The 57,671-nt window shown below is 71.8% G+C and carries 52 protein-coding genes and 1 pseudogene (2 of these 53 running past the window's edge); 15 read left to right on the top strand and 38 right to left on the bottom strand.

Going from position 1 to position 57,671, the window contains the following annotated elements:
- Positions 1–284, bottom strand: the 5' portion of a protein-coding gene (hisI, locus tag AB0E77_RS04420; protein WP_361565341.1) for a phosphoribosyl-AMP cyclohydrolase. Its footprint begins 118 nt before the window's first position; the window shows 284 of its 402 coding nt (coding positions 1–284); it begins with the start codon at positions 282–284; the stop codon falls past the left edge of the window.
- Between the two features lie 83 nt (positions 285–367).
- Here hisI and AB0E77_RS04415 point away from each other — a divergent pair, with 83 nt between their 5' ends.
- Positions 368–1,003: a TIGR03085 family metal-binding protein gene (locus tag AB0E77_RS04415; RefSeq protein ID WP_361565339.1), complete on the top strand. Its 636-nt coding sequence runs from the start codon at positions 368–370 to the stop codon at positions 1,001–1,003.
- Between the two features lie 2 nt (positions 1,004–1,005).
- On the opposite strand, the gene AB0E77_RS04410 is transcribed toward AB0E77_RS04415, so the two are convergent.
- From AB0E77_RS04410 to hisD, 10 genes are all read right to left on the bottom strand, one after another.
- Entirely contained in the window at positions 1,006–2,259 is a 1,254-nt protein-coding gene (locus AB0E77_RS04410; protein WP_361565336.1) for an MFS transporter, read from the bottom strand.
- Between the two features lie 16 nt (positions 2,260–2,275).
- Positions 2,276–2,863 carry a helix-turn-helix domain-containing protein gene (locus AB0E77_RS04405; RefSeq protein ID WP_361565333.1) on the bottom strand — a complete coding sequence of 196 codons (588 nt, stop codon included), beginning with the start codon at positions 2,861–2,863 and terminating at the stop codon, positions 2,276–2,278.
- Positions 2,864–2,949: 86 nt separating this feature from the next.
- Entirely contained in the window at positions 2,950–3,705 is a 756-nt protein-coding gene (hisF, locus tag AB0E77_RS04400) for an imidazole glycerol phosphate synthase subunit HisF (protein WP_361565331.1), read from the bottom strand.
- Entirely contained in the window at positions 3,702–4,106 is a 405-nt protein-coding gene (locus AB0E77_RS04395) for a RidA family protein (protein ID WP_361565328.1), read from the bottom strand. Before AB0E77_RS04395 ends, hisF begins: the two co-directional genes overlap by 4 nt.
- Positions 4,103–4,828 carry a bifunctional 1-(5-phosphoribosyl)-5-((5-phosphoribosylamino)methylideneamino)imidazole-4-carboxamide isomerase/phosphoribosylanthranilate isomerase PriA gene (priA, locus tag AB0E77_RS04390; protein WP_361565325.1) on the bottom strand — a complete coding sequence of 242 codons (726 nt, stop codon included), beginning with the start codon at positions 4,826–4,828 and terminating at the stop codon, positions 4,103–4,105. Before priA ends, AB0E77_RS04395 begins: the two co-directional genes overlap by 4 nt.
- Positions 4,829–4,830: 2 nt before the next feature.
- Positions 4,831–5,475 carry an imidazole glycerol phosphate synthase subunit HisH gene (gene hisH / locus AB0E77_RS04385; protein ID WP_361565322.1) on the bottom strand — a complete coding sequence of 215 codons (645 nt, stop codon included), beginning with the start codon at positions 5,473–5,475 and terminating at the stop codon, positions 4,831–4,833.
- A complete protein-coding gene (locus AB0E77_RS04380) occupies positions 5,472–5,636 on the bottom strand; it encodes a hypothetical protein (RefSeq protein ID WP_361565319.1) in 165 nt (54 codons plus the stop codon). Before AB0E77_RS04380 ends, hisH begins: the two co-directional genes overlap by 4 nt.
- Positions 5,633–6,226, bottom strand: a complete 594-nt coding sequence (gene hisB / locus AB0E77_RS04375) for an imidazoleglycerol-phosphate dehydratase HisB (RefSeq protein ID WP_189228283.1) — start codon at positions 6,224–6,226, stop codon at positions 5,633–5,635. Before hisB ends, AB0E77_RS04380 begins: the two co-directional genes overlap by 4 nt.
- Positions 6,223–7,338: a histidinol-phosphate transaminase gene (locus tag AB0E77_RS04370; protein ID WP_361565317.1), complete on the bottom strand. Its 1,116-nt coding sequence runs from the start codon at positions 7,336–7,338 to the stop codon at positions 6,223–6,225. Before AB0E77_RS04370 ends, hisB begins: the two co-directional genes overlap by 4 nt.
- Complete coding sequence (gene hisD / locus AB0E77_RS04365) at positions 7,335–8,660, bottom strand: histidinol dehydrogenase (RefSeq protein WP_361565314.1); 1,326 nt, start codon at positions 8,658–8,660, stop codon at positions 7,335–7,337. Before hisD ends, AB0E77_RS04370 begins: the two co-directional genes overlap by 4 nt.
- A gap of 200 nt (positions 8,661–8,860) precedes the next feature.
- Between hisD and AB0E77_RS04360 the strand changes: the two genes are divergently transcribed.
- The 4 genes and pseudogenes from AB0E77_RS04360 (at position 8,861) to ybaK (ending at position 13,116) form a co-directional block, all read left to right on the top strand.
- Positions 8,861–10,438: an oxidoreductase gene (locus AB0E77_RS04360; protein ID WP_361565311.1), complete on the top strand. Its 1,578-nt coding sequence runs from the start codon at positions 8,861–8,863 to the stop codon at positions 10,436–10,438.
- Positions 10,439–10,831: 393 nt separating this feature from the next.
- Positions 10,832–11,847 (top strand): annotated as a pseudogene (locus AB0E77_RS04355) (hypothetical protein).
- A gap of 11 nt (positions 11,848–11,858) precedes the next feature.
- On the top strand, positions 11,859–12,599 hold the full coding sequence (locus AB0E77_RS04350) for an LON peptidase substrate-binding domain-containing protein (RefSeq protein ID WP_361565309.1): 741 nt from the start codon (positions 11,859–11,861) through the stop codon (positions 12,597–12,599).
- Between the two features lie 13 nt (positions 12,600–12,612).
- On the top strand, positions 12,613–13,116 hold the full coding sequence (gene ybaK, locus AB0E77_RS04345) for a Cys-tRNA(Pro) deacylase (RefSeq protein WP_361565307.1): 504 nt from the start codon (positions 12,613–12,615) through the stop codon (positions 13,114–13,116).
- Between the two features lie 120 nt (positions 13,117–13,236).
- Here the strand turns inward: ybaK and AB0E77_RS04340 are convergent, their stop codons facing one another.
- The 4 genes from AB0E77_RS04340 to AB0E77_RS04325 form a co-directional block, all read right to left on the bottom strand.
- A complete protein-coding gene (locus AB0E77_RS04340; RefSeq protein WP_361565304.1) occupies positions 13,237–13,941 on the bottom strand; it encodes an AAA family ATPase in 705 nt (234 codons plus the stop codon).
- 34 nt (positions 13,942–13,975) lie between these two features.
- Complete coding sequence (locus tag AB0E77_RS04335) at positions 13,976–14,791, bottom strand: ABC transporter permease (RefSeq protein ID WP_161166509.1); 816 nt, start codon at positions 14,789–14,791, stop codon at positions 13,976–13,978.
- A 117-nt stretch (positions 14,792–14,908) separates the two neighbouring features.
- Positions 14,909–15,883, bottom strand: coding sequence for an ABC transporter ATP-binding protein (locus AB0E77_RS04330; RefSeq protein WP_361565302.1), 975 nt, complete (start codon positions 15,881–15,883; stop codon positions 14,909–14,911).
- A 120-nt stretch (positions 15,884–16,003) separates the two neighbouring features.
- A complete protein-coding gene (locus AB0E77_RS04325) occupies positions 16,004–17,233 on the bottom strand; it encodes an NYN domain-containing protein (RefSeq protein ID WP_361565299.1) in 1,230 nt (409 codons plus the stop codon).
- Between the two features lie 225 nt (positions 17,234–17,458).
- Here AB0E77_RS04325 and AB0E77_RS04320 point away from each other — a divergent pair, with 225 nt between their 5' ends.
- On the top strand, positions 17,459–17,623 hold the full coding sequence (locus AB0E77_RS04320) for a hypothetical protein (RefSeq protein ID WP_361565296.1): 165 nt from the start codon (positions 17,459–17,461) through the stop codon (positions 17,621–17,623).
- Positions 17,624–17,706: 83 nt separating this feature from the next.
- Here AB0E77_RS04320 and dnaE read toward each other — a convergent pair whose 3' ends face one another.
- A complete protein-coding gene (dnaE, locus tag AB0E77_RS04315) occupies positions 17,707–21,246 on the bottom strand; it encodes a DNA polymerase III subunit alpha (RefSeq protein WP_361565294.1) in 3,540 nt (1,179 codons plus the stop codon).
- 234 nt (positions 21,247–21,480) lie between these two features.
- Between dnaE and AB0E77_RS04310 the strand changes: the two genes are divergently transcribed.
- The 5 genes from AB0E77_RS04310 to AB0E77_RS04290 all read left to right on the top strand — a co-directional run bounded on the left by AB0E77_RS04310 (position 21,481) and on the right by AB0E77_RS04290 (position 27,554).
- Complete coding sequence (locus AB0E77_RS04310) at positions 21,481–22,806, top strand: DUF2252 domain-containing protein (protein ID WP_361565291.1); 1,326 nt, start codon at positions 21,481–21,483, stop codon at positions 22,804–22,806.
- Between the two features lie 69 nt (positions 22,807–22,875).
- Entirely contained in the window at positions 22,876–23,583 is a 708-nt protein-coding gene (locus AB0E77_RS04305) for a hypothetical protein (protein WP_361565288.1), read from the top strand.
- An 81-nt stretch (positions 23,584–23,664) separates the two neighbouring features.
- Complete coding sequence (locus AB0E77_RS04300; RefSeq protein WP_361565286.1) at positions 23,665–24,465, top strand: DsbA family protein; 801 nt, start codon at positions 23,665–23,667, stop codon at positions 24,463–24,465.
- 85 nt (positions 24,466–24,550) lie between these two features.
- Complete coding sequence (locus tag AB0E77_RS04295) at positions 24,551–26,236, top strand: alkaline phosphatase D family protein (RefSeq protein ID WP_361565283.1); 1,686 nt, start codon at positions 24,551–24,553, stop codon at positions 26,234–26,236.
- Between the two features lie 334 nt (positions 26,237–26,570).
- Positions 26,571–27,554 carry a zinc metalloprotease gene (locus tag AB0E77_RS04290; RefSeq protein WP_361565280.1) on the top strand — a complete coding sequence of 328 codons (984 nt, stop codon included), beginning with the start codon at positions 26,571–26,573 and terminating at the stop codon, positions 27,552–27,554.
- Here AB0E77_RS04290 and AB0E77_RS04285 read toward each other — a convergent pair.
- On the bottom strand, positions 27,539–28,129 hold the full coding sequence (locus AB0E77_RS04285; protein ID WP_361565278.1) for a dienelactone hydrolase family protein: 591 nt from the start codon (positions 28,127–28,129) through the stop codon (positions 27,539–27,541). The two genes, AB0E77_RS04290 and AB0E77_RS04285, sit on opposite strands and share 16 nt — an antisense overlap.
- A gap of 106 nt (positions 28,130–28,235) precedes the next feature.
- Here AB0E77_RS04285 and AB0E77_RS04280 point away from each other — a divergent pair, with 106 nt between their 5' ends.
- Complete coding sequence (locus AB0E77_RS04280; RefSeq protein WP_361565275.1) at positions 28,236–29,360, top strand: mechanosensitive ion channel domain-containing protein; 1,125 nt, start codon at positions 28,236–28,238, stop codon at positions 29,358–29,360.
- A gap of 28 nt (positions 29,361–29,388) precedes the next feature.
- On the opposite strand, the gene AB0E77_RS04275 is transcribed toward AB0E77_RS04280, so the two are convergent.
- The 5 genes from AB0E77_RS04275 to AB0E77_RS04255 form a co-directional block, all read right to left on the bottom strand.
- Positions 29,389–30,975, bottom strand: a complete 1,587-nt coding sequence (locus AB0E77_RS04275) for a Na+/H+ antiporter (RefSeq protein ID WP_361565272.1) — start codon at positions 30,973–30,975, stop codon at positions 29,389–29,391.
- Between the two features lie 82 nt (positions 30,976–31,057).
- On the bottom strand, positions 31,058–31,552 hold the full coding sequence (locus AB0E77_RS04270; protein WP_361565269.1) for a GNAT family N-acetyltransferase: 495 nt from the start codon (positions 31,550–31,552) through the stop codon (positions 31,058–31,060).
- On the bottom strand, positions 31,549–32,493 hold the full coding sequence (locus AB0E77_RS04265) for an RluA family pseudouridine synthase (RefSeq protein WP_361565266.1): 945 nt from the start codon (positions 32,491–32,493) through the stop codon (positions 31,549–31,551). The genes AB0E77_RS04270 and AB0E77_RS04265 overlap by 4 nt, the downstream gene beginning before the upstream one ends.
- 57 nt (positions 32,494–32,550) lie before the next feature.
- The gene (gene lspA, locus AB0E77_RS04260; protein ID WP_361565263.1) at positions 32,551–33,144 is read right to left on the bottom strand and encodes a signal peptidase II; all 594 of its coding nucleotides are present in this window, start codon (positions 33,142–33,144) and stop codon (positions 32,551–32,553) included.
- 71 nt (positions 33,145–33,215) lie between these two features.
- Positions 33,216–33,947: a TraR/DksA family transcriptional regulator gene (locus AB0E77_RS04255; RefSeq protein WP_361565260.1), complete on the bottom strand. Its 732-nt coding sequence runs from the start codon at positions 33,945–33,947 to the stop codon at positions 33,216–33,218.
- Between the two features lie 563 nt (positions 33,948–34,510).
- Here AB0E77_RS04255 and ileS point away from each other — a divergent pair.
- Positions 34,511–37,654, top strand: coding sequence for an isoleucine--tRNA ligase (gene ileS / locus AB0E77_RS04250; protein ID WP_361565257.1), 3,144 nt, complete (start codon positions 34,511–34,513; stop codon positions 37,652–37,654).
- A gap of 222 nt (positions 37,655–37,876) precedes the next feature.
- Here the strand turns inward: ileS and divIVA are convergent, their stop codons facing one another.
- The 16 genes from divIVA to rsmH form a co-directional block, all read right to left on the bottom strand.
- Positions 37,877–39,049, bottom strand: coding sequence for an apical growth/hyphal branching protein DivIVA (gene divIVA, locus AB0E77_RS04245; RefSeq protein WP_361565254.1), 1,173 nt, complete (start codon positions 39,047–39,049; stop codon positions 37,877–37,879).
- Positions 39,050–39,104: 55 nt separating this feature from the next.
- Positions 39,105–39,389 carry a YggT family protein gene (locus tag AB0E77_RS04240; RefSeq protein ID WP_007448661.1) on the bottom strand — a complete coding sequence of 95 codons (285 nt, stop codon included), beginning with the start codon at positions 39,387–39,389 and terminating at the stop codon, positions 39,105–39,107.
- Positions 39,390–39,469: 80 nt separating this feature from the next.
- Positions 39,470–40,111 carry a cell division protein SepF gene (gene sepF, locus AB0E77_RS04235; RefSeq protein WP_361565251.1) on the bottom strand — a complete coding sequence of 214 codons (642 nt, stop codon included), beginning with the start codon at positions 40,109–40,111 and terminating at the stop codon, positions 39,470–39,472.
- Positions 40,112–40,240: 129 nt separating this feature from the next.
- Entirely contained in the window at positions 40,241–40,960 is a 720-nt protein-coding gene (locus AB0E77_RS04230) for a YggS family pyridoxal phosphate-dependent enzyme (RefSeq protein WP_361565248.1), read from the bottom strand.
- Between the two features lie 6 nt (positions 40,961–40,966).
- Positions 40,967–41,695 (bottom strand): peptidoglycan editing factor PgeF, encoded by a 729-nt coding sequence (gene pgeF / locus AB0E77_RS04225; RefSeq protein WP_361565245.1) that lies wholly within the window; start codon positions 41,693–41,695, stop codon positions 40,967–40,969.
- Positions 41,692–42,894 (bottom strand): cell division protein FtsZ, encoded by a 1,203-nt coding sequence (gene ftsZ / locus AB0E77_RS04220; RefSeq protein ID WP_361565242.1) that lies wholly within the window; start codon positions 42,892–42,894, stop codon positions 41,692–41,694. The genes pgeF and ftsZ overlap by 4 nt, the downstream gene beginning before the upstream one ends.
- A 290-nt stretch (positions 42,895–43,184) precedes the next feature.
- Positions 43,185–43,997: a cell division protein FtsQ gene (gene ftsQ / locus AB0E77_RS04215; protein WP_361565239.1), complete on the bottom strand. Its 813-nt coding sequence runs from the start codon at positions 43,995–43,997 to the stop codon at positions 43,185–43,187.
- A 25-nt stretch (positions 43,998–44,022) separates the two neighbouring features.
- Positions 44,023–45,117, bottom strand: a complete 1,095-nt coding sequence (murG, locus tag AB0E77_RS04210; RefSeq protein WP_361565236.1) for an undecaprenyldiphospho-muramoylpentapeptide beta-N-acetylglucosaminyltransferase — start codon at positions 45,115–45,117, stop codon at positions 44,023–44,025.
- Positions 45,118–45,123: 6 nt separating this feature from the next.
- Positions 45,124–46,494, bottom strand: coding sequence for a putative lipid II flippase FtsW (gene ftsW, locus AB0E77_RS04205; RefSeq protein ID WP_361565234.1), 1,371 nt, complete (start codon positions 46,492–46,494; stop codon positions 45,124–45,126).
- Positions 46,495–46,570: 76 nt separating this feature from the next.
- Complete coding sequence (gene murD / locus AB0E77_RS04200; protein ID WP_361565231.1) at positions 46,571–47,977, bottom strand: UDP-N-acetylmuramoyl-L-alanine--D-glutamate ligase; 1,407 nt, start codon at positions 47,975–47,977, stop codon at positions 46,571–46,573.
- Between the two features lie 8 nt (positions 47,978–47,985).
- Positions 47,986–49,077, bottom strand: a complete 1,092-nt coding sequence (gene mraY / locus AB0E77_RS04195) for a phospho-N-acetylmuramoyl-pentapeptide-transferase (RefSeq protein WP_189228554.1) — start codon at positions 49,075–49,077, stop codon at positions 47,986–47,988.
- Positions 49,077–50,492, bottom strand: a complete 1,416-nt coding sequence (gene murF / locus AB0E77_RS04190; protein WP_361565228.1) for a UDP-N-acetylmuramoyl-tripeptide--D-alanyl-D-alanine ligase — start codon at positions 50,490–50,492, stop codon at positions 49,077–49,079. Before murF ends, mraY begins: the two co-directional genes overlap by 1 nt.
- Positions 50,493–50,520: 28 nt before the next feature.
- Complete coding sequence (locus AB0E77_RS04185) at positions 50,521–52,041, bottom strand: UDP-N-acetylmuramoyl-L-alanyl-D-glutamate--2,6-diaminopimelate ligase (protein WP_361565225.1); 1,521 nt, start codon at positions 52,039–52,041, stop codon at positions 50,521–50,523.
- A gap of 187 nt (positions 52,042–52,228) precedes the next feature.
- The gene (locus AB0E77_RS04180; RefSeq protein WP_361565222.1) at positions 52,229–54,196 is read right to left on the bottom strand and encodes a penicillin-binding protein 2; all 1,968 of its coding nucleotides are present in this window, start codon (positions 54,194–54,196) and stop codon (positions 52,229–52,231) included.
- The gene (locus AB0E77_RS04175; RefSeq protein WP_361565219.1) at positions 54,193–54,654 is read right to left on the bottom strand and encodes a hypothetical protein; all 462 of its coding nucleotides are present in this window, start codon (positions 54,652–54,654) and stop codon (positions 54,193–54,195) included. Before AB0E77_RS04175 ends, AB0E77_RS04180 begins: the two co-directional genes overlap by 4 nt.
- A gap of 58 nt (positions 54,655–54,712) precedes the next feature.
- Positions 54,713–55,669 (bottom strand): 16S rRNA (cytosine(1402)-N(4))-methyltransferase RsmH, encoded by a 957-nt coding sequence (gene rsmH / locus AB0E77_RS04170; RefSeq protein ID WP_361565216.1) that lies wholly within the window; start codon positions 55,667–55,669, stop codon positions 54,713–54,715.
- Positions 55,670–56,095: 426 nt separating this feature from the next.
- Between rsmH and AB0E77_RS04165 the strand changes: the two genes are divergently transcribed.
- Together AB0E77_RS04165 and AB0E77_RS04160 are read left to right on the top strand one after the other, a co-directional pair.
- Positions 56,096–56,644 carry a carbonic anhydrase gene (locus tag AB0E77_RS04165; protein WP_361565213.1) on the top strand — a complete coding sequence of 183 codons (549 nt, stop codon included), beginning with the start codon at positions 56,096–56,098 and terminating at the stop codon, positions 56,642–56,644.
- A 333-nt stretch (positions 56,645–56,977) separates the two neighbouring features.
- On the top strand, positions 56,978–57,671 hold the 5' portion of the coding sequence (locus AB0E77_RS04160; protein ID WP_361565613.1) for a MoxR family ATPase. The gene runs 320 nt beyond the window's last position; only the first 694 of its 1,014 coding nucleotides appear in the window; its start codon is at positions 56,978–56,980; its stop codon lies off the right edge, out of view.

Genomic DNA, 57,671 nt, shown 5'->3' with positions numbered 1-57,671 from the left:
ACGGTGTCGGCGTCGCAGTCCAGGGCGACGGACTTGACCCACTGGAAGTGCCCCGACGTGTCGCCCTTGACCCAGTACTCGCGACGGCTGCGCGACCAGTAGGTGCAGCGGCCCGTGGTCAGCGTGCGGTGCAGCGCCTCGTCGTCCATCCAGCCGAGCATCAGCACCTCCCCGGTGTCGTACTGCTGGGCGATGGCGGGCAGGAGGCCGTCGGCGCTGCGCTTGAGGCGCGCGGCGATCTCCGGGGCGAGGGGGCTGGGGCGCCCGGTGGAGCTGCTGGTCATGACGCCCATTGTGCCGCGCGCCCGGGACACGCCCCGGCGCCGTCCACTGGGCGGACCCGGGGGGCGGCCGTAGGCTGGCGGACATGTCGACATTCGCGAAGCGTGAACGACTTCTGCTGGCCGACCTGTTGGAGACGGCGGGGCCGGACGCCCCCACCCTGTGCGACGACTGGCGGACCCGGGATCTCGCCGCGCACGTGGTGGTCCGCGAGCGCCGGCCGGACGCCGCGGGCGGCACCCTGATCAAGCAGTTGGCGTCCTATCGGGGCCGGGTGCTGGACGAATACGCGGCGAAGCCCTACGAGGAGCTGATCCAGCTGATCCGCACCGGCCCGCCCCGGTTCTCGCCGTTCCAGCTCAAGCAGGTCGACGAGGCGGCGAACACGGTGGAGTTCTACGTCCACGCGGAGGACGTCCGCCGCGCCCAGCCGGACTGGTCGCCGCGCGAGCTGGACACGGTGTTCCAGGACGCCCTGTGGTCCCGGCTGGAGCGCGTCGCCCGGCTGCTGGGGCGGGGCGTCCCGACGGGTCTGGTGCTGCGCCGCCCCGACGGCCGGACGGTGGTCGCCCACCGGGGCACGCCGGTGGTGACGGCGACGGGCGAACCGTCGGAGCTGCTGCTGTTCGCCTTCGGCCGGCAGAGCGCGGCGAAGGTGGAGCTGGAGGGCGAACAGGACGCGATCACCAGGCTGAGCGAGACGAAGCAGCTGGGCATCTGAGGTCAGCGGGGCAGTTCGGCGCGGCGCAGGTCGCGGACGCACAGGGCGACGACGCCGCCGAGGCCGCACACGGCCGCGCTGACCACGAAGACCGGGCCGGTGCCCCAGGCGCCGGCGGCCGCCGCGGACAGCGGCATGCTCAGCGGTGCGATGCCCAGGCTGACCAGGCCGGCGACCGCGGTGACGCGGCCGAGGTAGGCGGGATCGGCCTGGGTCTGGAGCAGGGCGCCGCACAGTGCGCCGCTGAGCCCGGCGAGCAGTCCGACGAGCAGGGCGACCGCGACGGCCGCGACCACGCCGGGTACGAAGGCGAGGGCGCCGATGGCGACACAGCCCGCGAGGATCGCGCAGCCGGCGGTCCGTCCGGCGTGGCCCACGCGTCCCCGTACGGCGAGCAGGAGTGAGGCGGCGCCCGCGCCGGTGCCGAAGCCGGCGAGCACCCAGCCCATTCCCGCCGCCCCCCAGCCGCGTTCGTCGGCCAGCAGGGTGAGGCCGACGTTCAGCGGTCCGACGAAGCCGAGGTCCCCGAGGGCGATGGCCAGCATCAGCGGGGCGAGGACGCGGTGGGAGCGGATGTAGGAGAGTCCGTCACGGAGGTCGCGCCAGGGCGTACCGGCCACCGCCCCGGCCGGGTCGTCCGTCGGCACCGGGCGGACCCGGACCGAGATCAGCAGCGGCACCGAGACGGCGATCAGCGCTCCGGCCAGCGTGAAGGCGGCCGTCGCGCCGCCCGTCGCCACGGCGATACCGCCGAGCGGGGCGCCGACGACGCTCGCGCAGCGGATGGCGAGTCCCCGCATGCCCTGCACCCGGGCGAGCTGGTCCTTGCCGGTGATCCTGGCGGGCAGGGCGCCCACGGCGGGCATGAACACGGCGTCGACGGCGCCGAAGACCAGCGCGAGCAGGGCGAGCAGCCACAGGCTCGGGGAGGTCAGGAACATCACGGCCGCCACCGCGAGCACGGCCGCGCAGCGCACGGCGTCGCTGCCGATGACCACCCGGCGCGGTCCGAGCCGGTCGGCGACCACTCCCCCGCCCAGCATGAGCAGGGCCCGGGGCAGCGCGCTCACCGCCATCACGATGCCCGCCTCGGAGGGTGTGCCGGTGCGGACGGCGGCCCAGGACAGCGCGATGTAGTAGACGCTGTCGCCGATCATCGAGGACGTGTAGGCGCCGAGCCAGCGCAGGACGTTGGGGTCGCGGTGGGCCGGGCGGCCGGCGGCTTCGGCGAGCGGGGGCACGGTGGTGGCGGTCATCGCGGGGCTGGTCCTCTCAGACACGGAACGGGAACCCGTACACGTGGAGCGCGACGTTCTCGCGGCCCTCGGTGTCGCCGGCGGCCTCGGCGGCCCGGCCCTTCTCGTCGTACTTCCTCGCCAGGGCGAGCAGTTCCTCGCGCAGTTCGTCCAGCTCGGCGGGGGTCAGCCGCAGCAGGGCCTCGGTGTCGGGCGCGGCGGAGTTCCACTCGGGGCCCCAGGTGGGGCGTTCGTCCAGGTAGCGGCGGTACATGTCGGCGCGCTGGTCGTGGAAGAGCCGGGTCGCCGCGAGGTGGGCCGCCGCCCGCTCGGGGGCGTCGCGGAAGTTCTCGTCGCGGATGGTCACGCCGTCGGACGCGGGCTGCCACCACCGCTCCCTGCCGTCCGCGCTCTGCGGTTCGGCCTGCTCGACCAGTCCGTGCTCGGCGAGCTTGCGCAGGTGGTAGCTGACCAGGGAGACGGCCTCGTCCGCCTGCTCGGCGAGCTGCGAGGCGGTCGCCGTGCGCGCCACGCACAGTCCTCGGTAGAGCTGCATGCGCAGGGGGTGGGCCAGGGCCTTGAGGGTGCCCAGGTCGGTGATGGGGTGGTTCTCCTGGCTCGGCATGCCGTCAGGCTAAATCGCGAAAGGAAAGTTGCGCAATATTTGTTGCGCAACTTTCCTTTCGCTTTATCCGGGGGTGCCCCGACGCGTTACCGGACGGGGTGGCCCGCCTCGCGCAGGGTGTCCTTCACCTGACCGATGCGCAGGTCGCCGAAGTGGAAGACGGAGGCCGCCAGGACCGCGTCCGCGCCGGCCGCGACGGCCGGAGGGAAGTCGGCGAGGCGGCCGGCGCCGCCGGAGGCGATCACCGGGACCGAGACGTGCTTGCGGACGGCCGCGATCATCTCGAGGTCGTAGCCGTCCTTCGTGCCGTCCGCGTCCATCGAGTTGAGCAGGATCTCGCCCGCGCCCAGCTCGGCCGCCCGGTGCGCCCACTCGACCGCGTCGATGCCGGTGCCGCGCCGGCCGCCGTGGGTGGTCACCTCGAAGGTGCCGGCCTCGCCGCGGCGGGCGTCGACCGACAGCACGAGGACCTGGCGGCCGAAGCGCTCGGCGATCTCGCGGATCAGGTCGGGGCGGGCGATGGCGGCGGTGTTGACGCCCACCTTGTCCGCGCCGGCCCGCAGCAGCTTGTCCACGTCGTCGGCGGTGCGCACGCCGCCGCCGACGGTCAGCGGGATGAACACCTGCTCGGCGGTGCGGCGCACCACGTCGTAGGTCGTCTCGCGGTTGCCCGACGAGGCGGTGATGTCCAGGAACGTCAGCTCGTCGGCGCCCTCGGCGTCGTACACCTTGGCCATCTCGACGGGGTCGCCCGCGTCGCGCAGGTTCTGGAAGTTGACGCCCTTGACGACCCGGCCGTCGTCCACGTCCAGGCAGGGGATGACTCGGACCGCCAGGGTCATGAATCCACGGCTCCTCTATACGCTTCCACTTCGACTGACACCAGGACCCGCGAGTCGATGAAACCCTCCACGACCAGCAGGGTCGTGGCCGGGCGCACGGAGTCGAAGAGCTCCTTGTGGGCCCGGCCCGCCGCGTCCACGTCGCGCGAGTGTGCCAGGTACACACGGGTGCGGATCACGGAATCGACGGCGAGACCGAACTCGCCGATCGCCTCGACCGCGGTGGTGAAAGCCACCTTGGTCTGTTCGTACGGGTCTCCGTCGCCGTACAGCACGTCGCCCCTGAACGCGGTCGTGCCGGCCACGATGACACGGTCGCCCGCCGCGACGGCCCGTGCGAAACCGAAGGACTCTTCCCAGGGACTTCCGCTCTGCACGCGCCGTACGGCTTCGGACGTCATGTCGACACAGCCTCCAGGGCCTCTTCGAGGGTGAACGCCTTCGCGTACAGGGCCTTCCCGACGATGGCGCCCTCGACACCGGCCGGCACGAGACCGGCGATCGCGCGCAGGTCGTCCAGGGAGGACACGCCGCCGGACGCCACGACCGGACGGTCGGTGGCCGCGCACACGTTCTTCAGGAGCTCCAGGTTGGGGCCCTGGAGGGTGCCGTCCTTGGCGATGTCGGTGACGACGTACCGGGCGCAGCCCTCCTTGTTCAGGCGGTCCAGCGTCTCGTAGAGGTCGCCGCCGTCGCGGGTCCAGCCGCGGCCGCGCAGGGTGGTGCCCCGGACGTCCAGTCCGACCGCGATCTTGTCGCCGTGCTCGGCGATGACCTTGGCGACCCACTCGGGGGTCTCCAGGGCGGCCGTGCCCAGGTTGACGCGGGTGCAGCCGGTGGCGAGGGCCGCGGCGAGGGTGTCGTCGTCGCGGATGCCGCCGGACAGCTCGACCTTGATGTCCATGGCCTTCGCGACCTCGGCGATCAGTTCCCGGTTGTCCCCGGTGCCGAACGCGGCGTCCAGGTCGACCAGGTGCAGCCACTCGGCGCCGGAGCGCTGCCAGGCGAGGGCGGCCTCCAGCGGGGAGCCGTAGGACGTCTCGGTGCCGGACTCGCCGTGCACGAGGCGGACGGCCTGGCCGTCGCGGACGTCGACGGCGGGGAGGAGTTCGAGCTTGCTCATCTCTACAGGGTCTCGATCCAGTTGGTGAGGAGCTGGGCGCCGGCGTCGCCGGACTTCTCGGGGTGGAACTGGGTGGCCCACAGGGCACCGTTCTCCACGGCGGCCACGAAGGGCTTGCCGTGCGTGGACCAGGTCACCTTGGGCGCGGCGATCAGCGGGTTGTGCGTCTCCAGCGACCAGTCGTGGACCGCGTAGGAGTGCACGAAGTAGAAGCGGGCGTCCGCGTCCAGGCCCGCGAAGAGCTGGGAGTCGGCCGGGGCCTCGACCGTGTTCCAGCCCATGTGCGGCACGACGTCGGCCTCCAGGGGGCCGACCGTGCCCGGCCACTCGTCCAGGCCCTCTGCCTCGACGCCGTGCTCGATGCCGCGCGAGAAGAGGATCTGCATGCCGACGCAGATGCCCATCACGGGGCGTCCGCCCGCCAGCCGGCGTTCGACGACCCAGTCGCCGCGTGCGGCCTTCAGGCCGTCCATGCAGGCGGCGAAGGCGCCGACGCCGGGGACGAGCAGCCCGTCGGCGTTCATGGCCTTGTCGTAGTCACGGGTGATCTCGACGTCGGCTCCCGTGCGCGCGAGGGCGCGCTCGGCGGAGCGGACGTTGCCGAAGCCGTAGTCGAAGACGACGACCCGCTTGGCGGGAGCGGTCAATTCCACACCTCCAGCCTCATGACGCCCGCGACGAGACACATCGCGGCGCCGATGGACAGCAGGACGATGAGCTGCGTGGGCATCTTCTGCTTGACGAAGGAGATGATGCCGCCGACGAGGAGCAGACCGAGGAAGATCAGCGCGGTCGAGGAGCCGTTCACAGCGCGCCCTTCGTGGAGGGCAGGATGCCGGCCGCGCGCGCGTCCCGCTCGGAGGCGTAACGCAGGGCCCGGGCGAGCGCCTTGAACTGGCACTCCACGATGTGGTGCGCGTTGCGCCCGTACGGCACGTGCACGTGCAGCGCGATCTGTGCCTGGGCCACGAAGGACTCCAGGATGTGCCGGGTCATCGTGGTGTCGTACTCGCCGATCATCGGCGCCATCTTCTCGGGCTCGGTGTGCACGAGGTAGGGGCGGCCGGACAGGTCGACGGTGACCTGGGCGAGGGACTCGTCCAGCGGGACCGTGCAGTTGCCGAAGCGGTAGATGCCCACCTTGTCGCCGAGGGCCTGCTTGAAGGCGGCGCCCAGCGCGAGGGCGGTGTCCTCGATGGTGTGGTGGGAGTCGATGTGCAGGTCGCCGTCGGTCTTCACGGTCAGGTCGAACAGACCGTGCCGGCCGAGCTGGTCGAGCATGTGGTCGTAGAAACCGACGCCGGTGGCGATGTCGGTCTTGCCGGTGCCGTCGAGGTCGATCTCGACGAGGACCGAGGTCTCCTTGGTGGTGCGCTCCACGCGCCCGACGCGGCTCATCCGCTCTGCTCCTGTTCCTTCTTCAGTTCGCGTACCGCATCAAGGAACGCGTCGTTCTCCTGCGGGGTGCCGGCGGTCACCCGCAGCCATCCCGGTACGCCGTTGTCCCGGACCAGGACGCCCCGGTCGAGGATCCGCCGCCAGGTGGCGTGCGCGTCCGCGAACCGGCCGAACTGCACGAAGTTGGCGTCGGACTCGGTCACCTCGTAGCCTGCCGCGCGCAGCTCGGCGACCAGCCGGTCCCGCTCGGTCTTCAGCTGCTCCACGTACCCCAGCAGCGTGTCCGTGTGCTCCAGGGCGGCCAGCGCGGTCGCCTGGGTGACGGCCGACAGGTGGTAGGGCAGCCGTACGAGCTGGACGGCGTCCACGACCGCCGGGTGCGCGGCGAGGTAGCCGAGGCGCAGGCCCGCCGCGCCGAACGCCTTCGACATGGTGCGGGAGATGACGAGATTCGGCCGTCCGTCCAGCAGTGGCAGCAGCGAGGCGCCGTGGCTGAACTCGATGTAGGCCTCGTCCACCACGACCATCGACGGCTTCGCGGCCTGGGCGGCCTCGTACAGGGCGAGGACCGTCTCGGCCGGGACCGCGTTGCCCGTGGGGTTGTTGGGGGTGGTGACGAAGACGACGTCCGGGCGGTGCTCGGCGATCGCCTTCTCGGCGGCGGGCACGTCGACGGTGAAGTCCTCGTGGCGCGGGCCGGAGATCCAGCCCGTGCCGGTGCCGCGCGCGATCAGGGCGTGCATCGAGTACGACGGCTCGAAGCCGATCGCGGTGCGCCCCGGGCCGCCGAAGGTCTGCAGCAGCTGCTGGATGACCTCGTTGGAGCCGTTGGCCGCCCAGACGTTGGTCACGTCGAGGGGGTGGCCGGAGGTCTTCGTGAGGTAGTCGGCGAGCTTCGTGCGCAGCTCGACCGCGTCCCGGTCGGGGTAGCGGTTGAGGTCGCGGGCTGCCTCGCGGACGCGCTCGGTGATCCGCTCGACCAGCGCCTCGGGCAGCGGGTAGGGGTTCTCGTTGGTGTTCAGCCGTACCGGCACGTCCAGCTGGGGCGCGCCGTAGGGGGACTTGCCGCGCAGCTCGTCCCGTACGGGGAGATCGTCGATGCCGAACGTCACTTGCTCTGGGGGACCTTCCACTCGAACCTCGCCTTGATCGCCGCGCCGTGCGCGGGCAGGTCCTCCGCCTCGGCCAGCGTGACCACGTGGTGCGCGACCTCGGCCAGCGCGTCGCGCGTGTAGTCGACGATGTGGATGCCGCGCAGGAAGGACTGGACCGACAGGCCGGAGGAGTGGCAGGCACAGCCGCCGGTGGGCAGGACGTGGTTGGACCCGGCCGCGTAGTCGCCCAGCGAGACGGGCGCCCAGGGGCCGACGAAGACCGCGCCGGCGTTGCGTACGCGCTCGGCGACGGCGACGGCGTCGGCGGTCTGGATCTCCAGGTGCTCGGCGCCGTACGCGTCGACCACGCGCAGGCCCTCGTCGATGCCGTCGACCAGCACGATCGCGGACTGGCGTCCCTTGAGCGCGGGCACGATCCGGTCGTCGACGTGCTTGGTGGCCGCGACCTGCGGCTCCAGTTCCCGCTCGACCGCGTCGGCCAGCTCCGGGGAGTCGGTGACGAGGACGGCGGCGGCCAGCGGGTCGTGCTCGGCCTGGCTGATCAGGTCGGAGGCGACGTGCACCGGGTCGGCGGTGGCGTCGGCGAGGACGGCGATCTCGGTGGGGCCGGCCTCGGCGTCGATGCCGATCTTGCCGGTGAAGTAGCGCTTGGCGGCGGCGACCCAGATGTTGCCGGGGCCGGTGACCATGTCGGCGGGCGGGCAGGACTCGGTGCCGTGCGCGAACATCGCTACGGCGGTGGCGCCGCCCGCCGCGTACACCTCGTCGACGCCGAGCAGGGCGCAGGCGGCGAGGATCGTCGGGTGCGGGAGCCCTCCGAACTCCGCCTGCGCGGGCGAGGCGAGCGCGATCGACTCGACGCCGGCCTCCTGCGCGGGCACCACGTTCATCACCACGGACGACGGGTAGACCGACCGGCCGCCGGGCGCGTAGAGCCCGACCCGGTCGACCGGCACCCACTTCTCGGTGACCGTGCCACCGGGCACGACCTGGGTGGTGTGGGTGGTGCGGCGCTGCTCGCGGTGGACGAGACGGGCGCGGCGGATCGACTCCTCGAGGGCCGCGCGCACGGCCGGGTCGAGCTCCTCCAGCGCGCGTGTGAGCGCGGCGGCCGGAACCCGCACCTGGTCGAGCCTGACCCCGTCGAACTGCTCGGCGAAGTCGATCAGCGCCGCGTCGCCACGATGATGCACGGCCTCGCAGATCGGACGCACCTTCTCCAGGGCGGCCGAGACGTCGAAGTCGGCTCGGGGCAGCAGGTCGCGCAGGGCGGGGCCCTCGGGGAGGGCGTCGCCGCGCAGATCGATTCGGGAGATCACGGAACCAATTCTCTCAGACCCGCGTCGGAGACCGGTCGCGCGTATCAATGGCTGATACAGAACGCGACGGCCCGTCACGGCCCGCCGCGGCACCCGGCGATTCACCCTCACGTTCGGTGTTCAGGGCGTCACCCAGCGGGCATGAACGGTTGTACGAAGCGTGTGTGACTCACGAGTAGCCGGGGAGGGAGTGAAGCGCCGTGACCGAAGGGGACGGCCGCCGTGACGGAGCGCTGCCGGACGACCTGACCGCCGCGGAGGCGGGCATGTGGCAGGCCTTCCGCAACGGCAGCGTGTACGACCTGAGCAGCGGGGACGCTCTCGTCGACGATCCGCACGGAGGGCAGCCGTGGGGACCCGAGCGGACCGTGCGGGCCCGCATCGTGTGCTGGCTGCTGCTCGACGGCCCGCCCGCCCTCGCCGGCCGTGTGTCCTCGCTTCAGCTCGTGGGCGTGCTGATCAGCGGCACGATGGACCTCGCGGGCGGCACGGTGGTGCCGTACGTCGAGCTCAAGGGCTGCCGCTTCGAGCGGGAGGTCCTGCTGCCCGAGACGCGCTTCACGACCCTGCGCCTGGTGGACTGCGCGGTGCCGCGGCTGGAGGCGGCCAGGCTGCACACCGAGGGCGATCTGCATCTGCCGCGCTGCCGGATCCCGGGCGGGATCCGGCTCACCGATGCCCAGATAGGCACCGACCTGCTGCTCAGCCAGGCGGTCGTGCACCGGGACCGCAGCGGACGTTCCATCGCCGCGGACGGCATGACCGTCGGCCAGGACCTCCAGGCCGAGATGCTGGAGTCGTACGGCGAGGTGAGCCTGCGCAGCGCCCAGGTCGGGGTCTCCCTGAGCCTGCGCGGCGCCCGGCTGCTCAACCCGTACACGCGGCACGCGCTGAACGCGCCGCGGCTCGCGGTGGAGCGCACCCTGTACCTGACGCCGGCGGGCCTGGGCAGCCCGATGGTGCCGGGCACCACGCCGGCGCAGGGGACGCGGATCCAGCGGTTCGAGTGCGAGGGCGGGGTGCGGCTGGACGACGGGCGGTTCGGGGACGCCGTCGACTTCGAGCACGCCCGGTTCACCTTCGCGGACGACCAGGAGCTGTCGCTGCGCCGGGTGCAGACGCCCGAGCTGCGGTTCCTGGGCGAGCGGCCGGCGCGGGGGCGGGTGGTGCTGTCGGGGGCGCGGGTGGTCAACCTGATGGACCGGGCGGACAGCTGGCCGGGCCCGGGGCGGCTGCAGATGGGCGGCTTCGCCTACGAGAACCTGGTGCCGCGGGGGCCGTTCCCGCTGGAGAAGCGGCTGCGCTGGGTGGGTGCCGCGACCGCGGAGTACCACCCGGAGCCGTACGAGCGGCTCGCCGCCGTGCTGCGGGCCGGGGGCGAGGACGAGGACGCGCGTGAGGTGCTGCTCGCCAAGCACCGCCGGCGCCGCGAGAGCCTGCCGCTCGCCGCGAAGCTGGTGGGGTACGCGCAGGACTGGACGGTGGCCTACGGCTACCGGCCAGGGCGGGCCGCGGTGTGGATGGCGGTGCTGTGGGCGGCGGGCTCGTTCGCCTTCTCGCGCACCGAGCATCCGCCGCTCAAGAGCGGCGAGCACCCGGACTGGAACCCGGCCCTGTTCGCCCTGGACCTGCTGCTGCCGGTCATCGACCTGGGCCAGGCGGGCTTCTGGCAACTGAGCGGCGGCTGGCAGTGGCTGGCGGCGGCGATGATCCTCCTCGGCTGGATCCTCGCCACGACGGTGGCAGCGGGCGCGACGAGACTGCTGCGCCGCAACTGACCCCTCCGAGGGCCGCCGGGAGGCTCACCGGATCGGGGAACACCGGCGGAGAGCGGACTGTGGGGACGGGGCGATGCGCGGGGGCCGCCGAGATCCAGCGGGCCGGGGGGCGGGGCGGCGCGGCGAAGGGGGCGCGGAGCGCGGGGGTACGCGCGCGGGGGTACGCGCGCCGGCGCACGAGGTGCGTGCCGGAACCCACCCGCCCCGCCCCGACGCCCCGACCCGCAGCCCGCAGCCGCCGAAGGCGAAGGCGAAGGCGCCCCACGGGGCCCACCCGCACTCGGCGACGAAGGTCGCACGGGTGGTGCGGGTGTGCGGGTCCGGAACCGCAGGGGCCGCAGGCCACCCCTGCGCCCGCACAACCATCCCGCACCGTCGACCGTCGTACTGGCCATGCTGCGCGCGTTCCTCCGTATGTCGCGGCGGGCCGCCGCACCGACCGCCGACGACGAGGCCGACATGCTCCTCGACGCCCCCGACGAGCGCCTCGCCCCCACCCTGGTCGCCGCGGCCCGCGGTGACCACGGCCCGGCGGCGGCCCTGCTCGCCGGCACCCGGGAGAACGCCGAGTGGGAGCACCGCGACCGCTACGCGACCCGCCTGGCCGCCTTCGCCCGCTCCCGCTCCGAATGGCTCCAGCACTGGCACGCCACCGCCCCGGACGACCCCGACGCCCTGCTGGTGCGGGCCCGGCTGGCGGTGGACCGCTGCTGGGACTCGCCGGCCCGCGCCGAACTCCTGCGCCAGGTGGGCCCGGCGGTCACGGCCGCCACCGAGTCCGGCGGGCCGGACCCCGTCCCGTGGCGCATCGCGCTGGACACCGCGCGGGGCGCCCACGCGGGACACGCCGAGTTCGAGCGGCTGTGGGAGCAGGCGGTCCGCCGTTCCCCGCACCACTACGGCTGCCACGTCGCCGCCCTCGAGTACCTCTCGGCCGCCTCCCCCCGCGCCCACCGCGAGTGCCTGGACTTCGCCGAGACGGCCGCGCAGGACGCCCCCGAGGACGCGCTCGTGCGCGCACTGCCGGTACGGGCGGTCTTCGCCTGTCTCCCCCGCGACGGCGGCGCGGTGCCCGGCGTGGACCGGGCCCGGCTGGACACCGCGGCCGACCACGCGATCGCCCTGTCGGCCGCGTACCCGGCGGCGGACCCCTGGCCGGCGGAGCTGCGCAACCTGCTGACGTACGTCCTGGTCCGCCTGGAGCGCCTGCGGGACGCGGCGGAACAGCTCCGGCTGACCGGCCCCTACGTCACGTCCTTCCCGTGGGACCGGGACACGGACGACCCGCTCGGCCGGTTCCTCCAGGTGCGCGGGCACGTCCGTGCGGCCGTGCGGCCAGGGGGGTGACGGCGGACCCGCGCCATCCACCAGGTGGGCACGGCGGTCGCGCCCGCCCCGGCGACCATTAGGCTTCTGCGTCGTGACGACCGTCCGGCTCCCCCTCTTCCCCCTGAACTCGGTCCTGTTCCCGGGGCTGGTGCTCCCGCTCAACATCTTCGAGGAGCGCTACCGCGCCATGATGCGCGAGCTGCTGAAGACCTCCGAGGAAGAACCGCGCCGGTTCGCCGTCGTGGCGATCCGCGACGGTCACGAGGTCGCCCCGAGCGCCCCCGGCATGCCCGACCCGACGGCCGTGCCCGAGCGCGGCCCCACGGCCGGCTTCGGCCCCGACCCGGCGAAGGCCTTCCACAAGGTGGCCTGCATCGCGGACGCCGCGACGATCCGGGAGCGGGCCGACGGCACCTTCGAGGTGCTGGCCACCGGGACGAACCGGGTGCGTGTGCTGTCGGTGGACGCCTCCGGGCCGTACCTGACGGCCGAGCTCGAGCCGCTGGCCGAGGAGCTCGGCGACGAGGCGGGAGCACTGGCCGAGGGGGTACTGCGGTCGTTCCGCCAGTACCAGAAGCGCCTGGCGGGGGCCCGCGAGCGCTCGCTGGCGACCGGCGCCGACCTGCCGGACGAACCGGGCGTGGTCTCGTACCTGGTCGCCGCCGCGATGGTGCTGGACACACCGACCAAGCAGCGCCTGCTCCAGGCCCCGGACACCGCGTCCCGGCTGCGCGACGAGCTGAAACTCCTTCGCGCCGAGACAGCGATCATCCGTACGCTGCCGTCCCTGCCGGCGTCCGATCTGACGCGCGGTCCGACGAGCTTCAACTGAGGTGCTGGCCCCGATGGCGAAGAAGTCGAAGAAGCAGCAGCAGTCGGGGGGAACGCCCGCCACGGTGGCCCTCACGGCGGCCGGGGTGGCGTACACGGTCCACGCCTACGACCACGACCCGGCCCATCCGTCCTACGGCGAGGAGGCGGCCGAGGCGATGGGGGTGTCGCCGGAGCGCGTCTTCAAGACGCTGGTGGCGGACGTCGACGGCGCGCTGACGGTCGCGGTGGTCCCGGTGGCGGGCCAGCTGGACCTGAAGGCGCTGGCCTCCGCGGTCGGCGGCAAGCGGGCGGTGATGGCCGACCCGGCGCTGGCGGAGCGCACCACGGGCTATGTGCGGGGCGGCATCTCCCCCCTCGGCCAGCGCAAGCGGCTCCCGACGGTCCTGGACGCGTCGGCGTCCGGCCACCCCACGATCTGCGTCTCGGCGGGCCGGCGCGGCCTGGAGGTCGAGCTGTCCCCCGACGACCTGGCGAAACTCACGTCCGCGACCCTCGCTCCCATCGGCCGCCCCTGATCCGCCACCCGGGCGGCCACGCCCGTCCCGGCGCCCGGCGCCATGCCCGTCACACGCTCCGGCGCACCCCGGCCGTCCCCGGCGCGACGGGCCCGACCGCGGCCCGCGCCGGCCGAAGACCTACGCCGACTTCCCGCCGTACGGCCCCTGCGGGTACTGCGACGGCGGGTACGGCTGCTGCTGCCCGTACGGGTCCGGGTCGCGGGGGCCGAACAGGCCCGTCAGCCCCAGGTGCACCGCCAGCGCGGCGAACGGCCAGGCCAGCCACGCCCCCTTCGCGCCCAGCTTCAGCGGCGCGGCGAACGTCGTCCCCTTGCCCACCTCCCGGGCGTGGGCGATCACGTCCTGCGTGGGGCCCAGCCACACCCCGACCCGCCACGCCAGCAGCGAACCGAGGAAGGCGCCGATGCCCAGGCCCACCACCAGCGGCACGCCCCCGCGCCGCCGCAGCAGGAAGACGACCAGCGCGCTGAGTGCGCCGAACCCGAGCCCGAGCAGCGTGAACGTGCCGTCGACGCCGATGGCCTGCTCGCCCTCGGAGTCCTTGAGGTAGACCGCCCAACTGCCGTCCACGACGTCGCCGACGAGCGGCACGCTCGGCGCCAGCCACCACCACAGCACGCCCAGCAGGACGCCGGAGACGGCCACCGCCACCAGGGTCACGGCGGCCTGCCGCACTTCGGTCAGCATCCCGGGGCCGTCCTGTTCACCGTGGTGGTCGTACGAGGTGCCCACCGCATGCGCGCCCACGGGCGGCGGCACCGGCCCGCCGTGGGACGACGAGTGTTCGTTCGGCGGCGGAGGAGGAGTCAGAGGTGCGGTCACCCTGCCATCGTGCCAAACGCGCCTGTGCCGCGCGTCACCGGACGGCGGCCCGGCGGTACGCCCAGGTGGCGACGGCCAGGGAGATCACGCCCACCGCCGCGCACACGGCGAGGTCCCCGAGGACGAAAGCCCAGTCCGGCCGGGGCCCGAAGGTGCGCGCGAAGGCCTCCACGCCGTATGTCGAGGGCAGCAGGTCGCGGGCCAGCCGCACCGCCTCCGGCATCCGCTCGGCGGGCAGCACGCCCAGCAGCAGCGCCGCCGACATGCCCAGCTGGCCGAGCAGGGTGGCGAGCTCCGGCCGGGGCGCGAGCAGCCCCAGCGCCGCGCCGAGCCCGGCGAGCGCGGCGCCGGCCAGCGGGATCACGGCCACCAGCACCCACAGATGGGTCATCGGCAGCCCGAACAGCAGGCATCCGAAGACGGCCGTCACCACGGTCCCGGGCACGGTGAAGGACGCGTAGGCGCCCGCCGCGCCCAGCACCACCGCGGCCGGCGGAACGGGCAGCGTCGCGTAGTGGTCGAGGCCGCCGCTCGCGCGCAGCTGGCCGAAGTACTGGGCGAGCAGGTTCAGCGCCACGAAGGCCACGACGAGCACCGCCGAGCCGGCGACGACGGCCTGCGCCTCGCCGCCGCCGTCCACGACGCCGCGCATCAGGATCATGATGCCGATCGACTGGAAGGTGGCCACGAACAGCAGCGGGATCCGAGCGACCCGCGCCCGGGACAGCTGCGCCCGGTACACGGCCACCAGGGAGGGCCACAGCCGCGCCCGGGGCCCGAGCGCGGCGGCCCCCCGCTCCTCGGCGGCCGGGGCACGGTCGGGCAGGACTTCGGCGGGTACGACACTCACGTCGTGCTGCTCCCCTTCACCACTCGTCGCTGAGCCGCTGTGCACTCGGCCCCCTCACGCACGTGCTCGCCCCGTCCGGTACGGACGCGGCGTCGCGCTCTCTCACCGTCCGGCGGCTCACGCCCTGACCAGCCCCTGCCGCGCGGCGCCGCCCAGCGCCAGGTACACGTCCTCCAGGCTGGGCGTGGCCAGCGTGAAGTCGTCCAGCGCGGCGAACGCGGCCCCGCCGGTGACGGTGGCGACGACCGTGCGGGCCTCCTCGGGGGCGAGCCGCAGCGTCCAGCGGCGCCCCGACTCGGCGGCCCGGTCGCGCAGCGCGGCGACCTCGGGCACTCCCAGGGGGGCGCTCTCGCGCCACACCAGGTCGACGCGGACCTCTCCGGCGACCTGTTCCTTGAGCCCGGCCGGGGTGTCGCAGGCGATCACCCGGCCGCGGTCGAGGACGGCGACCCGGTCGAGGACGGTCTCGGCCTCGATGACGTTGTGGGTGACGAGCAGCACGGTCGTGCCGCGCTCGGCGCGCCGGCGGTCGACGGCGGCCCAGACGGCGCGCCGCGCCACCGGGTCCATGCCGGTGGTCGGCTCGTCCAGGACGAGCAGCGGCCGCTCGCCCACCAGTGCGGCGGCGAAGCAGGCCAGGCGCCGCTGGCCGCCGGAGAGCTTCTTGATCGGGCGGGAGGCGAGGGGGGTCAGACCCAGTTCGTCGAGGACGGCGTCCCGCTCGGCGCGCGCGTCGGCGGCGTCGAGGCCGCGCAGCCGCCCGGTGGTCTCGGCGGCGAGGGAGACGGTGAGCTCGTCCAGGGCGCTGGACTCCTGGCCGAGGTAGGCGAGGATCCGCGCGGCCCGCTCGGGGTGGCGCACGATGTCGTGGCCGAGAATCTCCACGCTGCCGCTGTCGGGCCGCATCAGGCCGGTCAGCTGGCGGACGAGGCTGGACTTCCCCGCGCCGTTCGGGCCGAGCAGTCCGAAGATCTCACCCCGGTGGATCTCCAGGGTCACGTCGTCCGTGGCCCGGACCTCGGGGGCGGCGGGAACGCCGCGCCGGCCGCGTACCGCCGCATAGGTCTTGGTCAGTCCGCGCACCACGCACACGGCATCGCCACCGGGTCGAGATGCCTGGGTCGCGCGCGTATTCACAAGGGACGAGAGTACGGGGTCGTGAACCCCGCCTCGTCCTCGGGTCCACCCATAAGCATCAATTCGGCCAGGGCGTCACTCCCCGGCCGGAGCGTGCTCGGTGGCGGTCCGTACGTCGATCTCCCGCCAGAACCCGGCCCGGATCGCGTACCGGTCGTGCTCGTCGATCTGGTCGTCCTTGTGGGCCAGCAGCCCGAAGCGGGCGGCGTACCGCAGCAGCTCGCCGTCGACCCGGTGCGGGATGCGGGGGTACATGCCCGACAGCTTCTGCAGATGGCCGTGGTCGCCGAGGCGCTCCACCCAGCGGCGGGCGAAGACCTGCCCCACCTCGTACGGGTCGCCGCCGACCGTGGTGATGTCCTCCTCGCGGTCGGCCCAGCGCTGCTCGGCCGTGGTGAGCTGGGCCAGCGTCGGCAGTGTGACGGCCTCGGCCGGCTCGGCGGCGGGCCGGTCGACCCAGCCCTTGTCGGAGGACCAGCGCAGGGTGGCGGTCGGCGGGTGGGCGGCGGGCTGGGCGCCTCCCTGGCCGCCGGGGGCGCGCAGCGAGGCCAGGTCCTTGGGGGTCGGGACGCCCCTGGCGGGCGTCGTGCGCTCCTCGGTGCCGTTGCGTGCGGCGGAGGTGTCCGCGGCGGGGTGCGCGGGCTCCCGGGCGGGCCGTTCCGTCGCGGCGGACAGGGCGGACTCGGGCAGCGGCGCCGAAAGGATCGCGGCGATCTCGGGCCGGGGCACCGGGGGCGGGGCACAGATGCCGCCGGTCTCCTTGGCGCGCACGGCCTTGGTGATCCAGGCGCGGTCCAGCACGCGGCGTTCGTCGGCCTCGGCGACCAGGTCCTCGGACTGGTTGTAGTCGCCGTCGGCGGCCTGTACGGCCCACAGGTGGACGGCGACGCCGTGTTCCTTGGCGGCCATCATGCCCGGCAGCAGGTCGCCGTCGCCGGTCACCAGGACGACGTCCGAGCAGGCCCGGTTGCGGGCCAGCTCGGTCAGTTCGGCGTGCATGGCCGCGTCCACGCCCTTCTGCGCCCAGCGTCCGTCACTGCGGGTGAGGGCGCCGAGCCGTACGGTGACCCGGGGCATCACGCGCAGCCGCCGGTGCTCGGGCTGCGGGACGCGGTCGGGGGCGCCGTCGAACCAGTAGATGCGCAGCAGGGGCTGCTGCGTGTCGGACTCGGCGCGGTCGCGCAACCCCTGGATGAGGGCGGCGTGATCGACGGTGATGCGCGAGCGCGAGGGCTCCCCGGCGAGGAGACTGGCGGCGGCCCCCAGCAGATACCCGGCGTCCACCAGGACGATGCAGCGGTCCACGCGATCCACCCTCTTTCCGGGAGGTTTGCTTCGGGCTTCCTTCGAGTCTGCCCGACGGCGCGGAGGTTAACGGCCCGAACTCGATCTTCGGCGTGGCGTTTCGGCGGCCCGCGGCCCGACGAGCCGTGTCACGCACGGTAATTACCCGATATGCGTTCTTTTTCAGTCTATGTGAATCTGAGGCGGTACCTGGCCCGACAGATCCCCCTCAGGAGGTAGATCACCATGGCCAAGAACAAGAACAACCGTGACCGTAAGCAGTCCCAGTCCGCCCGTGCCCCGCAGTCCGCCGAGTCGGCCGTGCTGGACCGCGAGGAGCAGCACGCCCCGCCGCTGTCTCCCGGCGACGTGGCCTCCCGCAAGCGGCAGAAGCGCTTCGGCCACAACTGACGTCCGGTGCGGGGGCCGTTGCGCCCGCCGTGACAACGAAGGGGCGCACCCGGTGCCGGGTGCGCCCCTTCGCCGCTCGGGCGTCAGCCCGCCAGGCAGGACGGGCCGAGCAGCACCTTCAGGTCGCCGAAGAGCGCCGGATCGGGCTTCACCCGGTGCCGGTCCAGGCGCAGCACCGTCGTCTTCGTCGGGCCCTGGAGCTTGATCCGGACCTCGCTGTCGCCGCGGTGGTGCGTGAGAATCTCTCCGAGGCGGCTGACCATCGGCGGGGTGACCCGGGTCGCGGGGATGGTGAGGACCACGGGCGCGTTGGTCCCCGCGTTGGACAGGTCGGGGATCATCAGCTCCATCGCGACCAGTCGCGGCACGTCCTCCCGCTTGTCGAGGCGTCCCTTGACGAACACCACGGCGTCCTCGACGAGTTGGGTGGACACCAGCTGGTAGGTCGCGGGGAAGAACATGCACTCGATGGAGCCGGCCAGGTCCTCGACGGTGGCGATGGCCCAGGCGTTGCCCTGCTTGGTCATCTTGCGCTGGAGGCCGGAGATGATGCCGCCGATGGTGACGACCGCGCCGTCGCCGAAGTCACCGCCCGTGAGCTGGGAGATGCCCGCGTCGGCCTTGTCGGACAGGACGTGCTCGAGCCCGAAGAGCGGGTGGTCGGAGACGTACAGACCGAGCATCTCCCGCTCCTGGGCGAGGAGATAGGTCTTGTCCCACTCCTCGTCGCTGAAGGTGACGTCGAGTCCGAAGCCGGGTTCGTCGTTCTCCTCCTCGCCCATGCCGCCGAAGAGGTCGAACTGGCCCTCGGCCTCCTTGCGCTTGACCGCGACCACGTTGTCGATCATCGGTTCGTACTGCGCGGTGAGGCCCTTGCGGGTGTGGCCCATCTCGTCGAAGGCGCCGGCCTTGATCAGCGATTCCGTCGTCCGCTTGTTGCAGACGACCGCCTCGACCTTGTCCAGGTAGTCGGGGAAGGAGGAGTACTTCCCCTTGGCCTTGCGGCACCTGATGATCGACTCGACCACGTTGGTGCCGACGTTGCGCACGGCGGAGAGGCCGAAGAGGATCACGTCGTCGCCCTGGGCGGCGAAGTTGGACATGGACTCGTTGACGTTGGGCGGGAGCACCTTGATGCCCATGCGCCGGCACTCGTTCAGATAGACGGCCGACTTGTCCTTGTCGTCCTTGACCGAGGTGAGCAGCGCGGCCATGTACTCGGCGGGGTGGTTGGCCTTGAGGTACGCCGTCCAGTACGAGACCAGGCCGTACGCGGCCGAGTGCGCCTTGTTGAACGCGTATCCGGCGAAGGGGACCAGCACGTCCCACAGCGCCTGGATGGCCTCGTCGCTGTAGCCCTTCTTGCGGGCGCCCTCCTGGAAGAGGACGAAGTTCTTCGCCAGTTCGTCGGGCTTCTTCTTGCCCATCACGCGGCGCAGGATGTCGGCCTCGCCGAGCGAGTACCCGGCGATGATCTGGGCGGCCTTCTGCACCTGCTCCTGGTAGACGATCAGGCCGTAGGTGACCGCGAGGACCTCCTGGAGGGGTTCCTCCAGCTCCTTGTGGATCGGCGTGATCTCCTGGAGGCCGTTCTTGCGCAGCGCGTAGTTGGTGTGCGAGTCCATGCCCATGGGGCCGGGACGGTAGAGCGCGGAGACGGCGGAGATGTCCTCGAAGTTGTCGGGCTTCATCAGCCGCAGCAGGGAGCGCATGGGCCCGCCGTCGAACTGGAAGACGCCGAGGGTGTCGCCGCGCTGGAGCAGGTCGAAGGTCGTGGGGTCGTCCAGCGGCAGGGAGAGCAGGTCGAGGTCGATGCCCTTGTTGGACTTCACCATCTTGACGGCGTCGTCCATGATCGTGAGGTTGCGCAGGCCGAGGAAGTCCATCTTCAGCAGGCCGAGCGACTCGCACTGCGGGTAGTCCCACTGCGTGATGGTCACGCCGTCGGTGTGCCGCACCCAGATCGGGGCGTGGTCGACGATGGGCTCGCTGGACATGATGACACCGGCGGCGTGCACGCCCATCTGCCGGACCAGGCCCTCGACGCCCTTGGCGGTGTCGATGACCTTCTTCACGTCCGGCTCGTTCTCGTACATCGCGCGGATCTCGCCGGCCTCGCTGTACCGCGGGTGGGCCGGGTCCGTGATGCCGTTGAGGTCGATGCCCTTGCCGAGGACGTCGGCGGGCATGGCCTTGGTGAGCCGGTCGCCCATCGCGTACGGGTAGCCCAGCACGCGCGCGGAGTCCTTGATGGCGTTCTTCGCCTTGATCTTGCCGTAGGTGCCGATCATGGCGACCTTGTCGGCGCCGTACTTCTCGGTCACGTACCTGATCACCTCGACGCGCCGACGCTCGTCGAAGTCGATGTCGACGTCGGGCATGGAGACGCGCTCGGGGTTGAGGAACCGCTCGAAGATCAGGCCGTGCGGGATCGGGTCGAGGTCGGTGATGCCCATCGCGTAGGCCACGATCGAACCGGCCGCGGAGCCTCGGCCGGGGCCGACGGCGATGCCCTGGTTCTTGGCCCACATGATGAAGTCGGCGACCACGAGGAAGTAGCCCGGGAACCCCATCTGGATGATGACGTCCATCTCGTACTCGGCCTGCTTCTGGCGGTCCTCGGGGACGCCGCCGGGGAAGCGGCGCTCCATGCCGCGGCGGACCTCCTCCTGGAACCAGGTGATCTCGGTGTAGCCCTCCGGGATGTCGAACTTCGGCATCAGGTCGCGCTTCTCGAACATGCCGGTCGTGTCGATCATCTCGGCGACCAGGAGCGTGTTGGCGCAGCCCTCCTGCCAGGCGTCCGAGGAGTCGATGGCGTACATCTCGTCCGTGGACTTCAGGTAGTAGCCGGTGCCGTCGAAGCGGAAGCGGTCCGGGTCGGAGAGGTTCTTGCCGGTCTGGATGCACAGCAGGGCGTCGTGGGCGGTCGCCTCGTGCGCGTAGGTGTAGTGCGAGTCGTTCGTCACCAGCGGCGGGATGCCGAGCTTCCGGCCGATCTCGAGGAGGCCGTCGCGGACCCGGTGCTCGATGTCGATGCCGTGGTCCATCAGCTCCAGGAAGTACCGGTCCTTGCCGAAGATGTCCTGGTAGTCGGCGGCGGCCTTGAGTGCCTCGTCGAAGTGGCCGAGGCGCAGCCGGGTCTGCACCTCGCCGGAGGGGCAGCCGGTGGAGGCGACGATCCCCTCGGACCACTGGGAGATGGTCTCCTTGTCCATCCGGGGCCACTTCTGCAGCCAGCCCTCGGCATAGGCGTCGGAGGAGAGGCGGAAGAGGTTGTGCAGCCCCGTCTTGTCGGTCGCCCACATCGTCTTGTGGGTGTAACCGCCGGAGCCGGAGACGTCGTCGCGCTTCTGGTGCGGCTGGCCCCACTGGATCTTGCGCTTGTTGCGCCGCGACTCGGGGGCGACATACGCCTCGATCCCGATGATCGGGGTGATCCCGGCCTTCTTCGCGGAGTGGAAGAAGTCGTACGCCCCGTGCAGGTTGCCGTGGTCGGACATGGCGATGTGCGTCATGCCCATCTCGTTGCACGCCTCGAACATGTCCTTCAGCCGCGCGGCACCGTCCAGCAGCGAGTACTGGGTGTGGACGTGCAGGTGCGTGAACGGCGGCTTGGACACGTGCGGCCTCCTGGGAAAGCTCGGTCGACGGGCTGCGGTCAGTCCGGGGGTCAGCGTCGAAGTCTATGCCCCGGGACTGACACTCCGGGGCCTCGGCCGCGTACCTTCGTGCGGGGCCCCGCGTGTCGGGCGGGCCCCGGGCCGCGGGCACTCTCGCATGCCCTCGAACGTTGGTCCGAGTGCAGTTCTCCGCTGCACTCGCCACGCACCACCCGTACCAGGAGGCACCCAGCGATGTCGGTCCCGCAGCTCCGCGACGAGCACCGCGGCGAGGAGATCCTCGCCGTCTTCGACACCGCCTTCGGCGAGCTCCTGGCCGCCGACCCGGCCGCGTTCCGCGTGAAGTTCCGCAAGATGGCGGCCTCGGCCTTCGCCTTCTACCGGGGCACGGCGTGCCTCTTCTACCACGACCTGGACGCGGAGACCGCGGGCGGCCCGTACCTGGACGAGCGGACCTCCCGGGTGTGGATCCACGGCGACCTGCACGCGGAGAACTTCGGCACGTACATGGACTCCACCGGCCGCCTGATCTTCAACGTCAACGACTTCGACGAGGCGTACGTCGGCCCGTTCACCTGGGACCTCAAGCGCTTCGCGGCCTCCATCGCGCTGATCGGGTACGCGAAGGCGCTCAGTGACGAGCAGATCACCGAGCTGGTGCGGGTGTACGCGGGCGCGTACCGGGAGCGGATCCACTCGCTGGCCACGGGCGCCAAGAGCGACGAGGTGCCGCCGTTCACGCTGGACACCGCGGAGGGCCCGCTGCTGGGCGCGCTGCGCGTCGCCCGCTCGCTGACCCGGTTCGGGCTGCTGGAGTCGATGACGGAGATCCGCGACTTCGAGCGCCGCTTCGCCGCCGGCGGCGGCGCCGTAGAGCTGGACGCGGCCACGCGGTACAAGGTGCTGGCCGCCTTCGACGGCTATCTGGAGACGCTCCCGGAGTCGTCGCTCGCCCGCCCGGACTCGTACCGCGTCAAGGACGTCGTCGGCCGCCGGGGCATCGGCATCGGCTCCGCCGGTCTGCCGTCGTACAACATCCTCCTGGAGGGCAACAGCGACGCCCTGGAGAACGACGTGGTGATCTACATCAAGCAGGCGCAGACCCCGGCGGTCTCCCGGCACGTCACCGACCGGGCGATCCAGGACTACTTCCAGCACGAGGGCCACCGCACGGTGATCTCCCAGCGCGCCCTCCAGGCGCACGCCGACCCGTGGCTGGGCTGGACCGAGCTGGACGGCGCCGGGCAGCTGGTCGCCGAGGTCTCGCCGTACGCGGTGGACCTGGACTGGGGCGACATCGACGACCCCGAGGAGATCGCCGAGGTCGTCGCCGACCTGGGCCGGGCCACGGCGGCCATGCACGCGGCGGCGGACGACCAGTCCGGGGAGTCCCTCGTGCCCTTCTCCACCGAGCGGGCCATCGACGCGGCGATCGCGGCCGACGAGGAGGGCTTCGCGCCCCTGCTGGTCGACTTCGCGCACACCTACGGGGCACGCGCGCGCGCCGATCACCAGACCTTCGTCGACCTCTTCCGCAACGGCCGGATCCCGGGCCTGTGACCGCCGGCCGCCTCACAGGGACCCTTTAAGGGACTCTTACCGGTCCCCATGACACACTCTTGACTCGCTATGGACATATCCGGAACCCCGCTCAGAGCCGTGCGCGCGGCGCTGTTCACGGCACTCGTCGTGACGCTCAGCACCGCGTCGCACGTGCTGCTGTCCGGGGTTCCGCTGCCGCTCAGTACGGTGGCCGCGGTCGCCGCCGCCGTGTTCCTGATCGCGTACGCCCTGGCCGGGCGGCGCGAGCGCGGCTTCGGGCACATCGCCACCCTGCTGATCCCGCTGGAGCTGGCGGCCGACACCGTCCTCACCACCGGGCAGCACGTCTGCTACGGCGAGGCGGGCGGCCCGGTCGCGGGTCCCCTGCGCTCCGTGGGCTTCGACGTGCTGTGCGGCGGCGGCATGGGCGTGGGCGCCGGGGCCGGCACACCGCTGACCCGGGTGACGGGTGCCGACACCGACCGCCTGGCGTCCCTGCTCGCCCACGCCGACCCCGCGACCGCCTGGCTGCTGCTGGGCGCGCACGTCGGCGTCGGCCTGCTCGCGGCGGCCTGGCTGCGGCGCGGTGAGCGCGCGCTCGGACGGCTGCTGGGCGCGGTGGCCGCGACGACCTTCCGGCCGCTCCTGCTCGCGGTCGCGGCCGTGGCCGTCCGCCGGGCCCCGGCGGTGCGCCGCCCGGCCCCGGCGGTCCGCCGCACGGCGGGCGCCCGCGAGCGGATCCTCACGCACTCCCTGGGACGGCGCGGACCGCCGGTCTCGCCCGCGTTCGCGTGACCCCCCGGTCACCGAGCGCCGACCGGCCCCCATTCCCATTCCGCACACCCCCGTGTGCGCGTCCCCGGAGAGAACATCACCATGAGCAAGCGGAACAGCCAGGCGGCGAAGACGGCGGCCCGTGAGCGGCTGCGCCAGGAGCGCGAGCGCCAGGCCAAGCGCGACAAGGTCAAGCGGCAGGCCATCGTGGCCGGCTCCATCGTCGGCATCCTGGCGATAGCCGGCGGCGTCAGCTACGCCGTCGTGCAGATGAACAAGCCCAGCGGCTGGGAGAAGGCCGCCGAGGCCAAGGTGGTGGCCCCTGCCCACACCTCGGGCAAGGACGGCACCACGGTCGTCGTCGGCGAGTCCAAGAGCGACAACGTGGTCCACCTCTACGAGGACCCCCGCTGCCCGGCCTGCGCCTCCTTCGAGCAGAACCTCGGCGAGACCGTCAACAAGGGCATGACGGACGGCGACTACAAGCTCTCCTTCACCATCGGCACCTTCCTGGACGGCAACCTCAGCGGCGAGGGCTCGAAGAACGCGCTCAGCGCGCTCGGTGCCGCGCTGAACGTCAGCACGGACGCCTTCCTCGACTACAAGGCCGCGCTGTACTCGTCCGAGTACCACCCCGCCGAGACGACCGACGAGTTCGCGAAGGACGACTACCTGATCAAGGTGGCGAACACGGTCGACGCCCTGAAGAACAACAAGACGTTCCAGGACGCCGTCGAGAAGGGCACCTACGACGCCTGGGCGATGCGGATGAGCAAGTCCTTCGACGACGCCGACGGCGTCGAGTCGACCCCGACCATCAAGATCAACGACAAGGTGATCGAGAACCCGAGTACGGTCGCCGACTGGCAGAAGGCGCTCAAGGACGCGGGCGTCACCAAGTAACCCGGGGCACCGGGCAGTCGACGGGCGGGCGAACTTTCGCGAGTTCGCCCGCCCGCGCGCATACCGATCAGTAACCTGATCGGCCGTGACCAGTCGACACAGATCATCCGAAGAGATCCTCCCCGTGCCCGCCGAGCGGGCCGGCTCGCGCACGCCCAGCCGCCGCACGGTCGTCAAGGCCGCGGCGGCCGGGGCCGTCCTCGCCGCGCCGCTCGCCGCGGCCCTGCCCGCCGGGGCCGCCGCTGCCGCCCCCGTCTTCCTGCACGGCGTCGCCTCCGGCGATCCGCTGCCCGACGGCGTCCTGCTGTGGACCCGGGTGACGCCGGTGCCCGAGGCGGTGCCCGGTTCGGGCATAGGGCCGGACACCGAGGTGAGCTGGATCGTCGCCACCGACAAGGCGCTGACGAACATCGTCGCCAAGGGGTCCGTCATCGCGACCGCCGCCTCCGACCACACGGTCAAGGCGGACATCCGCGGCCTCGCCCCGGCCACGGACTACTGGTACCGCTTCTCCGCGGGTCCCACCGACTCCCCCGTCGCCCGCACCCGGACCGCCCCCGCGGCCGACGCGGCCGTCACGGGCCTGCGCTTCGGCGTGGTCTCCTGCGCCAACTGGGAGGCCGGCCACTTCTCCGCGTACCGCCATCTCGCGGCCCGCGGCGACCTGGACGCCTGGCTGCACCTGGGCGACTACATCTACGAGTACGGCACCGGCGAGTACGGCACCCGCGACACCGTGGTGCGGCGGCACGCACCCACCCACGAGATCGTCACCCTCGCCGACTACCGCACGCGGCACGCCCGCTACAAGACCGACCCCGACCTGCGGGCGCTGCACGCGGTCGCACCCGTCGTCGCGATCTGGGACGACCACGAGTTCGCCAACGACACCTGGTCGGGCGGCGCCGAGAACCACACCGAGGGCGCCGAGGGCACCTGGGCGGCGCGTCAGGCCGCCGCCAGGCAGGCCTACTTCGAGTGGATGCCGGTACGCCCGGCGATCGCCGGCACCACCTACCGGCGGCTGCGCTTCGGCAAACTGGTCGACCTCTCGCTCCTGGACCTGCGCTCGTTCCGCTCGCAGCAGGTGGCCCTCGGCAACGGCGACGTGGACGACCCGGAGCGCACCCTCACCGGCCGCGCCCAGCTCGACTGGCTGAAGGCCGGGCTCGCGTCCTCCGACACCGCCTGGCGGCTGGTCGGCAACCCGGTGATGATGTCGCCGTTCGCGGTCGGCTCGCTCCCCGCCGAGCTGCTGAGGCCGCTCGCCGAACTCCTCGGCCTGCCGAAGGAGGGGCTCGCCCTCAACACCGACCAGTGGGACGGCTACACCGACGACCGCCGCGAACTGCTGGCCCATCTGCGCGCGGGAGCGATCCGCAACACGGTGTTCCTGACCGGCGACATCCACATGGCGTGGGCCAACGACGTGCCGTACAACGCCGCCACCTACCCGCTGTCCGGCTCGGCGGCCACGGAGTTCGTCGTCTCCTCGGTGACCTCCGACAACCTGGACGACATCCTGAAGGTCCCCGAGGGCACGGTGTCCGCGGTCGCCGCGCCGGTCATCCGGGCGGCCAACCGGCACGTCCACTGGGTCGACACCGACCGGCACGGCTACGGGGTGCTGGACGTCACCGCCGAGCGGGCCCAGATGGACTACTACGTCGTATCCGACCGCACCGACCCGGACGCCCGGTCCACGTGGGCGCGCTCCTACCGCACCCGCAGCGGCACGCAGCGCGTCGAGCGGGTCCACTCCCCCGTCTGATCCCCGCGGGTCCGCTCGCACCGGCGTTTTCCGGCCAGTCATGGAAGTCGAGCGGACCACCGCGGAGGACCCGTGCGACTACGGCGGGTGGTGTGAACGGTGAACCGAACCGGGACACGCCGCCCGCCGGGCTCCGTACCCGTCACGCTGCGATCCCGAACGCCGGCCGGTGAGCCGGGCCCGCCCCGGGACCCTTCCCGAATTGCCCGTGTTCGCCGGGTGTTCGTTTGGGCTTGATCATTGCTCCGTCTGCATCGGCATGTACACGTAATCTCCGGGCGGCGGCCAGGAAGATCCCTGCGCCCCATCCCCACCGCATCCGCTAGGAGCCCCCATGCGTGCGCTTGCCCGGATACCGTCCCTGACCCCCAGACGCCTTCTCGGCACGGCCGTCGCGGCCGGAACCCTGCTGCTCTCCCCGCTGTCCGCACCCACCGGCGTCGCTGCCGCCGCCGGCACCCCGGCCGCCGACTGCGCCGACGACACCCATGCCACGGCCCGCCAGGCCCGCCCCGGCCACGGCGACCACGCCGCCGAACCGAACGAGGTCAGCGAGGCCGACGCCCGGGCCATGGACGCCGACCTGCGCGGCAAGCTCGACAAGCTGCGCGCGAGCGGCCGCGTCACGGCGACCGCCGCCTCGGCCACCGTCCCGGTCTACTTCCACGTCATCCACGACGGTGCCGCCGGCAAGCTCGACTCCGCCGACATCACCGCCCAGATGAACGTCCTGAACGCGGCCTACGCGGGCGGCGGCTCCGGCAACACCGACTCCGGCTTCCAGTTCACCCTGGCCGGCACGGACTACACCGACAACGCCGCCTGGTACACCGTCGGCTCCGGCTCGCCGGAGGAGAAGGCGATGAAGTCCGCCCTGCGCCAGGGCGGCGCGAACGCGCTCAACGTCTACGCGGCCAACATCGGTGACGGGCTCCTGGGCTGGGCCACCTTCCCCAGCTCCTACCGGTCCAGCCCCTCCATGGACGGCGTCGTCATCCTCAACTCCTCGCTGCCGGGCGGTTCCGCCGCCAACTACGACCAGGGCGACACCGCCACCCACGAGGTGGGCCACTGGATGGGGCTCTACCACACCTTCCAGGGCGGCTGCAACGGCCAGGGCGACTACGTAGCCGACACCCCGGCCGAGAAGAGCCCCGCCTACCAGTGCCCCGAGGGCCGTGACACCTGCGCCCGCCAGACGGGAGCCGACCCGATCCACAACTTCATGGACTACACGTACGACGCGTGCATGGACCGGTTCACCGCGGGCCAGGTGCAGCGCATGCAGGACAGCTGGGCGGCCTACCGGGCCGGCTGATCCCGCTCGAGCGAGTCGAGGAAGCCGAGCGCCACCCGCCAGGTGGCCTCCGCCGCCTCCTCGTCGTAGTCCGGCGAGTCGGGGTCGGTGTAGAGGTGTCCCGCGCCCGCGTACCGGTACACCTCCACGTCGGCGCCGGCCCGGCCCATCTGGAGATACCAGGCGCTGAGCCAGTCGTCCGTCTCGAAGGGGTCGGGCTCGGCCACGTGCAGCTGCACCGGCAGGTCGTCCACCGAGGCGTTGGCGGCGATGTCCGAGGTGCCGTGCAGGAGCAGCAGCCCGCGCGCCCGGTGGTCGCCGAGGGCGAGGGTCTGGGCGACGGAGGCACCGAGCGAGAACCCTGCGTACACCAGCCCGCGCTCGGAGTAGGGCGCGGCGGCCAGCACGGCCCGCTTCAGCAGCTCCTCCCTGCCGGCCTCGTCCTGGTACGCCATGCCCTCCTCGACCGTGTCGAACGTCCGTCCCTCGAAGAGGTCCGGGGTCCAGACCTGGTGCCCGGCCTCGCGCAGGCGGTCGGCGGCCTGCCGCACCGCGGCCCTCGGGCCGTGGGTCGAATGAAAGAGCACGATGTTCATGGGGCCATGGTGCCAGCCGGGTGTGACAGGGCGACGGGCGACGGCCTCCCGGCGGGGGACACACGTCACAGGTTCACACCCGGGCCGGGCCGGTTACGTTCGAGGGATGGAGACGATACTCCGCCCACTGATCGTGGTCGGCGGCTCCGTCCTGCTGACCCTGGTCATCGGATGGGCCACCGACCTGCTGCTGCGCAAGGCCGACGGACGGCACCCCGAGACGCCCCTGTGGGGGCTGCTGCGCCGCGCGCGCGTCCCGTACCAGGTCGTGCTGTGCGCGGCGCTGCTGAGAGGGAGCTACGTCGAGGCCCGGGTGTTCCCGGAGCACCATGTGGGGGTCGGGCGCACGCTGACGCTGGTGCTGATCGGCTCGGCGGCCTGGCTGGCGATCCGGATCGCCGGGGCCGTCGTCGAGACGTCCTACTCCCGTTACGCCCATGCCCACGCCCAGCGCGACCCGGCCCGGGTGCGGCGGGTGCGCACCCAGGTGTCGCTGATCCGGCGGGTCGTCTCGGCGGTCGTCGGCGTGGTCGCCGCGTCGGCGATGCTGCTGACGTTCCCGGCGATGCGCACGGCGGGTGCCTCCCTGCTGGCCTCGGCCGGCATCCTCGGCATCGTCGCCGGTGTCGCCGCGCAGTCCACCCTGGGCAATCTGTTCGCGGGGCTGCAGATCGCCTTCGGCGACATGGTCCGCATCGGCGACACGGTCGTGGTGAACGGCGAGTGGGGCACCGTCGAGGAGATCACGCTGACCTTCCTGACCGTGCGGACCTGGGACGAGCGCCGGATCACGATGCCGGTGTCGTACTTCACGTCCCAGCCGTTCGAGAACTGGTCGCGGGGCACCCCGCAGATGACCGGCGTCGTCTACTGGCACCTCGACCACACCGCCCCGCTGGACGCGATGCGCGAGCGGCTGCGGGACATCCTGCGCGGCTGCCCGGCCTGGGACGGGCGGGCGTACAACCTGACCGTCACGGACACCACCCCGAACACCATGCAGGTGCGGGCGCTGGTGACGGCGAAGGACGCGGACGACATCTGGACGGTACGGGTCGAGGTGCGCGAGCAGATGATCCGCTGGCTGGCCGACGAGCACCCGTACGCCCTGCCCCGCGTCAACACGGCGGACGCGGACCGCCGCCCGGGCCGCGACGGCTTCCCCCGTTCCCGGCGTTCACCGGACGGGGAGGTCCGGCGCTTCCCGCACCAGTCGCAGAAGTCCCTGTGACCGCGGGCCCGCCGGCCGGGCGGCGCCGTCAGCGCAGGCTGCGCACGTCCAGGTGGCGCAGCACCCGGTCGACGATCTCCGGGTCGGCTCCGGGTTCGCTGCGTGCGGCCAGTACCTCGTGGCGCGCGGCGCTGAGCATCTCGCCCTGGATCCGGCGGATGCGCTTGAGCCGCCGGGTCCGCTGGAGCTGAGCCTCGCGCCGTTCCTCGTCGCCGATGTCCGGGCTGATCCGGATGCCGATGTCGAAGGCCCGCCGCAGCATCTGCTCGGACAGCTCCTCCGGCAGTTCCTCGACCGCCTCGATCTCCTTGAGCCGCTGTTTCGCCGCCTTGGCCGCGCGCACGGCGAGCGCCTTCTCGTACTCCTTCTCGCGCTCGGTGTCCGACCGCACCCCGAGCCGGTTCACCAGCCAGGGCAGCGTCAGGCCCTGGAGCAGCAGCGTCACCATGATCACGCCGAAGGCGATGAAGACGATCTCCTCGCGGTTCGGGAAGGGCGACCCGTCGTCCGTCTCCAGGGGGATGGCGAGCGCCAGCGCCACCGAGGCGACGCCGCGCATCCCGGACCACCACATGACGACGGTCTCCCGCCAGCTGGTCGGGATGTCCTCGTCGTGGTCGCGCCGGGCGTGCAGCCGCTGGGTCAGCCAGGTGGCCGGCAGCAGCCAGGCCAGCCGGACGAGGATCACCACGCCGGCGACCGCCCCGGCCCAGCCCAGCAGCTCGGTCCATCGCCCGGAGGCCGTGCGGACGGCGTTGTGCAGTTCCAGTCCGATCAGTCCGAAGGCGACTCCGGTGACGAGGGTGTCGACGACGTCCCAGACCGTGTGCCCGGCGAGCCGGGTCATCACGTCGTCGGCGCCGACGGCGTACTCGGCGAGGAACATGGCGGTGGTCAGCACGGCGAGGACGCCGGAGCCGTGAAGCTCCTCGGCCAGCACGTAGGCGGCGTACGGCACCAGCAGCGTCAGCCCGATCTGCAGGGTCGCGTCGCCCAGCAGGTCCAGCAGTTTGTAGGCGCCCCAGCCCAGCGCGAGGCCGACCGCGACGGCGACGACGGCGGACAGCACCAGGTCCAGCCCGGCCTGCCAGGGCGAGAAGGAACCGCTGACGGCCGCGGCGATGGCCACGTGGTAGAGGACGATGGCCGTCACGTCGTTGAAGAGACCCTCGCCCTCCAGGATGGAGACCAGGCGGCGCGGCAGTCCCAGCTGGCCTGCGACGGCGGTGGCGGCGACGGGGTCGGGCGGCGCCACCAGCGCGCCGAGCGCGAAGGCGGCCGCGATCGGCAGGCCCGGCACGACGGCGTGGGCCACGGTGGCCACGCACGCCGTGGTGACGAACACCAGGGCGACGGCCAGCAGGAAGATCGGCCGTTTGTTGGCCGCGAACTGCCGCCAGGAGGTGCGCCGCACGGCCGCGTACAGCAGCGGCGGCAGCAGCGCGGGCAGGATGAGCTCCGGCGGGATGTCGACGTTGGGCACGAAGTCGAGCAGCGCCAGGACGATGCCGAGGACGGTCATCAGCACGGGCGCCGGCAGTCCGAGGCGGTCCCCGACCGGGACGCTCAGCAGGGCCCCGAGCAGCAGCATGAACAACAGGGCCAACTGATCCACGGTCACCGCTCCGGTGGGGTCTCGGCGTGCACACGGCGGGGCTCAAGCCTGCCATGTCACCGGCCCCGCCGGCCGGTCCGGCTCAGCCCGGCACGGCTCGCTCCTGGAGAACGCGCCGCATCGCACGGTGGGGTATCCCCGCGTCGGGGAACTCCGGTCCGTAGGCCCGGTACCCCAGTCGCTCGTAGAAACCCAGGGCGTGCGTCTGCGCGTGCAGATCGACGGCGGTGAGCCCGCGCGCGCGTGCCGCGTCCTCGACGGCGCGCACCAGCGCCGCCCCGACGCCCAGCCCGCGGGCGGCGCGGACGACGGCGAGCCGTCCGAGGGAGCCGACGGCCGGGTCGCCGTCGCCGTTCTTCGCCACGGCGGCCGCGCCGTGCAGCAGCCGCGAGGTGCCGAGCGGGACGCCGTCCTCCCGGACCGCGAGGACGTGCACGGCACCGGAGTCGTACGCGTCGTACTCGATGTCCTCCGGGACGTTCTGCTCGGCGACGAAGACCTCCTTGCGCACCGCGAAGCACGCCTCCCGGTCGGCCGGGTCCTCGGCGACGCGCACCCGGTAGGCCGGGGCGCTCATGCGTAGGTCTCCTCGCGGACCCGGTCCAGGGCCTGCTGGAGGTCCTCGGGGTAGTCGCTGGCGTACTCCACCCACTGCCCGTCGCCGGGGTGCTCGAAGCCGAGCCGGACCGCGTGCAGCCACTGGCGGGTCAGGCGCAGCCGCTTGGCGAGGGTGGGGTCGGCGCCGTAGGTGAGGTCGCCGACGCAGGGGTGGCGGTGGGCGGCCATGTGGACGCGGATCTGGTGGGTGCGGCCGGTCTCCAGCTTCACGTCGAGCAGGGACGCGGCGCGGAACGCCTCGATCAGGTCGTAGTGCGTGACGGAGGGCTTGCCCTCGGCGGTGACGGCCCACTTGTAGTCGTGCTGCGGGTGGCGGCCGATGGGGGCGTCGATGGTGCCGCTGGTGGGGTCGGGGTGGCCCTGCACGAGCGTGTGGTAGCGCTTGTCGACCGTGCGCTCCTTGAACTGGCGCTTGAGCGAGGTGTACGCCCGCTCCGACTTGGCGACCACCATCAGGCCGGAGGTGCCCACGTCGAGGCGGTGCACGATGCCCTGGCGCTCGGCGGCGCCGGACGTGGAGATGCGGTACCCGGCGGCGGCCAGTCCGCCGATGACGGTCGGTCCGTTCCAGCCCGGGGACGGGTGGGCGGCCACGCCGACCGGCTTGACGATCACGACCACGTCCTCGTCGTCGTGCACGATCTCCATGCCCTCGACGGGCTCGGCGACCACCTGCACCGGCGCGGGCGCCTGCGGCATCTCGACCTCGAGCCAGGCGCCGCCGTGGACGCGCTCGGACTTGCCGACCACCGATCCGTCGACCTGCACCTTGCCCGCCGCGGCGAGCTCCGCGGCCTTGGTACGGGAGAAGCCGAACATGCGGGAGATGGCGGCGTCGACGCGCTCGCCCTCCAGGCCGTCGGGCACGGGCAGGGTACGGATCTCGGGAAGCGTGCTCACCCGTCGAGTATGCCGGACGCGCCGGACGGTCCCGCACGCCCGTCCGGCGCCGGGCGCTCAGTCCCGGTGGACGGTCCCGTCCGGGTCGAGGCCGCGGAAGGAGAGGATCACGATCAGGATGCCGCCGCAGACGATCGCCGAGTCGGCGAGGTTGAAGACGGCGAAGTGCTTGGGCGCGATGAAGTCCACGACCGCGCCCTCGAAGACGCCGGGCGAGCGGAAGATCCGGTCGGTCAGGTTGCCGAGCGCCCCGCCGAGCAGCAGGCCGAGGGCGATCGCCCACGGCAGGCTGTGCAGCTTGCGCGCGAGGCGGGCGATCACGACGATCACGGCGGCCGCGATCACCGTGAAGATGACGGTGAAGGCCTCGCCGAAGCCGAAGGCCGCGCCCGCGTTGCGGATCGCCGCGAAGCGCAGCCAGTCCCCGATGACCTCCACGGGCTCGTGGTGCTCCAGCTTGGCGACCACCAGCATCTTGCTGCCCAGGTCGAGCAGGTACGCGAAGACGGCGACCGCGAACAGCACGGCGATCCGGCGCCTGCCGCGGGGGCGCTCCGGCGGCTGTGCCTGCTCGGCGTCGGGCCGCTCCTGCCCGTCCCCCGCCGCGTCCGGGGTGTCCGGCGTACCGATGATGCGCTCCGCCTCTGCCACGTGAGTCCCTCAGCCTAGGTACCTGACTGAGGACGAGGGTACGGCACGCCCTCCACCCGGGACGCGGCTCACTACCGGCGTTCCTGCTTCTGCTTGCACTCGACGCACAGGGTGGCCCGCGGGAAGGCCTGCATGCGCGCCTTGCCGATGGGGTTGCCGCAGTTCTCGCACAGACCGTAGGTGCCCGCGTCGAGGCGTTCGAGGGCGCGCTCGGTCTGGGTGAGCACGTCGCGGGCGGTGGCGGCCAGCGCCAGCTCGTGCTCGCGGGTGATGTTCTTGGTGCCGGTGTCCGCCTCGTCGTCGCCGGCACCGTCCCCCGAGTCCCGCATCAGGCCCTTCAGGGACCGCTCCGACTGGTCGATCTCGGTGCGCAGCCGGTCGGCCTCGGACTGGAGCTCCCCGCGGGCCTCCTCGACCTCCGCCGGGGTCCAGGGGTCCTCGCCGGGGCGTACCGCGAGGTCACCGGGGTCGGCCCCGCGCGCCTTCGGAACCGCGGACTTGGCCGCCGTGGCCGTGCCAGGAGTCTTCTTCGCAACCACCGTCGTGGCTCCCGTCTGCTCCGCGGCCTCGGCCGCGCCCGCCTTCTTCGCCGTGCTCTTCTTGGCCGTGCTCTTCTTCACCGGGCTCTGCCGCTCCGCCGCGGTCTTCTTCGCCGCGCCCTTGGCCGCGGTGCCCTTCGCCGACGCGGTCTTCTTCGCCGCGGCCTTCTCGGCGGCCGTCGCCCGCTTGGCCGTCGTCTTCCTGGCAGCGGACTTCGACGCAGTCGCCTCCGACTGCTCTACGGCGGTCTTCTTCGCCACCATGGCCGCGGCCCCTTCACATATTGTGATCTTGCTCGCGAATCGTGCTGGGACGATAAATCGACTCGGGTCCCGCGGCAACGGGGCACGCCGCCCGATCCACCGCCCACCGTGCGCCGCCTGGCGAGCATGCATGCGTTGTGCCCAGCTCCCCGCCGGGTAATCCGCCGGTCCCGCTCCCGGCCGCGCCCGCCGGAGGCCGGACGCCGGAGCCCGGCATTCGGGTCAGTCCCGTCCGCCGTTAAACCGGTCGGCCGCTGTCCGCGCGGCGCCGTACACTGGGCGGAGCGAAAAGCGTGGATGGGGACGAGTAGCGGCGTACGCAGCCCAGAGCGACCCGGGGACGGTGTGAGCCCGGGGGCGAGCGCGACGTGAAGATCACCCCGGAGCCGCCGGAAGAAAGCCGTGGCAGGACAGCCGCGGCGAGTAGAACCGGTTCGCGACCCCAATGAGGGGGCTCACCGGAGCACACGACGCACCGGCCGGGCCAAGGAGGGTGGTACCGCGGGAGCACGGCTCTCGTCCCTCCGACGGAAGGCAGCACGTCCGCCGGAGGAAGCTCGCTGATGACAACGCCTCAGTACCGCCAGGTACCCGCCCAGGTCGACCTGCCCGCGCTCGAACACGCGGTGCTCGACTTCTGGCGCGAGCAGAAGATCTTCGCCAAGAGCCTGGAGCAGTCCGAGGGGCGCCCCGAGTGGGTGTTCTACGAGGGCCCGCCCACCGCCAACGGCATGCCCGGCGCCCACCACATCGAGGCGCGCGTCTTCAAGGACGTCTTCCCCCGCTTCCGCACCATGCGCGGCTACCACGTGGGCCGCAAGGCCGGCTGGGACTGCCACGGCCTGCCGGTGGAGCTGGCGGTGGAGAAGGAGCTGGGCTTCTCCGGCAAGCAGGACATCGAGGCGTACGGCATCGCCGAGTTCAACGCGAAGTGCCGCGAGTCGGTGACCCGCCACACCGACGCCTTCGAAGAGCTCACGACGCGCATGGGCTACTGGGCCGACCTCCAGGACCCGTACCGCACGATGGACCCGGAGTACATCGAGTCCGTCTGGTGGTCGCTGAAGACGATCTTCAACAAGGGCCTGCTGGTCCAGGACCACCGCGTCGCCCCCTGGTGCCCCCGCTGCGGCACCGGCCTGTCCGACCACGAGCTGGCCCAGGGCTACGAGACGGTCGTCGACCCGTCCGTCTACGTCCGCTTCCCGCTGACCTCGGGTCCGCTGGCCGGCGAGGCCGCGCTGGTCGTCTGGACCACGACCCCGTGGACCCTCGTCTCCAACACCGCGGTCGCCGCGCACCCCGAGGTCACCTACGTCGTCGCGACCGACGGCGAGGAGAAGCTGGTCGTCGCGGAGCAGCTGGTGGAGAAGGCCCTCGGCGAGGGCTGGGAGACCACCGGGCAGTCCTTCACCGGCGCCGAGATGGAGCGCTGGACGTACCAGCGCCCCTTCGAGCTGGTCGAGTTCCCGGAGCCGGCCCACTACGTGGTGAACGCCGACTACGTCACCACCGAGGACGGCACCGGCCTCGTCCACCAGTCCCCCGCCTTCGGCGAGGACGACCTCAAGGTCTGCCGCGCGTACGGCCTGCCCGTGGTCAACCCGGTCCGCCCGGACGGCACCTTCGAGGAGGACGTCCCGCTGGTCGGCGGCGTCTTCTTCAAGAAGGCCGACGAGAAGCTCACCGAGGACCTGGACGCCCGGGGCCTGCTCTTCAGGCACATCCCGTACGAGCACAGCTACCCGCACTGCTGGCGCTGCCACACGGCCCTGCTCTACTACGCGCAGCCGTCCTGGTACATCCGCACCACCGCCATCAAGGACCGCCTCCTCCAGGAGAACGAGAAGACCAACTGGTTCCCGGAGGCGGTCAAGCACGGCCGGTACGGCGACTGGCTGAACAACAACATCGACTGGGCCCTGTCCCGCAACCGCTACTGGGGCACCCCGCTGCCGATCTGGCGCTGCGCGGAGGACCACCTCACGGTCGTCGGCTCCCGCGCGGAGCTGACCGAGCTGTCCGGCACCGACCAGTCGGCCCTGGACCCGCACCGCCCGTTCATCGACGACGTGACCTTCACCTGCACCCACGAGGGCTGCTCCCTCGAAGCGGTGCGCGTGCCGGAGGTGATCGACGCCTGGTACGACTCGGGTTCGATGCCGTTCGCGCAGTGGGGCTACCCGTACAAGAACAAGGAGCTGTTCGAGAGCCGCTACCCGGCGCAGTTCATCTCCGAGGCCATCGACCAGACCCGCGGCTGGTTCTACACGCTGATGGCGGTCGGCACCCTGGTCTTCGACAAGTCGTCCTACGAGAACGTGGTCTGCCTCGGCCACATCCTCGCCGAGGACGGCCGCAAGATGTCCAAGCACCTGGGCAACATCCTGCAGCCGATCCCGCTGATGGACCAGCACGGCGCCGACGCGGTCCGCTGGTTCATGGCGGCCGGCGGTTCGCCCTGGGCGGCCCGCCGCGTCGGCCACGGCACCATCCAGGAGGTCGTCCGCAAGACGCTCCTCACGTACTGGAACACGGTCGCCTTCCAGGCGCTGTACGCCCGCACCTCCGGCTGGGCGCCGAGCGAGGCCGACCCGGCCCCGGCCGAGCGTCCGGTGCTGGACCGCTGGCTGCTGTCCGAACTGCACGCGCTCACCGACCAGGTGACCCAGGCGCTGGAGAGCTACGACACCCAGCGCGCAGGCAAGCTGCTGTCCGCGTTCGTCGACGACTTGTCCAACTGGTACGTCCGCCGCTCGCGCCGCCGTTTCTGGCAGGGCGACAAGGCCGCGCTGCGCACGCTGCACGAGGTCGTCGTGACGGTCACCCAGCTGATGGCCCCGCTGACCCCGTTCATCACCGAGCGGGTCTGGCAGGACCTGGTCGTGCCGGTCACCCCGGGCGCCCCGGAGTCGGTGCACCTGTCCTCGTGGCCGGAGGCCGACCTGTCGGCGATCGACCCGGAGCTGTCGCGGCAGATGGTGCTGGTGCGCCGCCTGGTCGAACTGGGCCGCGCCACGCGCGCGGAGTCGGGCGTCAAGACCCGGCAGCCGCTGCGCCGTGCGCTGATCGCCGCGACGGGCTTCGACGCCCTCTCCCCGGAACTGCACGCGCAGATCACGGAGGAGCTGAACGTCGAGTCCCTCGCGTCGTTGAGCGAGGTCGGCGGCTCCCTGGTCGACACGACGGCGAAGGCCAACTTCCGTGCGCTGGGCAAGCGGTTCGGCAAGCGCGTCCAGGACGTCGCCAAGGCCGTCGCCGCCGCGGACGCCGCCGCCCTCTCCCTCGCCCTGCGCGAGGGCACGGCGTCGGTCGAGATCGAGGGTGAGATGGTCACCCTCGCTCCCGACGAGGTGATCATCACGGAGACGCCGCGCGAGGGCTGGTCGGTCGCCTCCGACTCGGGCGCGACGGTCGCCCTCGACCTGGAGATCACCGAGGAGCTGCGCCGCGCGGGCCTGGCCCGTGACGCGATCCGGCTGATCCAGGAGGCCCGCAAGAACAGCGGCCTGGACGTCGCCGACCGCATCGCGCTGCGCTGGACGGCCACGGACCCGGCGACGGTCGCCGCGCTGACGGAGCACGCCGGCCTGATCGCCGACGAGGTCCTGGCGACGGACTTCGCCCAGGGCGAGGCGGACGACACGTACGGCGCCCCGTTCACGGACGAGCCCCTGACCCTGACGTTCCGCCTGCGCAAGCAGTAGCGACCACAGCGAAGGCCCGGCCCCTCGACCAGAGGGAGCCGGGCCTTCGTGTCTCGCCGGCACCCCGGCAGCGCCGGGCCGCCCGGTCCCACCCGCAGCTACACCCCGCACCAACACCCCCGTACAACACAAGGGCGGGCCCCGGGTCAGAAACCCGGGGCCCGCCCTGAACGCCGCCGACGGCGACGCCGTACTACTTACCGGACATCAGTCCGAAGCAGCTCAGTTGTCATCCTCGTCGATCAGGAAGCCCCGCATCGGCGAGGGCGCCTGCCCCATCGGCGACGGCCCCTGCGGACGCACCGGCGCCATCGGCTGGGTCATCGCCGGCGACATCTGCTGCTGACCGCCGTAGGACGGACCGGACTGGCTCGGACCGCTGCCCATCGACTGGTTGCCGCCGTAGGACGGGGCGCTCGCACCGGCCGGAGCCATCGAGGGCGCCGGGGACGGCGGGAGCGAGGCCGTCGCGGGCGTACGCGGCGGGGCGAGCGAGTCGTCCGCCTGGGTCTCCAGCTGACGCAGCTGCGACTCCAGGTACGACTTCAGTCGCGTCCGGTACTCGCGCTCGAAGCCGCGCAGGTCCTCGACCTTGCGCTCCAGCGTGGCGCGGGCGGACTCCAGCGAGCCCATCGCGACGCGGTGCTTCTCCTGCGCGTCCCGCTCCAGGGCGTCGGCCTTGGCACGGGCGTCCCGCTCCAGACCCTCGGCACGCGAACGCGCCTCGCCGACGATCTTGTTGGCCTCGGAGCGCGCCTCGGCGATCGCCTGGTCGGCGGTCTGCTGGGCGAGCGAGAGGACACGGGCGGCACTGTCGCCGCCGGGGCCGCCCTGACCGGGCAGGCCGGGGCCACCGGGGCCCTGCGGACCGCCCATGGGGCCGCCCATCGGACCGGGACCCATCTGGCCCTGCATCGGACCCGGGCCCTGGCCCATCGGCCCGGGACCCTGGCCCATCGGGCCGGGGCCCTGCGGGCCACCCTGTCCGCCGGGGCCGGCGGGCAGCTGCGGGGCACCGCTCGGCAGCTGGGGCGGACCACCCATGGGGCCGCCCATCTGCTGCTGCGGCGGGCCCGATATGCCGGCGGGCACCGGAGCGCCGGGACCTCGCATGCCCTGCTGCGGCATCCCCTGCTGCTGCGGGTGTCCCTGATGCTGCGGAGGCTGCTGATCCTGCGGCGGTTCCGGGGGCTTGCGCATGTTCTGCTGGTTCTGCGCAGCCGCGCGCGTAGCCGCGGCCAGTTTGGCCCGCAGGTCTTCGTTCTCGCGGAGCAGCCGGGTCAGTTCGGCTTCGACCTCGTCGAGGAAGGCATCGACCTCGTCCTCGTCATAGCCTTCTCGGAGGCGGACGGTCGTGAACTGCTTGTTCCGCACGTCCTCAGGGGTCAACGGCATCTCTTCACCTCAACGTAGTCGTCGGCATTCGGCAAGCCCGTATCTCTCTCATCGCTCACAGCCGGCTCACGATCGAGATCAGGATGTAGACGATGATCATCAGTACGAAGAAGGACAGGTCGAGCGCCACGCCCCCGAGACGCAGCGGCGGAATGAACCGCCGCAGAAGCTTCAACGGTGGATCGGTGACAGTGTAGGTGGCCTCCAGAACGACCACCATCGCCTTGCCGGGTTGCCACGAGCGGGCGAACTGGAAGACGTAGTCCATGACCAACCGGAAGATGAGCACGATGAGAAAGCACATCAGCGCGATGTAGACGACATCCAGGACCACGCTCATGACCTGTGCTTCCCTCTCCCCTGAACCATCTCTCGGACCCGTCCTCGGGTCCGTGCTCTTGCTCTAACCGGTCGTGCGTCTCAGCTCTGGTTGAAGAACCCGCCCTCTGCGATGCGGGCCTTGTCCTCCGCCGTGACATCGACGTTAGCAGGAGACAGCAGGAACACCTTCTGCGTCACCCGCTCGATACTGCCGTGAAGACCAAACACCAAACCGGCCGCAAAGTCGACAAGTCGCTTCGCATCTGTGTCATCCATCTCAGTCAGATTCATGATCACCGGCGTGCCCTCACGGAAGTGTTCCCCGATGGTACGGGCCTCGTTGTAGGTCCGGGGGTGAAGTGTGGTGATCCGGTAGGGCTCTCGTTCGGACACGACCTTGGGCATGATGACCGGTGCGCTCTTTTCCAGGCTTGCGCGTTCTTGTGTGATGGACGCCACGGGCGCGATACGCGCCGGACGGCCCGATTCCGCCCCGAGCGAAGCGGAACGGGACACCGGCTCACGCTGCACGGGCGGTTGGACGATTCTTACCTCTTCGTCCCTTTGTGACTGATGTGAACCATGTGACTGGTGCACCGGTTCGTGCCGCCGGTGGTCCCGCTCGGGCTCCGGGTCCAGTTCGGGTTCGAAGTCGTCGTCGGGGTCGAAACCCCGGCCGTCGTACCCATCGTCCTCCACGAGGCCGAGGTAGACCGCCATCTTGCGCATCGCGCCGGCCATGCTCTGAGTCCTCCGCTCTGTGGTGGATCGGCTGACGACTGCCAAATGCCCGCGATCCACTAGGTCGTTGCCTCCGCCTTTCGGCGGTAATGACCATATTTTCTGCTGTGGTCCGACTTCTTGGCGACGTTACCCGAGCCTGGGTCGGACTCCGAGTACCGCGGTGCCGACGCGTACATGTGTCGCTCCGGCGGCCACGGCCTGTTCGAGGTCCGCACTCATCCCTGCGGAGACCATGGTGGCAGCCGGATGAGCTCGGCGCAGGTGGGTCGACAAATCCATGAGGTGCTCGAACGCCGCCCGCTGCCGTCCGGCGTACTCGCCGGTCAGCGGCGCGACCGTCATCAGGCCGTCGAGCCGCAGCCCGTCCGATCCGGCGACCAGATCGGCCAACTCTTCGATTCCCGCGGGCGCGACGCCACCACGCTCACCTCTGGCGCTCTCCCCCGCGTCGAGGGCGACCTGGAGGAGGACGCCGGTCTCGCGCCCGGCCCGCACCGCCTCCTTCGACAGAGCTGTGACGAGCTTGGGACGATCGACGGACTGCACGACATCCGCGTAACCGACCACGGAACGCACCTTATTGGTCTGCAACTGACCGACGAAATGCCAGGAAAGCGGCAGATCCGAGCAGGCTGCGGCCTTCGGTGCCGCGTCCTGGTCACGGTTCTCGGCGACATGGCGCACGCCGAGCCCGGAGAGGATGCGCACGTCCTCGGCCGGGTAGGTCTTGGTGACCACGATCAGGGTCACCTCCTCGCGGGGGCGGCCCGCCGCCTCGCACGCGGCGGCGATGCGCTCTTCCACTGTCGCCAGATTTCCGGCGAGTTCGTCCTTACGGTCCGTCATGCCCCATCAGTCCAGCCAGACATAGCCCGCGAGCCGCCCGGTGGTGCGGTCACGTCGGTACGAGAAGTGGTCCTTCGACTCCCGGGTGCACACCGGCGACTGCGCCAGGTCGCACACCCCGAGCCGTTCGAGCTGCGCGTGCACTCCGGCGCTCACGTCGAGGGCGGGGGTGCCCCAGCTCGTCACGGCGTGCGCCGCCGGTTCGACGGCGGCGACCTCGGCACGCATCTCCTCGGGCACCTCGTAGCACCGGCCGCAGACGGCGGGTCCGGTGCGGGCGGTGATCCGGGCCGGGTCGGCGCCGAGTTCGGTCATGGCCCGTACGGCGGCGGGGACGACCCCGGCGACCAGACCGGGCCGGCCCGCGTGGGCCGCGGCGGCGACGCCGGCCACGGGGTCGGCGAGCAGGACGGGCACGCAGTCGGCCGTGAGGACGGCGAGCGCGAGCCCGCGTCCGGCGGTGACGACCGCGTCGACCCGCGGGACGGGGCGGTCCCCCCAGGGTGCGTCGACCACGGCGACGTCGGCCCCGTGCACCTGGTTCATCCAGACCACCCGGGCCGGGTCGACGCCCAGTGCCCCGGCGGCCCGTTCCCGGTTGGCCGTCACGGCGGCGGGGTCGTCGCCGACCGCGCCGCCGAGGTTGAGCTCCTCGTACGGAACGGCGCTCACTCCGCCCCACCGGTCGGTGAAGCCGAAGTGCGCGCCGTTCACGGTGTCGCGCTGTCCTATCACTTCAGGAAGTCCGGCACGTCCAGTTCCTCGGCCGCGCTGTCCGAGTAGGTCCGGGACGGCGGGACCGGCGGCGGGGCGACCGGCGGCAGGTCGTTGACCGGTTCCGGTGCCGGGACGGGCTCCGGCTCCTCCTTCGGCTTGACGCTGCCGAGCGAGCCGAAGGACGGGCGGCTGTCGGGCTGCCGGGCCGGGGCGGGCTCCTCGCGCTTGGCCGAGGCCGAGCCGAGGACGTTGTCCCGCTTGGACGGCGGCTGGCCCCCGTCGAAGCCGGCCGCGATCACGGTGACCCGCACCTCGTCGCCGAGGGCGTCGTCGATGACCGCGCCGAAGATGATGTTCGCCTCGGGGTGGGCGGCCTCGCTGACCAGCTGGGCCGCTTCGTTGATCTCGAACAGGCCGAGGTCGGAGCCGCCGGAGATGGAGAGCAGCACGCCCCGGGCGCCGTCGATGGACGCCTCGAGCAGCGGCGAGGAGATCGCCATCTCGGCCGCGGCCACCGCGCGGTCGTCGCCGCGGGCCGAGCCGATGCCCATGAGGGCGGAACCGGCCTCGGACATCACCGACTTGACGTCGGCGAAGTCCAGGTTGATCAGACCGGGGGTGGTGATGAGGTCGGTGATGCCCTGGACACCGGAGAGCAGGACCTGGTCGGCCGACTTGAAGGCGTCCAGGACCGAGACCTGGCGGTCCGAGATGGACAGCAGCCGGTCGTTCGGGATGACGATGAGGGTGTCGACCTCTTCGCGGAGCTCGGCGATGCCGTCCTCGGCCTGGTTGGCGCGGCGCCGTCCCTCGAAGGTGAACGGGCGCGTGACCACACCGATGGTGAGGGCACCGAGCGAGCGGGCGATGTTGGCCACGACGGGCGCGCCGCCGGTGCCGGTGCCGCCGCCTTCACCGGCCGTCACGAAGACCATGTCGGCCCCCTTGAGGACCTCCTCGATCTCCTCGCGGTGGTCCTCGGCGGCCTTGCGGCCGACGGCCGGGTTGGCTCCGGCGCCGAGTCCGCGGGTGAGTTCGCGGCCGACGTCCAGCTTGACGTCGGCGTCGCTCATCAACAGAGCTTGCGCGTCGGTGTTGATGGCGATGAACTCGACGCCCTTGAGACCGACCTCGATCATCCGGTTGATGGCATTGACACCACCGCCGCCGACACCGATGACTTTGATGACTGCGAGGTAGTTCTGCGGTGCTGCCACGTCGAAGGCCTCTCGCCTCGAGTTACGTGTCGTCGGATCACCGGGAGCACTGGTGCCCCCGCGACCCGACGACTGATGCCGAATTGGGACGGTCCGTAGCGCCGACCCGAACCCTAACGCTGAAGTTTAGGGTTACCAGTGTGTCTGTTCCTTGGAGTCTTCTGAACAGGACACTAAGTCGACAAGCGGCGCGCGTTCAACGAACACGCCGAACCTCCCGTTTTTCTTTTCACCCTATGTGATCAGCCGTAGCGCTGCCCAACCAGGGTGCTGGCCTGCACGTATACCCGTCAACTCCCCGATGACGCCGGGGCGGTGGGGACGCTCACGTCGAAGTGCCGTGCTCCGGGCGTCGCTTTCATCAGCGCGGTGAGCGTCCGGGCCTTCGCCTCGCCCTGTTCGCCGCTCCCCCAGGCCACGGTCCGGTCGTCGGTCAGCTCCAGCGAGATGTCGTCGTAGGAACGGACCTTGACCAGGCGCGTCCGCCGTGCGACCGCGTCCGGGACGGCCCCGGCGACCCGGACCGCCTCGCGCACCAGACGGTCCTCGCCGAAGCGGCGCAGACCGGCCGCGGCCGGTCCGGAACGGGTGAGCTCCAATTTCAGTGCGGGCACGCCTTTCGGGGCCCGGGAAACCGTGGCATAGCGGACACCTTCATCGTCCACTTCCACGAAGTTTCGGCCTTTTTGCACCACCAGAACCGGGGTACGTTCCGTCACTTTCAACGCGATTCCGTCAGGCCACGAACGCTCGACGTCGACTTCGTCGATGCGGGGCAATTTCCGGGCGAGCCGTGCCGCGATCGCCTCGGTGTCGACGGAGACCAGCGCGTCCCCTTCGGGCACGTCGGCGGCCTCGCGGACCTGGGCCGGTGTCAGGACGCGGGTCCCGGAGACCGACACCCGTTCCACGCGCAGCCAGTTCGAGCCGTACAGCACCCAGAGCGTCCCGCCGGCGAGGAGCACGACGGCGGCAGCCAGGATGATGATCGTACGGAGGCGGAGACGCAGACGGGGTCGGGGAAGCCGGAACCGCCGCGGGCGGGGCGGGCCGGACGACTCCTGCTGGCGTTCACCGCGTTCGGCGGTGGTCGGTCCGGCCACGCTCCCTGCCTTCCGTCGTGCGTCGTCAGCGGTGTGCGCGGGCGGCGATCGCCTCGTACACCATGCCGACGAGGAGGTCGTCGGCGTCCCGGCGGCCGAACTCGGCGGCGGCGCGGGACATCTCGTACAGCCGGTGCGGGTCGGCGAGCACGGGCAGGACGTTGTGCTGCACCCACTCGGGCGTCAGTTCCGCGTCGTCGACCAGCAGTCCGCCGCCGGCCTTCACCACCGGCTGGGCGTTCAGCCGCTGTTCACCGTTGCCGATGGGCAGCGGGACGTAGGCGGCCGGGAGTCCGACGGCGGAGAGTTCGGCGACGGTCATCGCGCCCGCACGGCAGAGCATCATGTCGGCCGCGGCGTACGCGAGATCCATCCGGTCCAGGTAACTTACCGGGATGTACGGGGGCATCCCCGGCATCTGGTGGACCTGCGGCAGTTCGTTCTTCGGGCCGACCGCGTGCAGGATCTGGATGCCCGCCTGCTGGAGCCACGGCGCGACCTGCTGGACCACCTCGTTGAGGCGCCGGGCGCCCTGCGAGCCGCCGGAGACCAGCAGCGTGGGCAGGTTGGGGTCGAGGCCGAACGCGGCGCGGGCCTCGGGGCGTACGGCGGCCCGGTCCAGGGTGGAGATGGAGCGGCGCAGCGGGATGCCGATGTAGCGGGCGCCCCGCAGCTTGCTGTCGGGCGTGGAGACGGCGACCTGGGCCGCGTACCGGGAGCCGATCTTGTTGGCCAGTCCGGGCCGGGCGTTGGCCTCGTGGATCACGATCGGCACCCCGAGACGCTTGGCCGCGAGGTAGCCGGGCAGGGCGACGTAGCCGCCGAAGCCCACCACGGCGTCCGCCTTGGTGCGTTCCAGGATCTGCTCGGCCGCCTTGATGGTGCCGCGCAGCCGGCCCGGGACGGTGATCAGCTCGGGCGTGGGCTTGCGCGGCAGCGGAACGGCCGGGATCAGCGCCAGCTCGTATCCGCGCTCGGGCACCAGCCGGGTCTCCAGGCCGCGTTCCGTGCCCAGGGCCGTGATGCCCACGGTCGGATCCTGCCTGCGCAGGGCGTCCGCGAGGGCGAGCGCGGGCTCGATGTGGCCCGCGGTTCCTCCGCCGGCGAGTACGACATGCACCGAAATTCACCGCTCTCCGGACGAGCGCGCCGCCGAGGCGCGCCGTCGCATCGTGTTCCGACTCCGGGGTTTTCGCCGGGGCCCGGAGCCCCCGGTTCCCCCCGTTCCCCGCTTTCTACCAAAGCGAGGTTGCCGCAGCGCAAGCGCCGCCCGCGCACCGGGCTCGTCACGCGCGAAGGCGATGAGCAGACCGATGGCGAACATGGTCGGCAGCAGGGCGGACCCTCCGTAGGAGAACAGCGGGAGGGGGACACCGGCGATCGGCAGCAGTCCGAGGACCGCACCGATGTTGATCACGGCCTGGGCCGTGATCCAGGTGGTCACGCCTCCCGCGGCATACCTGACGAAGGGGTCCTCCGTGCGTCCGGCCACGCGGATACCCGCATAGCCTAGAGCCGCGAACAGGGCGAGTACCGACAGCGTCCCCGCCAGGCCCAGTTCCTCACCGGTGACGGCGAAGATGAAGTCGGTGTGCGCTTCGGGGAGTTCGCCCCATTTCTCCACGCTGGCGCCGATCCCGGATCCGAACAGTCCGCCCGAGGCGAGGGCGTAGATGCCGTGCACGGCCTGCCAGCAGGAGTCGCCCGGGCCGGGGTCGGTGGCGCCGATGCAGTTCAGCCGGGCCATGCGGTTGGGGCTGGTCTTGATGAGGATCACACCGAGCAGCGCGGCGACGGAGAGCACACCGGCGAACAGCCGGGTGGGCGCGCCCGCGAGCCAGAGCAGACCGAAGAGGATCGCCGTGAGGATGATCGCCGTACCCATGTCGCCGCCGATCATGATCAGCCCGAGCAGCATGAACGCGGCCGGCACCAGGGGCACGAGCATGTGCTTCCACTGGGTCAGCAGCTTCTTGTCCTGCTTGCGCGCGAGCAGGTCGGCGCCCCACAGCACCAGGGCGAGCTTGCCGAACTCGCTCGGCTGGATCTGGAAGGAGCCGCCCAGGGAGATCCAGTTCTGGTTGCCGTTGACCGCCATCCCTATCCCCGGCACCTGCACCAGGATCATCAGGCAGACGGCCCCGGCGAGGATGGGGTAGGCCAGCGCCCGGTGGAGTTTCACCGGCATCCGCATGGCGGCCACCAGGAGGCCGGCGCCGATCAGCGCAGCGAGGGCCTGCTTGCGGAAGAAGAAGGAGCCGGGCAGGGAGAGCTGGAGCGCGGTGATCTGGGAGGCCGAGTAGACCATCACCAGGCCGAGCACGGTGATCAGCAGACTGCCGCCGAAGATCAGGTAGTAGGCGGTCAGCGGCCGGTCCCAGGCGCGGCGCAGGCGGAGGTAGAGAGCGACGACCGGATTCTCGGACGGCGGTCCCGACGCGGGCGGGCGGGCGGGCGTCCGCTGCGCGGGCGGGCGTCCGGTGCGGCTACCGGGCATGGCGGCCTCCGCTGTACATCGGCCTGGACCGTCCCACGCGTCCCTCCCGAGATCACCCGGCGCAGGATCGGCCGGGTCAGGCGCCGAGTTCGCGAACGGCCTGCGCGAACGCGTCACCGCGCTTGTTGTAGTTGGTGAACATGTCCATGGAGGCACAGGCCGGAGCCAGCAGCACCGTGTCGCCGGGGCGGGCGAGCCGCCGGGCCTCCTGGACGGCCTGGAGCATCGCCCCAGTGTCGGTCCGGTCGAGGTCGACCACGGGTACTTCCGGGGCGTGTCGCGCCAGGGCTTCGCGGATCAGCGCGCGGTCGGCGCCGATGAGGACGGCCCCGCGCAGCCGCTTCGCCGCCCCGGCGACGAGCTCGTCGAAGGTGGCGCCCTTCGCCAGTCCGCCCGCGATCCACACGATCGACTCGTACGCCGCCAACGAGGCTTCCGCGGCATGGGTGTTGGTGGCCTTGGAGTCGTCCACGTACGCCACCTCGTCGACGTCGGCGACGTGCGCGATGCGGTGGGCGTCGGGCGTGAAGGCCCGCAGTCCGTCGCGGACGGCGGCCGCGGGGACGCCGAAGGCGCGGGCGAGGGCCGCCGCGGCAAGGGCGTTGGCGATGTTGTGCGGGGCCGGCGGGTTGACGTCCGCGACCTCGGCGAGCTCCTGGGCGTTCTTCTGCCGCATCTCCACGAAGGCGCGGTCGACCAGGATGCCGTCCACGACGCCGAGTTGGGAGGGTGCGGGAGCGCCGAGGGTGAAGCCGATCGCGCGGCAGCCCTCCTCGACGTCGGCCTCGCGGACCAGGTCCTCGGTCGCCTTGTCGGCGACGTTGTAGACGCAGGCGACGCGATTGCCCTCGTAGATGCGGCCCTTGTCGGCGGCGTACGCCTCCATGGAGCCGTGCCAGTCGAGGTGGTCGGGGGCGAGGTTGAGCACCGCGGCCGAGTGGGCGCGCAGGGACGGCGCCCAGTGGAGCTGGTAGCTGGACAGCTCCACGGCGAGGACGTCGTACTCCTCCTCGCCGGTGACCGCGTCCAGCAGGGAGACACCGATGTTGCCGACGGCGGCCGTGCGCAGGCCGGCCGCCTTCAGGATGGAGGCCAGCATCTGGACGGTGGTCGTCTTGCCGTTGGTGCCGGTGACCGCGAGCCAGGGCGCGGCGTCGGGGCCGCGCAGACGCCAGGCCAGTTCGACGTCGCCCCAGACCGGCACCCCGGCCTGTTCGGCCGCCGTGAACAGCGGCTTGGTGGGCTTCCAGCCGGGTGCGGTGACGATCAGCTCGGTGCCCTCGGGCAGGGTGTCGCCGTCGCCGAGGCGCACGGTGACGCCCAGCGCCTCGAGTTCGGCCGCCTGCGTCCGGGCGCGCTCGTCGTCGCCGTCGTTGACGACGGTGACGTGCGCGCCGAGGCCGCTGAGGACCTTGGCCGCCGGGACGCCGGAGACGCCCAGTCCGGCGACGGTGACGTGCTTGCCGGTGAATTCCGAAGGCACCGAGGAGGTCACTTGTCCGCTGCCCATCCCGCGTAGAAGAGGCCGAGTCCGACGATCACGCAGATGCCCTGGATGATCCAGAAGCGGACCACGACGAGGACCTCGGACCAGCCTTTGAGTTCGAAGTGGTGCTGCAGTGGCGCCATCCGGAAGACGCGCTTGCCGGTGAGCCGGAAGGAGCCGACCTGGATGACCACCGACATGGTGATCAGCACGAACAGGCCGCCCAGGATGGCCATCAGCAGCTCGGTGCGCGAGCAGATCGCGAGACCCGCGAGCACACCGCCGAGCGCGAGCGACCCGGTGTCGCCCATGAAGATCTTGGCCGGCGAGGTGTTCCACCACAGGAAGCCGAGGCAGGAACCCATCAGCGCGGAGGCGACCACCGCGAGGTCGAGCGGGTCCCGCACCTCGTAGCAGGCGCCCGGGTTGGTCAGGGTCAGCGCGTTGGCGCAGGACTCCTGGAACTGCCAGACGCCGATGAAGGTGTAGGCGCCGAAGACCAGGACGGAGGCGCCGGTGGCCAGGCCGTCGAGGCCGTCGGTGAGGTTCACGCCGTTCGACATGGCGAGGATCATGAACAGCGCCCAGACGACGAACAGCACCGGGCCGATGGTCCAGCCGAAGTCCGTGATGAACGACAGCTTGGTGGACGCCGGGGTGTTGCCGCGGTTGTCCGCGAACTGCAGCGCGAGGACCGCGAAGGCGATGCCGACGATGAGCTGGCCGGCCATCTTCGCCTTGGCCCGCAGGCCCAGCGAACGCCGCTTGACGATCTTGATGTAGTCGTCGAGGAAGCCGACCAGGCCCATGCCGACCATCAGGCCCAGCACCAGCAGACCCGAGAAGGTCGGCCCCGCGTCGGCCTCCTCGTCCAGGTAACCGGTGATCACCTTGGCCAGGAAGTAGGCGATGACCGTCGCCAGGATGAAGGCGATACCACCCATGGTCGGCGTACCGCGCTTGCTGGCGTGCTCGCGCGGGCCGTCGTCGCGGATGTACTGGCCGTAGCCCTTGCGGGCCAGCAGCTTGATCAGCAGCGGGGTGCCGACCAAGGTCAGGAAGAGGCCAATGACTCCCGCGAACAGGATCTGCTTCATCATCGGGCGGCGACCTCACCCTCGGCGCCGGTCTCGAGCAGCGCCGTGGCGACGCTCTCCAGCCCCACCGAACGGGACGCCTTCACGAGTACGACGTCTCCCGGGCGCAACTCGCTGCGCAACAGGTCGATCGCCGCCTGTGCGTCGGACACGTGCACCGACTCCTCACCCCACGAACCCTCGTTGTATGCGCCCAGTTGCAGCCATCGGGCTTCCCTGCCCCCGACCGCGACGAGCTTGCCGACATTGAGCCGGACGGCGAGCCGTCCGACCGCGTCGTGCTCGGCGAGCGCCTCGTCCCCGAGCTCGGCCATCTTGCCGAGCACAGCCCACGTACGACGCCCCTTGCCCATCGCCACCAGCGCACGCAGCGCGGCCTTCATGGACTCGGGGTTCGCGTTGTAGGCGTCGTTGACGACCGTCACGCCGTCCGGGCGCTCGGTGACCTCCATCCGCCAGCGGGAGAGGGAGCCCGCCTCGGAGAGCGCGGTGGCGATCTCGTCTGCGGACATGCCCAACTCGTGGGCGACGGCGGCCGCGGCGAGCGCGTTCGACACGTGGTGCTCACCGTACAGGCGCATGGTCACATCGCTTGCACCGGAGGGTGTGTGAAGCCTGAAGGAGGGCTGTCCGCTGTCCGTGAGTCGCACGTTCTCGGCGCGAACGTCCGCTTCGTCGGACTCTCCGAAAAGGATCACCTTCGCCTTCGTACGGGAGGACATGGCACGCACGAAGGCGTCGTCCGCGTTGAGGACCGCGACGCCGCCCTCCTCGGCCGGCGGAAGCGCCTCGACGAGTTCGCCCTTGGCCTGGGCGATCTGCTCCCGGCCGCCGAACTCGCCGATGTGGGCGCTGCCGACGTTGAGGACGAGGCCGATCCGCGGCGGGGTCAGCTCGCAGAGGTACCGGATGTGGCCGATGCCGCGGGCGCCCATCTCCAGCACGAGGAACTTGGTCTCCTCGGTGGCGGTGAGCGCGGTGAGCGGCAGCCCGACCTCGTTGTTCATGGAGCCGGGCGTGAACACCGTGGGCGCCTTGCGGCGCAGCACCTGGGCGATCAGGTCCTTGGTGCTGGTCTTGCCGGCGGATCCGGTGAGGGCGACGAGGGTGGTGCCGAGGCGCCGTACGACGTGGCGGGCGAGGGCGCCGAGGGCGGCCTGGACGTCGTCCACGACGATCGCGGGCACGCCGACGGGGCGGGAGCCGAGCACGGCCACCGCACCCGCCTCCACGACGGCCGGCGCGAAGTCGTGGCCGTCCACGCGCTCGCCGACGAAGGCGACGAAGAGGCTGCCGGGCACCGCCTCCCGGGAGTCCCGGACCACCGGCCCGGTGACCTCCGCGGACGCGTCCGGTATGTCGTGCATCTGCCCGCCGACGACTTCTGCGATCTCGGCGAGGGAGAGGGCGATCACAAGTTCATCCCCTGGGTCTTCAGGATTTTCATCCCTGGGTCTTCCGGATGGCTTCGCGAAGCACCTGGCGGTCGTCGAAGGGGCGGACCACTCCGGCGATGTCCTGGCCCTGCTCGTGGCCCTTGCCCGCCACCAGCACGGTGTCGCCTGGCTCGGCCCGGGCGACGGCGGCGGCGATCGCGGCGGCCCGGTCCTCGAAGACCTGGACCTCGCCGCGCTCGTGGGCGGGCACGGACGCCGCGCCCTGGAGCATGGTGGCGAGGATGGCCAGGGGGTCTTCGGAACGGGGGTTGTCGCTGGTCAGGACGGCCGTGTCGGCGAACCGGGCCACGGCGGCGCCCATCGGCTCCCGCTTCGTGGTGTCCCGGTCGCCGCCGCAGCCGAGCACGGCGTGCAGCTTGCCCTCGGTCACCTTGCGCAGGGCCCGCAGCACGGACTCCACGGCGTCGGTCTTGTGGGCGTAGTCGACCACAGCGAGGTAGGGCTGGCCCTCGTCCACGCGCTCCAGCCGGCCCGGCACGCCCGGCACCGCGCCGATGCCGTCGGCGGCGGTCTGCGGGTCGAGGCCGGCGGCGGCCAGCGCGGCGATCGCGGCGAGGGTGTTGGCCACGTTGAAGGGACCGGCCAGGGGTGACCTGGCGGCGATCCGCTCGCCCTTGGGGCCGACCACGGTGAACGTCGAGTCCATCGGTCCGACCGTGACGTCCTCGGCGCGCCAGTCGGCGTCGGGGTGGCCCTCGGCGGAGTAGGTGACGACGGGGACCGTGGCCTCGTTCGCCAGCCGGCGGCCGTACTCGTCGTCGGTGTTGACGACCCCGAGCCTGCTGCGCTCCGGCGTGAACAGCTGCGCCTTGGCCTGGAAGTAGTCCTCCATGCCCGAGTGGAACTCCATGTGCTCCGGGCTGAGGTTGGTGAACACCGCGACGTCGAAGACGCAGGCGTCGACCCGGCCGAGCACGAGGGCGTGGCTGGAGACCTCCATGGCGACCGCCTCGGTGCCGCGCTCGCGCATGACCGCGAACAGGGCCTGGAGGTCGGTGGCCTCGGGCGTGGTGCGCTCGGACTTGATGCGCTCGTCGCCGATGCGCATCTCGACGGTGCCGATGAGGCCGGTGGTCCGCGCGGTGCGCAGGCCGCCCTCCACAAGGTAGGCGGTGGTGGTCTTGCCGGAGGTGCCGGTGATGCCGATCTGGAGGAGATCGCGGCCGGGGTGGCCGTAGATCGTGGCCGCCAGTTCGCCCATCCGTGCCCGCGGGTCGTCGACGACGAGCGCCGGCAGTCCGGTGGCGGCGACGCGCTCCGCGCCGGCCGGGTCGGTCAGCACGGCGGCGGCGCCGAGACCGGCGGCCTGGGTGACGAAGTCGGCGCCGTGGGCGCGGGCTCCGGGGAGGGCGGCGTACAGGTCACCGGGGCGGACGGCGCGGGAGTCGTGGGTGATGCCCGTGACCTCCGCGGTGCTGTCCGGCGCGGTGACACCCAGCTGACCGGCGAGTTCCGCGAGGGATGTGGCGGAGACCTGCACCGGCCGGGGCGGGCCCGGGTATGTCACGGGGTGGCCCTTCTGGGTGGATTGGGACTGATCAGCGTGTGGCACGGCGGTGAGCGTACCGGGCGTACCGGCTTCCGGGCCAAGTGAGGGGCGGGGGCTGCTCTGGTTCCCGGGATCCGGGGTGATCGTTGTCACGGATGGTTCCTGGTGGCTCGGTGCTGGCTCGGTGCGGGGGTCTTCCGGCCGGTCAGGGCTTGAAGGCGACCGGAAGGTTGGCGGGGGCGGCCCCGGTCGGCGGGACCTGAAGGGTCTTCAGGGCGAACTCCATGACCTGCTTGTAGATGGGGCCGCAGATCTGGCCGCCGAAGTAGCTGCCAGCGGTGGCGTTCTGGATGGCGCAGTACACGGTGACGCGGGGCTTGTCGGCGGGGGCGAAACCGGCGAACGACGAGGTGTAGCCGTGGTACTTGCCGGTGGCCGGATCCACTCGGTTGGCCGTGCCCGTCTTGCCGGCCACGCGGTAGCCGGGGATGCGCGCCTTGGTGCCGGTGCCCTCCTCGTCGTCGACGACGGACTCCAGCATCTGCGCGAGGGTCTTCGCGGTCTTCTCGCTGACCACACGGGTCTTCTTGGGCTCGGGGGCCGCGGTGAAACGTCCGTCGTCGCCCTTGGTGCCGCGCACGAGCGTGGGTTCGACGCGGACGCCACCGTTGGCGATCGTCGAGTACACGGAGGCCGCCTGGAGCGCGTTCACGGAGACGCCCTGGCCGAAAGGGATCGTGTACTGCTGCGAGGTCGACCACTGGTCGGGCGGCGCGAGGATGCCCTTGGTCTCGCCGGGGAAGCCGAGCCCGCTGTACTCGCCGAGCCCGAACTTGCGCAGGTAGGAGTAGAGCACCTTGTTGGCCTCGGCCTGCGTCCCGCCCAGCTCGCCGGTGGCCATGATCGTGCCGATGTTGCTGGACTTGGCGAGCACGCCGTTGAGCGTGAGGTACCAGGTGGGGTGGTCGACGTCGTCCTTGAAGAGCCGGTCGCCGCGCTTGAGCCGGTTGGGGACGGTGAGGTGGGTCGCGGGCGTGGCGACGTTCTCCTCCAGCACGGCGGCCATCGACAGCACCTTGGCGGTCGAGCCGGGTTCGAAGGCGTCCTGGAGGGCCGCGTTGCCGAGCGCCTTCGGGTCGGCGTGGGCCAGGTCGCCGGGGTCGAAGCCGGGCGAGTTGGCCATGGCCAGGATCTCGCCGGTGCGGGTGTCCTGGACGATGACGTAGCCGCCGTCCGCCTTGGACTTCTCCACCTGGTCGCTGATGGCGTTCTGCGCGGCCCACTGGATGTCGCGGTCGATGGTGAGCTCGACGTCGCTGCCGGGCACGGCGCGGGTCTCGGAGCCGCCGGCGGTGGGCACCTGCCGTCCGCCGGACTGCACGTAGCGGATCTCGCCGTCCTCGCCGGCCAGCGTCTCGTTCAGCTGCCGTTCGAGGCCGCCGCCGCCCTTGCCGTCGGCGCCGACCCAGCCCAGGATGCCGGCGGCCAGGTCGCCGCCCGGGTACACGCGCTTGCTGCTGGGGTCGGCGAGGACGCCCGCGAGGACGTTGACGGCGGTCTTGTCCGTCTCGGCCTTCTTGGCGAGCGCGGCCTTCAGGTCCTTGATCTGGTTCCACACCTGCGGGGTCTGCCGCTGTGCGAGCCGGACGTACCGCAGCTTCGGGTTCCCGGGGCGCAGCCGTTCGGCCAGTTCCCGCTGGTCCGTGCCGAGGATCGGGGCGAGGAGCGCGGCCGCCTGCTCGGGGCCGTCGCCGATCTTCAGCGCCTCGCGGGTGAACATCGTGGGGTCGGCCGTGATGTCGTACGCGTCCACGGTGGTCGCGAGGGCCACCCCGTTGCGGTCGGTGATGCCGCCGCGGTCGGCGGTGACGGTGTGCACGACGTAGCGGTTCTGTTCGGCCTTGGCGGCGTAGGTGCCGGCGTCGACGGCCTGCACCTGGAGCAGCCGTACGACGAAGGCGGCCAGGACGAGGGTCAGCGCGAGGCCGATCATGCGCAGCCGGGGCCGGGGGCTGCCCAGCCGGATGGTGCGGGGGGCGCCGGGCCGGGGCGGGCCGGGCCGGCGGGCCGGGCGGGCGCCCGGTCCGGGCTGCCGCCGGGCGGCGGGACGGACGGGCCTCGCGGGTCCGGGCACCCGGCGGCGCGGCGGTTCCCTGTCGGACACTTCCGTCACCTGCCGCGGGTCGGGGTCGGGGTGGCTGTGGCCGCTGCGGCGGACCGTCCGGGCAGCGCCTCGGGGGCGAGGACGAGCGGGACGGACGCGGCGCTCGCCGGGCTGGGCGAGCCCTTGACGGTGCCGTCGGGGGCGAGGAAGGCGGGGTCTCCGCCGGGCACCATGCCGAGTTCGCGGGCGCGGTACTGGAGGGCCTGCGGGGCGGAGTAGGCGTCGATGTCCCGCTGCAGCGCCTGTTCCTCGTCGGTGAGGCTCTTCGTCTCCTGTTCGAGGTCGTCCAGCTGGAACGAGCCCTCGCTCAGGGCGGAGTTCAGGACCAGGAGCCCGATGAGGCCGCCGCCCAGCAGGAGGACGACGAGGAGGACGAAGGGCGCCCGGGCGGCCCGGCGTCCGCCGCCGGGCGGAAGCATCCCGGCGAGCCGGGCGGCCCTCCCCTTCAACTGAGGCTTCCCGCTCACTCGCCCTCCCCTCGGCCCGGGTGGCGCACCCGCGCCCGCCAAGCCTGCCGCACTCGATTCACCCGATGGACTCCCTGATCCGCTCGGCCCCGCGCAGCCGTGCCGGCGCCGCCCGCCGGTTCTCCGCGATCTCCTCCTCGGTGGGAAGTTCGGCACCGCGCGTGAGCAGCTTGAGCCGGGGCGCGTAGCGTTCGGGCACCACCGGCAGTCCGGGCGGCGCGGTGTTGGCGGCACCGGCCGCGAACACCTGCTTGACCAGCCGGTCCTCCAGGGAGTGGTACGACAGCACGGCGATCCGCCCGCCCACGGCGAGGGCCTCCACGGCGGCCGGGATCGCCCGTTCCAGGACGGACAGCTCGCCGTTGACCTCGATGCGCAGGGCCTGGAAGGTCCGCTTGGCCGGGTTGCCCCCGGTGCGCTTGGCGGCCTGCGGCAGCGCGGCGCGGATCAGCTCGACGAGCCGGGCGCTGTTGCTGAACGGCTCCTTCTCGCGCTCGCGCACGATCGCGGAGACGATCCGCTTGGCCTGCTTCTCCTCGCCGTAGGCCCGCAGGATGCGGACGAGCTCGCCGGGCGGGTAGGTGTTGAGGACCTCGGCGGCGCTCATGCCGGTCGTCTGGTCCATGCGCATGTCCAGCGGGGCGTCCTGGGCGTACGCGAAGCCCCGGTCGGCCTCGTCGAGTTGCATGGAGGAGACGCCGAGGTCGAACAGCACGCCCTGGACGCGGGGGACGCCGAGCCGGCCGAGGACGTCGGGCAGCTCGTCGTAGACGGCGTGCACCAGGGTGGCGCGCTCCCCGTACGGGGCGAGCCGCTCGCCGGACAGGCGCAGGGCCTCCTTGTCCCGGTCGAGGGCGATCAGACGGGCCTCGGGGAAGCGGTCGAGCAGCGCCTGGCTGTGCCCGCCGAGGCCGAGCGTGCAGTCCACCACCACGGCTCCCGGCTCCTGGAGGGCGGGTGCCAGCAGGTCCAGGCACCGCTGGAGCATCACCGGGACGTGTCGACTCTGGCTCAAGTGGGGCGGCCTCTCGGGTCCGGCGCGGCGTCACGCACCGCCGGGTCCCCTCCCGCTCGCATCTGAAGGGGAGGCCTGCCGGCGCCGGAAGCGTCAGCCGGCCAGGAGCGGGAGGAGGCCGAGCCGTACGTACGCGCCGCGCACGTGGGGAGATCTGGTGGGACATCGCCCAGGTCTCCGGGGTGTTCAGTCCAGCGGGGAGAGCCTCGCCTCCCGCTTCGCGTCACTTTAGTCCACCCCGTCGCCCGGTCAATCAACCGGCCTGCGCGTCGCGGGGGCCGCGTCCGCAAACCGGTGCAACAGGGCTTTTCACCCGTACAGGCGTATTCTCACGGCCTGTGGATCGGCTCACAACAAGCCGTGATGACGTTCTTTGTCCCTCTTCACAGCGGGCCCGGGACTCGGGCGGCCAGTAACGTCAGGGATATGACGACTTCCGCTTCGGTTCCCGCAGATTCCGAATCCCCCATAGTCGGCGACGGCACCGTCACCGACCGGCTCGTCGAGGCGAACGGGCGCTATGCCGCCGCGTTCACCGATCCCGGGATGGACGCCCGTCCGGTCCAGCGCGTCGCGGTCGTGGCCTGCATGGACGCCCGGATCGACCTGCACGCCGCGCTCGGTCTCAACCTCGGCGACTGTCACACCATCCGCAACGCGGGCGGCGTCGTCACCGACGACGTGATCCGCTCCCTCACCATCAGCCAGCGCGCGCTGGGCACCCGCAGCGTGGTCCTCATCCACCACACCAACTGCGGCATGGAGTCCATCACCGAGGAGTTCCGGCACGACCTGGAGCTGGAGGTCGGCCAGCGTCCCGTGTGGGCGGTGGAGGCCTTCCGGGACGTCGAGCAGGACGTCCGCCAGTCGATCGAGCGGGTGCGCACCTCGCCGTTCCTGCTGCACACCGAGGACGTGCGCGGTTTCGTCTTCGACGTGAAGACGGGCCGGCTCAGCGAGGTCACTCCCGCCTGACCGCCGCACCGCACGGGCCGCTTCCCCGCAGGCCGTCCGCCGCGCAAGACCCACAAAGGCCGTAAGACCCGACATATCGAGGTCAGTTGTCCACAGGCGAGTGACACGAATCGGTAACGGCGGCAAGAATGCGGGGAAGTGGTGTCGCGCGGAACTGTTTCCTCGCGGCATCCGTGATTCGGGGTGGGCCGGCCGGCCGTACGGAGGCCGGTCAGGAATGTGGGGTACCCCTCGCTTCCCGGGGAAGCGCGGGGCAAGGCCGAGGAGGGCCGGGTGACGACCTATGAGGACCAGGCGAGCCAGGGGGGCGTCCCCGCCCGGGGGTATTCGAGGGTGGGGGACGATCTGACCGCCGTGGTCGAGCGGGTACGCGGTTCGGTGGAAGCCGTGATCGAGGGCAAGCCCGAGGTCGTGCGTCTCTCGCTGACCGTGCTACTCGCCGAGGGGCACCTGCTGATCGAGGACGTCCCGGGCGTCGGCAAGACCATGCTGGCCAAGGCGCTGGCGCGGTCGATCGACTGTTCCGTGCGGCGCATCCAGTTCACACCGGACCTGCTGCCCTCGGACATCACCGGTGTCTCCATCTGGGACCAGCAGCGCCGGGACTTCGAGTTCAAGCCGGGCGCGATCTTCGCGCAGGTGGTGATCGGCGACGAGATCAACCGCGCCTCGCCGAAGACGCAGTCCGCGCTGCTCGAGTCCATGGAGGAGCGCCAGGTCACCATCGACGGCCAGACCTACGAGCTGCCCAGCCCCTTCATGGTGGTGGCCACGCAGAACCCGGTCGAGATGGAGGGCACCTACCCGCTGCCCGAGGCGCAGCGCGACCGCTTCATGGCCCGGGTCTCCATCGGCTATCCCAGCCCGGAGGCGGAGCTGCAGATGCTGGACGTGCACGGCGGGGTCAATCCGCTGGACGACCTCCAGCCGGTGGCGCACGCGCACGACATCCTGAAGCTGATCGAGGCCGTCCGGGGCGTCCACGTCGCGGAACCGGTCCGGCGGTACGCCGTCGACCTGGTCGCCG

The sequence above is a fragment of the Streptomyces sp. NPDC032940 genome (assembly GCF_040636935.1).
Lineage (GTDB): Bacteria > Actinomycetota > Actinomycetes > Streptomycetales > Streptomycetaceae > Streptomyces.
Note: the sequence above shows the minus strand (reverse complement) of the source record. Positions and strands in the feature narration are given on the sequence as shown.

Coding starts and splice junctions, on each gene's coding strand:
- AB0E77_RS04415 (WP_361565339.1), top strand. CDS start 368: ATGTCGACATTCGCGAAGCGTGAACGACTTCTGCTGGCCGACCTGTTG.
- AB0E77_RS04410 (WP_361565336.1), bottom strand. CDS start 2,259: ATGACCGCCACCACCGTGCCCCCGCTCGCCGAAGCCGCCGGCCGCCCG.
- AB0E77_RS04405 (WP_361565333.1), bottom strand. CDS start 2,863: ATGCCGAGCCAGGAGAACCACCCCATCACCGACCTGGGCACCCTCAAG.
- hisF (WP_361565331.1), bottom strand. CDS start 3,705: ATGACCCTGGCGGTCCGAGTCATCCCCTGCCTGGACGTGGACGACGGC.
- AB0E77_RS04395 (WP_361565328.1), bottom strand. CDS start 4,106: ATGACGTCCGAAGCCGTACGGCGCGTGCAGAGCGGAAGTCCCTGGGAA.
- priA (WP_361565325.1), bottom strand. CDS start 4,828: ATGAGCAAGCTCGAACTCCTCCCCGCCGTCGACGTCCGCGACGGCCAG.
- hisB (WP_189228283.1), bottom strand. CDS start 6,226: ATGAGCCGCGTCGGGCGCGTGGAGCGCACCACCAAGGAGACCTCGGTC.
- ybaK (WP_361565307.1), top strand. CDS start 12,613: ATGGCGAAGAAGTCGAAGAAGCAGCAGCAGTCGGGGGGAACGCCCGCC.
- AB0E77_RS04320 (WP_361565296.1), top strand. CDS start 17,459: ATGGCCAAGAACAAGAACAACCGTGACCGTAAGCAGTCCCAGTCCGCC.
- AB0E77_RS04310 (WP_361565291.1), top strand. CDS start 21,481: ATGTCGGTCCCGCAGCTCCGCGACGAGCACCGCGGCGAGGAGATCCTC.
- AB0E77_RS04305 (WP_361565288.1), top strand. CDS start 22,876: ATGGACATATCCGGAACCCCGCTCAGAGCCGTGCGCGCGGCGCTGTTC.
- AB0E77_RS04300 (WP_361565286.1), top strand. CDS start 23,665: ATGAGCAAGCGGAACAGCCAGGCGGCGAAGACGGCGGCCCGTGAGCGG.
- AB0E77_RS04290 (WP_361565280.1), top strand. CDS start 26,571: ATGCGTGCGCTTGCCCGGATACCGTCCCTGACCCCCAGACGCCTTCTC.
- AB0E77_RS04285 (WP_361565278.1), bottom strand. CDS start 28,129: ATGAACATCGTGCTCTTTCATTCGACCCACGGCCCGAGGGCCGCGGTG.
- AB0E77_RS04280 (WP_361565275.1), top strand. CDS start 28,236: ATGGAGACGATACTCCGCCCACTGATCGTGGTCGGCGGCTCCGTCCTG.
- AB0E77_RS04270 (WP_361565269.1), bottom strand. CDS start 31,552: ATGAGCGCCCCGGCCTACCGGGTGCGCGTCGCCGAGGACCCGGCCGAC.
- AB0E77_RS04255 (WP_361565260.1), bottom strand. CDS start 33,947: ATGGTGGCGAAGAAGACCGCCGTAGAGCAGTCGGAGGCGACTGCGTCG.
- ileS (WP_361565257.1), top strand. CDS start 34,511: ATGACAACGCCTCAGTACCGCCAGGTACCCGCCCAGGTCGACCTGCCC.
- divIVA (WP_361565254.1), bottom strand. CDS start 39,049: ATGCCGTTGACCCCTGAGGACGTGCGGAACAAGCAGTTCACGACCGTC.
- AB0E77_RS04240 (WP_007448661.1), bottom strand. CDS start 39,389: ATGAGCGTGGTCCTGGATGTCGTCTACATCGCGCTGATGTGCTTTCTC.
- sepF (WP_361565251.1), bottom strand. CDS start 40,111: ATGGCCGGCGCGATGCGCAAGATGGCGGTCTACCTCGGCCTCGTGGAG.
- AB0E77_RS04230 (WP_361565248.1), bottom strand. CDS start 40,960: ATGACGGACCGTAAGGACGAACTCGCCGGAAATCTGGCGACAGTGGAA.
- ftsW (WP_361565234.1), bottom strand. CDS start 46,494: ATGCCCGGTAGCCGCACCGGACGCCCGCCCGCGCAGCGGACGCCCGCC.
- mraY (WP_189228554.1), bottom strand. CDS start 49,077: ATGAAGCAGATCCTGTTCGCGGGAGTCATTGGCCTCTTCCTGACCTTG.
- AB0E77_RS04165 (WP_361565213.1), top strand. CDS start 56,096: ATGACGACTTCCGCTTCGGTTCCCGCAGATTCCGAATCCCCCATAGTC.